General features: G+C 70.7%; 54 protein-coding genes and 1 pseudogene (1 of these 55 running past the window's edge). 23 read left to right on the forward strand and 32 right to left on the reverse strand.

The window, feature by feature from the left end:
• The 6 genes in view from nuoF to NMN56_RS17625 are tightly spaced (at most 26 nt apart) and all read right to left on the reverse strand, a layout consistent with a single transcriptional unit that may run on beyond the window.
• Positions 1-1,265, reverse strand: the 5' portion of a protein-coding gene (gene nuoF / locus NMN56_RS17600) for an NADH-quinone oxidoreductase subunit NuoF (RefSeq protein ID WP_274040557.1). 85 nt of this gene lie to the left of the window's left edge; the window shows 1,265 of its 1,350 coding nt (coding positions 1-1,265); the start codon lies at positions 1,263-1,265; the stop codon falls past the left edge of the window.
• Positions 1,265-1,972, reverse strand: coding sequence for an NADH-quinone oxidoreductase subunit NuoE (gene nuoE, locus NMN56_RS17605; protein WP_274040558.1), 708 nt, complete (start codon positions 1,970-1,972; stop codon positions 1,265-1,267). Before nuoE ends, nuoF begins: the two co-directional genes overlap by 1 nt.
• Before the next feature lie 26 nt (positions 1,973-1,998).
• Positions 1,999-3,378 (reverse strand): NADH-quinone oxidoreductase subunit D, encoded by a 1,380-nt coding sequence (locus NMN56_RS17610; RefSeq protein ID WP_274040420.1) that lies wholly within the window; start codon positions 3,376-3,378, stop codon positions 1,999-2,001.
• Entirely contained in the window at positions 3,378-4,142 is a 765-nt protein-coding gene (locus NMN56_RS17615) for an NADH-quinone oxidoreductase subunit C (RefSeq protein WP_274040421.1), read from the reverse strand. The genes NMN56_RS17610 and NMN56_RS17615 overlap by 1 nt, the downstream gene beginning before the upstream one ends.
• A complete protein-coding gene (locus NMN56_RS17620) occupies positions 4,139-4,693 on the reverse strand; it encodes a NuoB/complex I 20 kDa subunit family protein (protein ID WP_274040422.1) in 555 nt (184 codons plus the stop codon). Before NMN56_RS17620 ends, NMN56_RS17615 begins: the two co-directional genes overlap by 4 nt.
• Positions 4,694-4,707: 14 nt before the next feature.
• Complete coding sequence (locus tag NMN56_RS17625) at positions 4,708-5,067, reverse strand: NADH-quinone oxidoreductase subunit A (protein WP_274040423.1); 360 nt, start codon at positions 5,065-5,067, stop codon at positions 4,708-4,710.
• A 724-nt stretch (positions 5,068-5,791) separates the two neighbouring features.
• Here NMN56_RS17625 and NMN56_RS17630 point away from each other — a divergent pair.
• Complete coding sequence (locus NMN56_RS17630; RefSeq protein WP_274040424.1) at positions 5,792-6,616, forward strand: C40 family peptidase; 825 nt, start codon at positions 5,792-5,794, stop codon at positions 6,614-6,616.
• Positions 6,617-7,159: 543 nt separating this feature from the next.
• On the opposite strand, the gene NMN56_RS17635 is transcribed toward NMN56_RS17630, so the two are convergent.
• The gene (locus tag NMN56_RS17635) at positions 7,160-8,056 is read right to left on the reverse strand and encodes an IclR family transcriptional regulator (RefSeq protein ID WP_274040425.1); all 897 of its coding nucleotides are present in this window, start codon (positions 8,054-8,056) and stop codon (positions 7,160-7,162) included.
• 134 nt (positions 8,057-8,190) lie between these two features.
• Here NMN56_RS17635 and NMN56_RS17640 point away from each other — a divergent pair, with 134 nt between their 5' ends.
• The 8 genes from NMN56_RS17640 to NMN56_RS17680 all read left to right on the forward strand — a co-directional run bounded on the left by NMN56_RS17640 (position 8,191) and on the right by NMN56_RS17680 (position 14,578).
• Positions 8,191-9,378 carry an amidohydrolase/deacetylase family metallohydrolase gene (locus NMN56_RS17640; RefSeq protein WP_274040426.1) on the forward strand — a complete coding sequence of 396 codons (1,188 nt, stop codon included), beginning with the start codon at positions 8,191-8,193 and terminating at the stop codon, positions 9,376-9,378.
• Positions 9,375-9,767 carry a hypothetical protein gene (locus NMN56_RS17645; protein ID WP_274040427.1) on the forward strand — a complete coding sequence of 131 codons (393 nt, stop codon included), beginning with the start codon at positions 9,375-9,377 and terminating at the stop codon, positions 9,765-9,767. Before NMN56_RS17640 ends, NMN56_RS17645 begins: the two co-directional genes overlap by 4 nt.
• Before the next feature lie 83 nt (positions 9,768-9,850).
• Entirely contained in the window at positions 9,851-10,252 is a 402-nt protein-coding gene (locus tag NMN56_RS17650) for an SFCGS family glycine-rich protein (RefSeq protein WP_274040428.1), read from the forward strand.
• Positions 10,249-10,584, forward strand: coding sequence for a DUF4312 family protein (locus NMN56_RS17655; protein WP_274040429.1), 336 nt, complete (start codon positions 10,249-10,251; stop codon positions 10,582-10,584). Before NMN56_RS17650 ends, NMN56_RS17655 begins: the two co-directional genes overlap by 4 nt.
• Before the next feature lie 143 nt (positions 10,585-10,727).
• Entirely contained in the window at positions 10,728-11,519 is a 792-nt protein-coding gene (locus NMN56_RS17660) for a DUF4311 domain-containing protein (protein WP_274040430.1), read from the forward strand.
• A gap of 16 nt (positions 11,520-11,535) precedes the next feature.
• Entirely contained in the window at positions 11,536-12,303 is a 768-nt protein-coding gene (locus NMN56_RS17665) for a DUF4310 family protein (protein WP_274040431.1), read from the forward strand.
• 98 nt (positions 12,304-12,401) lie between these two features.
• Complete coding sequence (locus NMN56_RS17670; RefSeq protein WP_347178608.1) at positions 12,402-13,874, forward strand: DgaE family pyridoxal phosphate-dependent ammonia lyase; 1,473 nt, start codon at positions 12,402-12,404, stop codon at positions 13,872-13,874.
• Positions 13,871-14,578, forward strand: coding sequence for a bifunctional 4-hydroxy-2-oxoglutarate aldolase/2-dehydro-3-deoxy-phosphogluconate aldolase (locus NMN56_RS17680; protein ID WP_274040432.1), 708 nt, complete (start codon positions 13,871-13,873; stop codon positions 14,576-14,578). Before NMN56_RS17670 ends, NMN56_RS17680 begins: the two co-directional genes overlap by 4 nt.
• A gap of 134 nt (positions 14,579-14,712) precedes the next feature.
• Here NMN56_RS17680 and NMN56_RS17685 read toward each other — a convergent pair whose 3' ends face one another.
• From NMN56_RS17685 to NMN56_RS17700, 4 genes are all read right to left on the reverse strand, one after another.
• Positions 14,713-15,846, reverse strand: coding sequence for a hypothetical protein (locus tag NMN56_RS17685; protein WP_274040433.1), 1,134 nt, complete (start codon positions 15,844-15,846; stop codon positions 14,713-14,715).
• A gap of 216 nt (positions 15,847-16,062) precedes the next feature.
• Positions 16,063-17,316: a hypothetical protein gene (locus NMN56_RS17690; RefSeq protein ID WP_280842641.1), complete on the reverse strand. Its 1,254-nt coding sequence runs from the start codon at positions 17,314-17,316 to the stop codon at positions 16,063-16,065.
• A gap of 129 nt (positions 17,317-17,445) precedes the next feature.
• Positions 17,446-17,640: a DUF397 domain-containing protein gene (locus NMN56_RS17695; protein ID WP_274040435.1), complete on the reverse strand. Its 195-nt coding sequence runs from the start codon at positions 17,638-17,640 to the stop codon at positions 17,446-17,448.
• Positions 17,641-17,644: 4 nt separating this feature from the next.
• Positions 17,645-18,478, reverse strand: coding sequence for a helix-turn-helix domain-containing protein (locus tag NMN56_RS17700; protein ID WP_274040559.1), 834 nt, complete (start codon positions 18,476-18,478; stop codon positions 17,645-17,647).
• A 2-nt stretch (positions 18,479-18,480) separates the two neighbouring features.
• Between NMN56_RS17700 and NMN56_RS17705 the strand changes: the two genes are divergently transcribed.
• Positions 18,481-18,774, forward strand: coding sequence for a hypothetical protein (locus NMN56_RS17705; protein WP_274040565.1), 294 nt, complete (start codon positions 18,481-18,483; stop codon positions 18,772-18,774).
• Between the two features lie 32 nt (positions 18,775-18,806).
• On the forward strand, positions 18,807-19,922 hold the full coding sequence (locus NMN56_RS17710) for a DUF5954 family protein (protein WP_274040436.1): 1,116 nt from the start codon (positions 18,807-18,809) through the stop codon (positions 19,920-19,922).
• On the opposite strand, the gene NMN56_RS17715 is transcribed toward NMN56_RS17710, so the two are convergent.
• The 6 genes from NMN56_RS17715 to NMN56_RS17740 all read right to left on the reverse strand — a co-directional run bounded on the left by NMN56_RS17715 (position 19,919) and on the right by NMN56_RS17740 (position 28,680).
• Positions 19,919-21,214, reverse strand: a complete 1,296-nt coding sequence (locus NMN56_RS17715; protein ID WP_274040437.1) for a geranylgeranyl reductase family protein — start codon at positions 21,212-21,214, stop codon at positions 19,919-19,921. The genes NMN56_RS17710 and NMN56_RS17715 overlap by 4 nt on opposite strands.
• 138 nt (positions 21,215-21,352) lie before the next feature.
• Entirely contained in the window at positions 21,353-23,512 is a 2,160-nt protein-coding gene (locus NMN56_RS17720) for a hypothetical protein (protein ID WP_274040438.1), read from the reverse strand.
• A 415-nt stretch (positions 23,513-23,927) separates the two neighbouring features.
• Positions 23,928-24,653, reverse strand: coding sequence for a demethylmenaquinone methyltransferase (locus NMN56_RS17725; RefSeq protein ID WP_274040439.1), 726 nt, complete (start codon positions 24,651-24,653; stop codon positions 23,928-23,930).
• Between the two features lie 31 nt (positions 24,654-24,684).
• Positions 24,685-25,890 carry a cyclic dehypoxanthinyl futalosine synthase gene (gene mqnC / locus NMN56_RS17730; protein WP_274040440.1) on the reverse strand — a complete coding sequence of 402 codons (1,206 nt, stop codon included), beginning with the start codon at positions 25,888-25,890 and terminating at the stop codon, positions 24,685-24,687.
• Between the two features lie 86 nt (positions 25,891-25,976).
• Positions 25,977-27,770, reverse strand: coding sequence for a serine/threonine-protein kinase (locus tag NMN56_RS17735; RefSeq protein WP_274040441.1), 1,794 nt, complete (start codon positions 27,768-27,770; stop codon positions 25,977-25,979).
• 70 nt (positions 27,771-27,840) lie between these two features.
• Positions 27,841-28,680, reverse strand: coding sequence for a menaquinone biosynthetic enzyme MqnA/MqnD family protein (locus NMN56_RS17740; RefSeq protein WP_430542615.1), 840 nt, complete (start codon positions 28,678-28,680; stop codon positions 27,841-27,843).
• Between the two features lie 294 nt (positions 28,681-28,974).
• On the opposite strand from NMN56_RS17740, the gene NMN56_RS17745 reads away from it, so the two are divergent.
• Positions 28,975-29,178 (forward strand): cold-shock protein, encoded by a 204-nt coding sequence (locus tag NMN56_RS17745; protein WP_274040443.1) that lies wholly within the window; start codon positions 28,975-28,977, stop codon positions 29,176-29,178.
• Between the two features lie 178 nt (positions 29,179-29,356).
• Here the strand turns inward: NMN56_RS17745 and NMN56_RS17750 are convergent, their stop codons facing one another.
• The 7 genes and pseudogenes from NMN56_RS17750 to NMN56_RS17780 form a co-directional block, all read right to left on the reverse strand.
• On the reverse strand, positions 29,357-29,728 hold the full coding sequence (locus NMN56_RS17750) for a Uma2 family endonuclease (protein ID WP_347178609.1): 372 nt from the start codon (positions 29,726-29,728) through the stop codon (positions 29,357-29,359).
• Complete coding sequence (locus NMN56_RS17755) at positions 29,658-29,960, reverse strand: hypothetical protein (protein WP_274040445.1); 303 nt, start codon at positions 29,958-29,960, stop codon at positions 29,658-29,660. The genes NMN56_RS17750 and NMN56_RS17755 overlap by 71 nt, the downstream gene beginning before the upstream one ends.
• A gap of 116 nt (positions 29,961-30,076) precedes the next feature.
• The gene (locus NMN56_RS17760) at positions 30,077-30,562 is read right to left on the reverse strand and encodes a ribose-5-phosphate isomerase (protein ID WP_274040446.1); all 486 of its coding nucleotides are present in this window, start codon (positions 30,560-30,562) and stop codon (positions 30,077-30,079) included.
• Positions 30,559-32,263, reverse strand: a pseudogene (locus tag NMN56_RS17765) (dihydroxyacetone kinase family protein). The gene NMN56_RS17760 and the pseudogene NMN56_RS17765 overlap by 4 nt, the downstream one beginning before the upstream one ends.
• Before the next feature lie 100 nt (positions 32,264-32,363).
• Positions 32,364-33,824 carry an FGGY family carbohydrate kinase gene (locus tag NMN56_RS17770; RefSeq protein WP_274040448.1) on the reverse strand — a complete coding sequence of 487 codons (1,461 nt, stop codon included), beginning with the start codon at positions 33,822-33,824 and terminating at the stop codon, positions 32,364-32,366.
• Entirely contained in the window at positions 33,821-34,888 is a 1,068-nt protein-coding gene (locus tag NMN56_RS17775) for a 2-hydroxyacid dehydrogenase (RefSeq protein WP_274040449.1), read from the reverse strand. Before NMN56_RS17775 ends, NMN56_RS17770 begins: the two co-directional genes overlap by 4 nt.
• The gene (locus tag NMN56_RS17780) at positions 34,885-35,565 is read right to left on the reverse strand and encodes an HAD family hydrolase (RefSeq protein WP_274040450.1); all 681 of its coding nucleotides are present in this window, start codon (positions 35,563-35,565) and stop codon (positions 34,885-34,887) included. Before NMN56_RS17780 ends, NMN56_RS17775 begins: the two co-directional genes overlap by 4 nt.
• 242 nt (positions 35,566-35,807) lie before the next feature.
• Here NMN56_RS17780 and NMN56_RS17785 point away from each other — a divergent pair, with 242 nt between their 5' ends.
• Positions 35,808-36,602 (forward strand): DeoR/GlpR family DNA-binding transcription regulator, encoded by a 795-nt coding sequence (locus NMN56_RS17785; RefSeq protein ID WP_274040451.1) that lies wholly within the window; start codon positions 35,808-35,810, stop codon positions 36,600-36,602.
• A 126-nt stretch (positions 36,603-36,728) separates the two neighbouring features.
• Positions 36,729-38,066: an MFS transporter gene (locus tag NMN56_RS17790; RefSeq protein ID WP_274040452.1), complete on the forward strand. Its 1,338-nt coding sequence runs from the start codon at positions 36,729-36,731 to the stop codon at positions 38,064-38,066.
• 186 nt (positions 38,067-38,252) lie between these two features.
• Here NMN56_RS17790 and NMN56_RS17795 read toward each other — a convergent pair whose 3' ends face one another.
• Positions 38,253-38,981 (reverse strand): TetR/AcrR family transcriptional regulator, encoded by a 729-nt coding sequence (locus NMN56_RS17795; RefSeq protein WP_274040453.1) that lies wholly within the window; start codon positions 38,979-38,981, stop codon positions 38,253-38,255.
• Between the two features lie 176 nt (positions 38,982-39,157).
• Between NMN56_RS17795 and NMN56_RS17800 the strand changes: the two genes are divergently transcribed.
• Positions 39,158-39,787, forward strand: coding sequence for a DUF5701 family protein (locus NMN56_RS17800; protein WP_430542616.1), 630 nt, complete (start codon positions 39,158-39,160; stop codon positions 39,785-39,787).
• A 68-nt stretch (positions 39,788-39,855) separates the two neighbouring features.
• Complete coding sequence (locus NMN56_RS17805; RefSeq protein ID WP_274040454.1) at positions 39,856-40,230, forward strand: hypothetical protein; 375 nt, start codon at positions 39,856-39,858, stop codon at positions 40,228-40,230.
• Between the two features lie 94 nt (positions 40,231-40,324).
• On the opposite strand, the gene NMN56_RS17810 is transcribed toward NMN56_RS17805, so the two are convergent.
• Entirely contained in the window at positions 40,325-40,591 is a 267-nt protein-coding gene (locus tag NMN56_RS17810; RefSeq protein WP_274040455.1) for a hypothetical protein, read from the reverse strand.
• A gap of 312 nt (positions 40,592-40,903) precedes the next feature.
• Here NMN56_RS17810 and NMN56_RS17815 point away from each other — a divergent pair, with 312 nt between their 5' ends.
• A complete protein-coding gene (locus NMN56_RS17815; protein WP_274040456.1) occupies positions 40,904-42,526 on the forward strand; it encodes an MFS transporter in 1,623 nt (540 codons plus the stop codon).
• A 237-nt stretch (positions 42,527-42,763) separates the two neighbouring features.
• Here the strand turns inward: NMN56_RS17815 and NMN56_RS17820 are convergent, their stop codons facing one another.
• Genes NMN56_RS17820 through NMN56_RS17845 form a run of 6 tightly spaced genes read right to left on the reverse strand, consistent with a single transcriptional unit; the run spans position 42,764 to position 49,668 of the window.
• Positions 42,764-43,597 carry an ABC transporter ATP-binding protein gene (locus NMN56_RS17820; protein ID WP_274040457.1) on the reverse strand — a complete coding sequence of 278 codons (834 nt, stop codon included), beginning with the start codon at positions 43,595-43,597 and terminating at the stop codon, positions 42,764-42,766.
• On the reverse strand, positions 43,594-44,814 hold the full coding sequence (locus NMN56_RS17825) for an ABC transporter ATP-binding protein (RefSeq protein WP_347178611.1): 1,221 nt from the start codon (positions 44,812-44,814) through the stop codon (positions 43,594-43,596). The genes NMN56_RS17820 and NMN56_RS17825 overlap by 4 nt, the downstream gene beginning before the upstream one ends.
• Before the next feature lie 5 nt (positions 44,815-44,819).
• Positions 44,820-45,686, reverse strand: coding sequence for an ABC transporter permease (locus NMN56_RS17830; protein ID WP_274040458.1), 867 nt, complete (start codon positions 45,684-45,686; stop codon positions 44,820-44,822).
• On the reverse strand, positions 45,683-46,633 hold the full coding sequence (locus NMN56_RS17835; RefSeq protein ID WP_274040459.1) for an ABC transporter permease: 951 nt from the start codon (positions 46,631-46,633) through the stop codon (positions 45,683-45,685). The genes NMN56_RS17830 and NMN56_RS17835 overlap by 4 nt, the downstream gene beginning before the upstream one ends.
• A gap of 5 nt (positions 46,634-46,638) precedes the next feature.
• Complete coding sequence (locus tag NMN56_RS17840) at positions 46,639-48,354, reverse strand: ABC transporter substrate-binding protein (RefSeq protein ID WP_274040460.1); 1,716 nt, start codon at positions 48,352-48,354, stop codon at positions 46,639-46,641.
• A gap of 51 nt (positions 48,355-48,405) precedes the next feature.
• Positions 48,406-49,668: a C45 family autoproteolytic acyltransferase/hydrolase gene (locus NMN56_RS17845; protein WP_274040461.1), complete on the reverse strand. Its 1,263-nt coding sequence runs from the start codon at positions 49,666-49,668 to the stop codon at positions 48,406-48,408.
• A gap of 101 nt (positions 49,669-49,769) precedes the next feature.
• Here NMN56_RS17845 and NMN56_RS17850 point away from each other — a divergent pair, with 101 nt between their 5' ends.
• The 6 genes from NMN56_RS17850 to NMN56_RS17875 all read left to right on the forward strand — a co-directional run bounded on the left by NMN56_RS17850 (position 49,770) and on the right by NMN56_RS17875 (position 56,025).
• Positions 49,770-50,690, forward strand: coding sequence for a MurR/RpiR family transcriptional regulator (locus NMN56_RS17850; protein WP_274040462.1), 921 nt, complete (start codon positions 49,770-49,772; stop codon positions 50,688-50,690).
• Positions 50,691-50,877: 187 nt separating this feature from the next.
• Positions 50,878-51,894 (forward strand): TetR/AcrR family transcriptional regulator, encoded by a 1,017-nt coding sequence (locus NMN56_RS17855; protein ID WP_274040463.1) that lies wholly within the window; start codon positions 50,878-50,880, stop codon positions 51,892-51,894.
• 204 nt (positions 51,895-52,098) lie between these two features.
• Positions 52,099-52,992, forward strand: coding sequence for a beta-keto acid cleavage family enzyme (locus tag NMN56_RS17860; RefSeq protein ID WP_274040464.1), 894 nt, complete (start codon positions 52,099-52,101; stop codon positions 52,990-52,992).
• Between the two features lie 359 nt (positions 52,993-53,351).
• The gene (locus NMN56_RS17865; protein WP_430542617.1) at positions 53,352-54,314 is read left to right on the forward strand and encodes a 3-hydroxyacyl-CoA dehydrogenase NAD-binding domain-containing protein; all 963 of its coding nucleotides are present in this window, start codon (positions 53,352-53,354) and stop codon (positions 54,312-54,314) included.
• Positions 54,311-54,781: a thioesterase family protein gene (locus NMN56_RS17870; RefSeq protein WP_274040466.1), complete on the forward strand. Its 471-nt coding sequence runs from the start codon at positions 54,311-54,313 to the stop codon at positions 54,779-54,781. Before NMN56_RS17865 ends, NMN56_RS17870 begins: the two co-directional genes overlap by 4 nt.
• A gap of 293 nt (positions 54,782-55,074) precedes the next feature.
• On the forward strand, positions 55,075-56,025 hold the full coding sequence (locus NMN56_RS17875; protein WP_274040467.1) for a TauD/TfdA dioxygenase family protein: 951 nt from the start codon (positions 55,075-55,077) through the stop codon (positions 56,023-56,025).
• The last annotated feature ends 217 nt before the right edge of the window (positions 56,026-56,242 follow it).

A 56,242-nucleotide genomic window follows, 5' to 3' on the forward strand; every position in this document is an offset into this window, starting at 1 on the left:
TCAAGGTGCTGTTCGTACTCCTCGCGGAAGTACTTCATCGACGAGAAGATCGGCGCCGCGGCGCCGTCGCCGAGCGCGCAGAAGGACTTGCCGTTGATGTTGTCGGCGATGTCCTCGATCTTCTCCAGATCGGACGCCGTCGCCTTGCCTGCTTCGATATCCCTGAGCAACTGCACGAGCCAGTACGTCCCTTCGCGGCACGGCGTGCACTTGCCGCAGGACTCGTGGGCGTAGAACTCCGTCCAGCGGGTGACGGCCCGCACCACACAGGTGGTCTCGTCGAAGCACTGGAGCGCCTTGGTGCCGAGCATGGAGCCGGCCTCGCCGACGCCCTCGTAGTCGAGCGGCACATCGAGGTGGTCCCCGGTGAGCATCGGGGTCGAGGAGCCGCCGGGCGTCCAGAACTTCAGCTGGTGTCCCGGGCGCATGCCGCCGCTCATGTCGAGGAGTTGGCGCAGCGTGATGCCGAGCGGGGCCTCGTACTGGCCGGGGCGCGCGACGTGTCCGCTGAGCGAATACAGCGTGAAGCCGGGGGACTTCTCGCTTCCCATCGAACGGAACCACTCCTTGCCCTTGTTCATGAGGGCGGGAACCGAGGCGATGGACTCGACGTTGTTCACCACTGTGGGGCATGCGTACAGACCCGCGACGGCGGGGAAGGGGGGTCGCAGCCGGGGCTGCCCGCGGCGGCCTTCCAGCGAGTCGAGCAGCGCGGTCTCCTCACCGCAGATGTACGCGCCGGCGCCCGCGTGCACCGTCAGCTCCAGGTCCTTGCCGGGGCCGAGCGCGTCCTTGCCGAGGAGTCCGGCGCCGTACGCCTCGCGTACGGCCTCGTGCAGCCGGCGCAGCACGGGCACGACCTCGCCGCGCAGATAGATGAACGCGTGGCTCGACCTGATCGCGTGACAGGCGATGACGATGCCCTCGATGAGGGAGTGCGGATTGGCGAAGAGGAGGGGGATGTCCTTGCAGGTGCCCGGCTCGGACTCGTCGGCGTTGACGACGAGATAGTGCGGCTTGCCGTCGCCCTGCGGAATGAACTGCCACTTCATGCCGGTGGGGAAGCCGGCGCCGCCCCGCCCACGCAGGCCGGCCTCCTTGACGTACGCGATGACGTCGTCGGGGTCCATGGCGAGCGCCTTGCGCAGTCCGGCATAGCCGTCGTTCTGCCTGTACGTGGCGAGCGTCCAGGGCTCGGGCTCGTCCCAGAAGGAGGAGAGCACCGGTGTGAGGAGCTTTTCGGGGGAGAGCGAATCGGCTGTCATCATGCTTCCTCCTCGGCTGACCCGGCGTCACGCGGCGCCACGACGCGGGGGCTGTCCGTCTCGCCCTTCGCCAGGCGCAGCCCCTCCAGCGAGGCGGGCCCGGCACCGCCGGATGCGGCGACGGCTCCCGGGCGCTCGTCGGGGAAGCCGGCGAGGATGCGGGCGGTCTCCTTGAAGGTGCACAGCGGGGCCCCGCGGGTGGGTGCCACCTCGCGTCCCGCGATCAGGTCGTCCACGAGCCGCTTGGCCGACTCGGGGTCCTGGTTGTCGAAGAACTCCCAGTTGACCATCACGACGGGGGCGAAGTCGCAGGCCGCGTTGCACTCGATGTGTTCGAGGGTGACCTTGCCGTCGGGCGTGGTCTCGCCGTCGCCGATGCCCAGGTGGTCGCGGAGGGAGGCGTGGATCGCGTCGCCTCCCATGACCGCGCAGAGCGTGTTGGTGCAGACGCCGACCTGGTAGTCGCCCGAGGGCTTGCGGCGGTACATGGTGTAGAAGGTCGCGACCGCGTTGACCTCGGCCGTCGTCAGGTCGAGCAGTTCGGCGCAGAACCGCTGTCCTGTGCGGGTGACATGGCCCTCCTCCGACTGGACGAGGTGCAGCATCGGCAGCAGCGCCGAACGGCTGTCCGGGTAGCGGGAGATGATCGCGCGCGCGTCCGCCTCCAGCCGCTCCCGTACGTCGTCGGGGTAGGCGGGCGCCGGCATCTGCGGGATGCCGATCTCGACGTTGGTCACCGGTCGACGCCTCCCATCACGGGGTCGAGGGATGCGACGGCGACGATGACGTCGGCCACCTGGCCGCCCTCGCACATCGCCGCCATGGCCTGAAGGTTGGTGAAGGAGGGGTCGCGGAAGTGCACGCGGTACGGGCGGGTACCGCCGTCACTCACGGCGTGCACACCCAGCTCGCCCTTGGGCGACTCGACGGCCGCGTACGTCTGGCCAGGTGGCACCCTGAAGCCTTCGGTCACCAGCTTGAAGTGGTGGATCAGGGCCTCCATCGAGGTGCCCATGATGTTCTTGATGTGGTCGAGGGAGTTGCCGAGCCCGTCGGGGCCGAGCGCGAGCTGCGCGGGCCAGGCGATCTTCTTGTCGCCGACCATGACGGGTCCCGGCTCCAGCCTGTCCACACACTGTTCGACGATCCGCAGCGACTGGCGCATCTCCTCCAGGCGCAGCAGGAAGCGCCCGTAGGAGTCACAGGTGTCGACCGTCGGCACCTCGAAGTCGTACGTCTCGTATCCGCAGTACGGCTGGGCCTTGCGCAGGTCGTGCGGGAGTCCGGCCGAGCGCAGGACGGGGCCCGTGGCGCCGAGGGCCATGCAGCCCGCGAGGTCGAGGTGGCCGATGTCCTGGAGGCGGGCCTTGAAGACCGGGCTGCCGGTGCACAGCGCGTCGTACTCCGGCAGGTTCTTGCGCATCTTCTTGATGAACTCGCGCAGCGCGTCGACGGCGCCGGGCGGCAGGTCCTGGGAGAGCCCTCCGGGGCGGATGTACGCGTGGTTCATCCGCAGTCCGGTGATCAACTCATAGAGGTCAAGGACCAGTTCGCGGTCGCGGAAACCGAAGATCATGACCGTGGTCGCACCCAGCTCCATGCCGCCCGTCGCGATGGCGACGAGGTGCGAGGAGAGCCGGTTCAGCTCCATCAGCAGCACACGGATGACGTTGGCGCGGTCGGGGATCTCGTCCTCGATGCCGAGCAGCTTCTCGACGGCCATGCAGTACGCCGTCTCGTTGAAGAACGGCGTGAGGTAGTCCATGCGCGTGACGAAGGTGGTGCCCTGCGTCCAGGTCCGGTATTCGAGGTTCTTCTCGATGCCGGTGTGCAGATAACCGATGCCGCAGCGGGCCTCGGTGACCGTCTCGCCGTCGATCTCCAGGATCAGCCGGAGCACACCGTGTGTGGACGGGTGCTGCGGGCCCATGTTGACGATGATCCGCTCGTCGTCGCTCTTGGCGGCGTGTGCGGCGATCTCGTCCCAGTCCCCGCCGGTCACGTCGTAGACGGTGCCTTCGGTGGTCTCCCGAATGCCTGCCGTGGCGTGCTGGGTCGGTTGCTGCGCCCCGGAGGGGCTCGATGAGGGGCGGTCGGGCGACGGGTGGGACATTATGAGTACGACCTCCGCTGGTCCGGAGCGGGAATCTGGGCGCCCTTGTATTCGACGGGGATGCCGCCGAGGGAGTAGTCCTTGCGCTGCGGAAAGCCCTGCCAGTCGTCCGGCATCATGATCCGCGTGAGCGCGGGGTGCCCGTCGAAGATCAGCCCGAAGAAGTCGTAGACCTCGCGCTCGTGCCAGTCGTTGGTCGGATAGACCTCGACGACCGAGGGGATGTGCGGGTCGGCGTCGGGCGCCGTGACCTCCAGCCGGATCAGCCGGTTGTGGGTGATCGAACGCAGGTGGTAGACGGCGTGCAGCTCGCGCCCTTTGTCCTCCAGGAAGTGCACACCGCTGACCCCGGTGCACAGCTCGAAGCGGAGTGCCGGGTCGTCGCGGCAGGTGCGGGCCACCTGGAGCAGGTGTTCGCGGTGGATGTGGAAGGTCAGCTCGTCGCGGTCGACGACGGTCTTCTCGATGGCGTTCCCGGGAAGCAGCCCCTGCTCCTCCAGCGCCCCTTCCAGCTCGTCGGCCACCTCGTCGAACCAGCCACCGTACGGGCGGGAACTGGCGCCCGGCAGTCGCACGGTGCGCACCAGGCCGCCGTAGCCGGAGGTGTCGCCGCCGTTGTTGGCGCCGAACATGCCGCGCCGTACGCCGATGACCTCCCCCGCCTCGTTCTGCTGCTTCGGTACGGAGCCATTTGCCCCGTTGGCTGCGTTGGCTGCGTGTCCGGGGGTGCCGTTGGCGGGGCCGTTCCCCTTCTTGTCCGTCATCGCAGGAGCCCCTTCATCTCGATCGTCGGGAGCGCCTTCTTCGCCGCTTCCTCCGCTTCAAGGGCCGCATCGCGCTGATTGACGCCGAGAGGCGAGTGCTGGATCTGCTCGTGCAGCTTGAGAATGGCGTCCAGAAGCATTTCGGGGCGCGGCGGGCAGCCGGGCAGATAGATGTCGACGGGCACGATGTGATCGACACCCTGAACGATCGCGTAGTTGTTGAACATGCCGCCGGACGAGGCACACACGCCCATGGAGATGACCCACTTGGGATTGGGCATCTGGTCGTAGACCTGCCGCAGAACGGGCGCCATCTTCTGACTGACGCGCCCGGCCACGATCATCAGGTCCGCCTGGCGCGGCGAGCCGCGGAAGACCTCCATGCCGAAGCGCGCGAGGTCGTACCTTCCAGCACCCGTCGTCATCATCTCGATGGCGCAGCAGGCGAGTCCGAAGGTCGCCGGGAAAACGGACGATTTACGGGCCGCTCCCGCCAGCTTCTCGACGGTGGTCAGCAGAAATCCGCTCGGCAGTTTCTCTTCAAGTCCCATTGCTTACCCTGCCCCTAATCCCATTCCAGGCCGCCGCGCCGCCAGTCATAGGCATACGCGATACCGATGAGGGCGACGAAGACCAGCATTTCGACGAGCCCGAACATCCCGAGGGAGTCGAAATGGACGGCCCACGGGTAGAGAAAGACGATTTCGATGTCGAAAATAATGAAGAGCATCGCCGTCAGGTAGTACTTCACCGGGAAGCGTCCGCCTCCGGCTGGCTGCGGCGTGGGCTCGATGCCGCACTCGTATGCCTCCAGCTTGGCCCGGTTGTAGCGCTTGGGGCCCACTTGTGAGGCGGCGACCACGGAGAAGACCGTGAACGCTGCCGCGAGGGCTCCCAGTACGAGGATTGGTGTGTAGACGTTCACCGCTCCCGTCTCCTTCCAGGCGTCGACTCTGACTGCCGGCAGACCGCTGGGCCCCCGACCCACCGCACGAAGATCGCTCCTATGTGAGGCAGTTCACAAGCCCTGTTCGCAGGCATCTTAAGCCCGGGGCTCTGTGATCTGCGACACGGGGTACGACAACTGCTTTGTGATCTCCACCACCTGACGGTGAATCATCCCGTCGGATGGTCGTAAATCTTCATACGCAAAGCCCACGGATGATCACCACTGGTGATCAACTCCTGGTGCTCACAAGGGGTAGGAGCGGGTTGCTTTATCAAGCCTGAGCCTGCACCGGCAAATTCGCGCTGGACACATTCGCCTGCTAGACGCCTGGCCTCCGCTCGTGCGGTCGTGAACACCGGCACAAGCCACGCTCAAGAAGGTGTGAGAGCGCCGAGATGGGTAATGCGTACTCAATGTCCCCTTCATGCGAAGAGTTGAGCCTGTCGATGTGAGCTGCGCCACTCGGGAACTCGGCAGCCGCTGACATCTTTGCGTGCGCCGTAGGCCCGTGATATTGCCGTGATCAAAATTCCGGCATTGCGGACAACTGCATGGTCACAGCCCCGTAGTTGGGCAATGATCACGGGAAGGTGACGCTCGTCGGACGCCTTTGGGACGGCCAACTGGCCGTGTCCGCGACGACTGTGGCGCATCGCACGATTGTTGAGCTGAGGCTCGGGCGCCTGCTAGGCATTCCCCCATGTCCCCGAAAGCTCAGATACCCAGCCACCGGAAGCCCCGCTCCAGCAAGATGAATACGGCGCTGCGTGCGGGTGTGACGGGCGGCGTCATGGGCACCATCGCTCTCACCGCGGCGGCGACCCCGGCCCTCGCGGCTGACAAGAACGCACCGACCGAGACCGTCGAGATGCCGACCCTCTCCGGCGACCTGGCGAACTCCACCTCGCGCGCGGCCGAATCGCTCCAGATGACCGCGCAGCAGTACGAGCTTCAGGAGGCGCAGTCCTCCGCCGCCTCCGAGGCGCGGGAGCAGGCCCAGGAGCACAAGCAGAAGGAAGAGAAGGCGAAGGCCGAGGCCGCGCGCAAGGCGGAGGCGGCCCGTAAGGCCCGTGCCGTCGCGCAGAAGCAGGCCGCGACGCAGTCCACCGACGACCGCGCCTCGCGCTCCACCGAGCGCGCCTCGATCAGCACCGCCTCGGCGCCGCAGGGCGGCAACGTCTCCACTGTCATCAACTTCCTCAAGGCGCAGGTCGGCAAGTCCTACGTCATGGGTGCCACCGGCCCCTCGGCCTACGACTGCTCGGGGCTGACGGGTGCCGCCTTCAAGCAGGTCGGCGTCGACCTGCCGCGCACCTCGCAGCCGCAGTCCACCTCCGGCACCCCCGTCTCCCTCGACAACCTCCAGCCCGGCGACCTCCTCTACTGGGGCAGCGCGGGCAGCGCCTACCACGTGGGCGTGTACGTCGGCGGCGGCAAGTTCATCGGCGCACAGAACTCCTCCACCGGCGTCGTCGAGCGCCCCATGAGCTACGACCAGCCCACCGGCGCGGTCCGCGTCCTCTGACGCGCTCACCCCACACGGCGAAGGGCCCCACCGCACGACGGAGCGGTGGGGCCCTTCGCGTGCCCGCACACGGGGCGTTCGCGGCCTGGCGGACGGAGGGCGATTGTGGACCTGGCGTACGGGGGCCGTTCGCGGGTCTGGCGCACGGGGGGGGCGTTCGCGGGCCTGGCGTACACGGGGCGTTCGTGAGGGCGGGCGCACCCGGAACGTTCGTGGGGCCGGCGCCGCGCCGATGCTCGTGAGGCCGGGCGCGTACGGACGCCCATGAAGCGCGACGCGTACGGACGCCCGCGAAGGCCGACGCGTACGGACGCCCGTGAAGGCCGGCACGCGTCCGCCCGTGAACGGCCGGTGCACGCCGACGCCCGTGAAGCCCGGCACGCGTCGCTGAAGCGGGTACAGCGGGCGGCTCCAGGCCGGACGCCCCCGGGCCGCCCCCGTCGCCTCCCGTGGCGCTCACGGCGTCCCATGGCGCGCTGGGCGCCTCATGGCGTCCCATGGCGCGCTGGGCGCCTCATGGCGTCCCATGGCGCGCTGGGCGCCTCACAGTCGCCGGGAGACCTCTTCCGCCGCCTGGCGCACCGCGGGCGCGAATTCGCGGAGCTGGTCCTCGGTGACCAGGAAGACCAGCGAGGAGACGGACACGGCGCCCATCGGATAGCCGTCCGCGTCCAGTACGGGTGCGGCCAGGGAACAGACGCTGGCGTCGGCCTCCTCGTACTCCGCCGCGTAACCCGCCTCGCGGATCCCGGCCAGTTCCCGCTGGAGGCGTGGCCTGTCGGTGATGGTGCGGGGCGTGCGTGCGGGCAGGCCCGTGCGGTCGAGCAGTTCCTCCGCCTCGGCGCCTGGAAGGTGCGCGAGGAGCACCTTGCCCGCCGCGCTGGCGTGCAGCGGCAGCGCCATCCCCACCTCCGTCGCGATGCGGTACGCGTGGCCGGGGTCCACCTTGTGGGTGTAGGTGGCGTGGTCACGGCTGAGCACCGCGAGGTGCACGGCCTGGCCCAGCCGCTGCTGGAGCGCGCGCAGCACGGCGTCGATGCCGACCGCGTCGTCCGAGAGCACCTGTGCCGCCAGGGCGCGCAGCTGGAAGCCCGTTCCGTAGCGGCCCTCGCCGTCGGCGACCGCGTAGCCCTCCTCGATGAGGGTGGCCAGGATGCGGTGCGTGCTGGCCTTGGAGACGCCCGCGTACTCCGCGATCTCCTTGAGACGGTGCGGGAGTTCGGGCCGCGCGACCGCCTGGAGCACGCGCAGCGCCTTCGCGACGGAATTTACGGCGTGCCCGGCTTGCACCGCGTCACCGGCCCGCACCTGCACAGGGCTGCCGCCGCGCGCAGAGCTGGCGTCGCGCACGGGGTTCCCGTCACGCACAGGGTTCCCGTCGCGCGCCGAGCTCTCAGCCCGCGCCGGCTTCTCGGCGTGCACCGGCTTCTCGCGATCCATTGACCCTCCGCACCCCATCCGGTTAGCTTGCCTGCGATCCGTTCTCCGGAACGTCAATCTACTCTACGGAACGGCTGGTCGGTTCCGCAGACGCATCGTGCCCTCTCACCCACGCTTGCGAAAGGCAGCCGTCCATGTATGAACTCCTCGTCTCAGGCGGCCTGTTGGCCGACCCCGAGCGCGGTACGACGGAGCCCGGCGACCTGGCCGTGCACGAGGGCCGTATCGCGGCCACCGGCGCTCCCGGCAGCCTCCAGGGCCGCGAAACCCTCGATGCGGACGGCCTGTTGGTCACGCCAGGACTCATCGACCTGCACACCCACGTCTACGCCGACCGCACAGGACTCGGCGTCGACGCCGACGCGGTCGGCGTGCGACAGGGCGTCACCACCGTGGTGGACGCCGGGAGTTGCGGCAGCGACGACTGGCCGCACTTCAGGGACCACGTGGTGGCCGGCGCCGTCACCCGCGTCCTGAGCTGGCTCAACATCTCCCGGCACGGGCTCGTGCGGGGCCACCGTGAACTCGCGGGCGGCGCACGGGACATCGACACCGCCGGTACGTCGGCCGTGCTCGCCGCACACCGCGGCACCGTGCGCGGCATCAAGGTGCGGATGAGCCGTTCCGTGCTCGGCGGAAGCGGGCTCGCGCCGCTGCGCACCGCGAAGGAGACCGCAGGCGCCCACGGCCTCCCCGTGATGGTGCACGTCGGCAACGAACCGCCCGCGCTGGCCGACGTCCTGGACCTGCTCGGGCACGGTGACGTGGTCACCCACGCCTTCCACGGCAAGGACGGCGGCCTCTTCGGGCCGGCCGGGCTGCTCCCCGAGGCGGGCGCCGCGGTCGAGCGGGGCGTCCGTTTCGATGTCGGGCACGGGAGCGCCAGCTTCGCCTTCCGTACGGCGGAACGGGCGTTGGAGGCCGGTATCCGGCCGTACACCGCCAGTACGGACCTGCACTGCCGCAATGTCGACGGGCCCGTGCACTCCCTGACCAGCACCCTCAGCAAGCTGCTCGCGCTCGGCATGCCCCTCACGGAGGTGCTCGCGTGCGCCACCACGCGGGCGGCGCGGGTGCTCGGACTCGACGGCGAACTGGGCACGCTGCGCACCGGCGCCGCCGCCGACCTCAGCCTGCTGCGGCTGCGCGAGGCGCCCGTCACCTTCACCGACGCCACCGGGGAGCGGCGCGAGGGCCGCAGGTCGCTCGTCCCGTACGCCGTCGTACGCGCGGGAGTTCCGTACCCCGTACGGCAGGACGCACCGCCGGCCTCCCCCACGACCGCACGACCGACGACCCCCACAGGAGAGCCCGCCGGATGATCCACCTGACCGAGCGGCTGGCCGAGACCGTCGCGGACAGCTCCGCGCCCGTGGACGCCGCCGACCGCGCCGACCTCGGCGAGCTGCTGCCGCTCGTCCAGTACGAGGCCGATCAGCAGGGCCTCGCCCTCGACGACGAACGGCTGCTGGCCGTCGCCGTGCACTGCCTCGCCTTCGCGCGGCGCGTACGCGGGGGCGAGTACCTGGACCCACTCGGCGACGAGCTGTACACGGAGGTGCCCGCCGACCGGCTGGCCGCTGCCCGGCACCTGATCGACACCTACTGCGGACCACGCGGCTACACCGCACCCGACAGCGAAGTCCTGCTGCTCGCCCTCCACTTCGAAGTGGCCAGGCGCAGCGGCGACACCTGCGAGAACCCGACATGAGACGGGGCACGCGACCGGACAGAAGACCAGACATCGGACCGGACATCAGAGCCGAAGCGGCAGCCGATGCGACAGCCGATGCGATGGATGAGACGAGAGACGACAAGGGGAACGGGACCATGACAGTGAAGATCGTGATCGGGCACCGGCTGGGCAAGGGACAGGCAGTCGCCGACGGTATTCGCGCCGCGGGCGGCGAACCCGTGCTGATACCTGGCCCAGGCGCCGACATGAAGGTCGGCGATGTGATGGCGGCCGAGGAAGCGGCGCTCGGCATCTCCTTCTGCGGCAGCGGCGGCGCGGGCGCGGTGACCGCGAAGGCGAAGTACGGGCACGAGATCGAGTTCGGCATGCGCTCGGCCCAGGCCGGGGTGACGGCCGTCGAGCAGGGCCGTACGGTCCTCGGCTTCGGCTTCCTCGACAGCGAGGAGCTGGGCTACGCGGTGACCGAGGCGCTGCTCAAGAAGCTGGGAGAGACCGCATGAAGCACACGGCTCAGGTGCTGAGGCTCACCGGTTCGGGGCCCACGCGGCACAAGGCGTTCGCCGATGCCATGGGGCAGGTGCAGCGCGCGGCGGGCGCGAGGACGACGGGGGTGTGCTTCCGCGTCGAGCCCGTCGGCCTTGAGGTCGTCGAGGCCGTGGAGCGGCGGTGGACGGAACGGTTTCTCGGGCTGCTCTTCGCCAGGACCCGTCAGCGCTTCGAGCTGACGCTGAAGATCGAGGTGCGCGTGGCGTCCCTGGATCTGGACGCACTCGACTTCACCGTGCGCGAGGAGCGGCTCACCCCGGTCCAACACGCGCTGCACATGAGATGAGCGGCCGTCTCCTGCGGCGTCTACACCGCCGTCTCCGCCACCGTCTCGCGGGGAGCGACGGCGGCCCCCGAATCCCCTTGAACCGCACCGGTCACCGGCCCGTCAGCGGCCCGTCCGTGACCGACTCCGCGAGGTGAATCCCGTTGCCCCAGACCCTCATCGTCCTGATGGAGTCGGCCGTCATCGGCGCGCTCATCGGCTTCGGTGCCTCGGCGGGTGTGGCCCGTATGTTCCACGCGCCCAAGGTGCAGGGCATGGGCGCGTTCCGGACGCTCGGTGAGCTGAACGCCTGTGAGAACGACCCCATCGCCCACTTCTCGTTCGGCTTCGGCTTCTTCTTCAACGCCTGGGCCAGCGCGGTCGGCGCCGGCGCGCTCACCGGCGACGTGGACCACCGCATCGTGCCGCACTGGGCAGCCGCGCTGTCCATGGCCAAGAACCGCAACCTCGCGGAGACCCTGCACAATCCGCGGCGCATGGCCTTCTGCGGCGCGGGAGTCGGCATGGTGCTGATCTCGGTGCTGAACACCAGCGCGGCATCTGTGCCCGGCTCGCTCCAGAAGGTCGCCGCCGAGGTGCTGGGTCCGGCCTCGGAATGGCTGATCAACCCCGTGATGCCGATCATCTTCTGGATGGCCGCCATCGACGCGGGACGGCGCACAGGCGGCTGGGGCACCGTGCTCGGCGGCCTCGCGCACGTCGTGATGGGCAACGCCGTGCCCGGCATCGTGCTGGGCATCGTCGTCGGCAAGGCGCTGGACGACCTGGGCAGGACCCGGCTGACCCGCGTCCTCGTCGGAGCCGTGATCGCGCTCTTCGTCATCAGCGGCATCCTGCGCGGCGTCGACCTCCAGCTGCTGGAACAGATGAAGGTCCATGTCCCGGACTGGCTGGCCCAGTTCCACAAGACCACCGGCACCACCCCGACGGACTGAGAGGCAGGGCAGACGTATGTCCCATGCGGAAACGGGCGCCGCGGCGGCTCCCGGTCCCGAAGGAGGCGCCGGTTCCGGAGGAGGCACCGGCACAGCCAAGGCCAAGGCCGAGGCCAAGTCCGGGGGCGGCAAGGTGCCGGGCGAGGGCAGCTTCTGGCTCTCGGAGCGTGCCTTCCCCCTCTTCGTCGCCACCCTGGCCGCCGGCATCTTCGCCGGCACACACCTCTATTACGTCTACAACACGGGCGCGTTCAACGAGGTCGCCGTCACCGCGCTGCTCAAGGCCGGTATGGACGGCGGGAGTTACGGTGCGGCTGCCGCCTTCGGAGCCGGTTTCCTCTTCGCCCGGATCATCGAGGGGCCCATGGTCGGCATCCTCGACATCGGCGGCTCCCTCCAGACCGGCGTCGGCATCGGTATTCCCGCGATGCTGCTGGCCGGCGGTATCACCGCGCCCCTGGAGCACTTCTGGCTCGCGCTCCCCACGGGCGCCGTACTCGGACTGGCCATCGGCTGGCTGGTGCTGGCCATCCGCCGCGTCACGGTGAACTCCTCCGGCGGCACCTCGACGTTCGGCGCCGACGTGATGATGGGCGCGGGCAACTCGGCCGGGCGGTATCTCGGCCCACTCGTCATCATCGCCGCCGCCACAGCCTCCATCCCCGTCGGACTCGGCTCCACGCTGGGCGCGTTGCTCTTCTACTGGTGGAAGAAGCCGCTGACCGGCGGAGCGATCCTCGGCGCGATGCTCTTCGGGCTCTTCTTCCCGATCACCGGCAAGTGAACGCCCCCGCACCCGCACCCCCGCCCGCGAGACCCCACACCCCCGGTCAGCCCCACGCACCCGCGCCCACAGACACGCGCACAGACACGAAGGGCACCATGAGTACGCTCTATGACGAACTGGGCCTGCACCCGGCCCTCAACGCCAACGGGAAGATGACGGCGCTCGGCGGCAGCAGGCTGAGCGAGCCCGTCATCGCCGCGATGGGCGAGGCCGCGCGCGGCCACGTCGTGATGGACGAGTTGCTGGCCGCCGCCGGCCGCGAACTCGCACGCGCCACCGGAACCGAGGACGCCTGCCCCACCACGGGCGCGGCCTCCGGTATCGCCATCGCGGTCGCCGCGCTGATCGCGGGCACGGACCTCGCCCGTATCGAGCGGCTGCCCGACCCCGCGGACCGGCCGCACGAGGTGGTGCTCCAGAAGGGCCACGCCGTCCATTTCGGCGCACCCGTACGGCAGATGATCGCGTTGGGCGGCGGTACGGCCGTCGAGGCGGGCGCGGCCAACAAGGTGCGGCGCGAGCACCTGGAGAGCGCCATCACCGACCGTACGGTGGCGCTGCTCCATGTGCAGTCGCATCACGCGGTGCGCAAGGGCATGCTCCCGCTCGCCGAAACCGTCGCCGTAGCGCACGCGCACGGCCTGCCGGTGATCCTCGACGCGGCGGCCGAGGACGACCTGCGCGCCTGGCCCCGAACCGGCGCCGACCTGGTGATCTACAGCGGCGGCAAGGCCATCGGCGGCCCCACCTCGGGGCTGATCTGCGGGCCGGCACCGCTGATCGAAGCCTGCCGCGCCCAGTACGCGGGGATCGCCAGGCCCATGAAGGTCGGCAAGGAGACCGTGCTCGGTCTCGTACGGGCGGTACGGGAGCACACGGCGCACGGGGCCGGCGCGGGCTCACGCGAGGAACGGGACGCGCAGCGCGACCGGATGGCCCGCCTCGCCGCACGCCTGGGCACGCTGCCCGGCGTCACCGCCGACGTCGTACGGGACGAGGCGGGGCGCGACATCCACCGCGCCCGCCTCACCGTCGACCCCGACCGCGCCGGCCGGGACGCCGCGGCCCTGGGCGCCGAACTCCGCGCCGGCACCCCGCCCGTCTTCCTCCGCGACCACCTCGCGGACAACGGCGTACTGGCCATCGACCCCCGCTCCCTCACCCCGGACGAGGAAGAGGTCCTCGCCCAGCGCCTCACCCACCTGCTGGACGGCAAGGGGGAGATGAACGGGAACGGGGACGGGGACGGCGACAGGGACGGCGCACCGGGTACGGACGAAGAAGCGGGGCACGCCGCAACCGTCGAGCGCCGTCTCAAGGTCACCGAGGAGGCCGGCCTCCACGCCCGCCCGGCCGCCGCCTTCGCGCAGGCGGCAGCGCGTACGACGGCCGAAGTCACCGTCGCACGCGTCGACTCCGGAACAGAGGGGCGGCCCGTACCCGCCCGCAGCGTGCTCTCCGTGCTGACCCTCAGCATCCGCTACGGCGACGAAATCGTGCTCCGCGCCACAGGCGACGACGCCGAAGCCGTGCTCAACACCCTCACCGGAATCGCGGCCCCCGCATGACGGCCCGGCACACGGACCACGCGGGCACGGGCACGTCGAGCCCCGACCCGACAGACGCGGCTCTCGGCCCGGCCGTCCGCTCCGTCGTCGGTCACCTGGAACGGGCGCGGATCGTACCCACCGTCCGCGCCGCCGACGCCGAGGCGGCCGACGCGCTGGCCAGGACGCTGCTCGCGGCCGGAATCAGCACCTTCGAGTTCACGGCGACCACGCCCGGCTGGGAGGACCTGGTGGCGGCCTGGGCGCGCGATGAGCCGGGGGCAACCGTCGGGCTCGGCACGGTCACCTCGGCAACCGTCGCCGAGAGCGCGCTCGCCGCAGGCGCCGCCTTCCTGGTCAGCCCTTTCCAGGTGCCCGAGGTACGCCCGGTGGCCGACGCCGCCGACCGCCTCTTCGTCGAGGGCGGGCTGAGCCCCACAGAACTGCGTGCCTCCGCACAGCGCGGAGTCGCCAAGCTCTTTCCCGCACACGTGGGCGGTCTGCCGTATCTGAAGTCCCTGCTCTCCGTCATGCCGGGGGCCAGGATCATGGCGACCGGCGGGGTGACGCTGGCCAACGCGGGCGAGTGGCTCGCTGCGGGAGCGTTCACCGTGAGCATCGGCAGCGACCTCACCGCGAGCGGCGACATCCCCGCCGCCGTCGAACGCCTCCGCGCGCACCTCGACACCGCGGGCCCGACAGCCACCGCCGACACCTCTGGCTGACCAACCGCCCGCTGACCGCGCCCGGGTGGCCGGGGAGCCGGGAGGCCGGGGAGCCGGAAGGCCGGGGGGCCGGGAGGCCGGGGAGCTGGCATCAAAGGACAGGGGAGCCGGCGTCAGCGGGCCGGGAGCCGGCGTCAGCCCGCAGGCGCGACCCGCCCGCAACCGGCCCGCTGAGCGGCGGCGTCCACTCCGCGCGCGAAGACCCGCTCCGGATCGGGCTCCGCCGCCTCCCGCATTCCCTTGTCCAGCTGCTGGAAGAAGACGGCATCCGTCCCGTCGCAATCGGCCCGCACCGCCGCGTAGTCCTCGTGGAACACCCCCTTGCCGCGCCAGCCCGGTCCCGGCGCCTTGTCACCTGTCATGCCGTCGAACAGCGCCATCAGCCGGGGCTCGGTCACGATGAGGAACTGCCCGGCGAGTTCCGGCTCCTCGCCCTGGGCGCCCTCCGTGCTGACGGTGCAGATCCGCAGGCGCGCGTCGTCGGCGCGGGTCCAGCTCCAGGTCCCGGCGTCCTGGCCACCCCGCAGGCCCGGAATGTCGCAGACCTCCTTGGGTACGGGACCCGAACGGTCGCTCTCTTCCGTCGCGCCGGGGAACGACGAGGCGAGTTCCAGCGGGTTCTCCCTGGCGCAGTCGGCCTTGCTCATACCCGCGTTGGCGGCGTCGAGCAGCATCGTCGCCACCTCACGTCCGGTACCGAGCAGCGAGGGGTTGGCCATCTCACCCGACGCCGAGGTGCTGCGCCCGTGTACGCGCAGGCTCACGGCAGCGGGGCGCCCGCCCGCCTCGCACCGCTTCGGCAGGACGACCACCGCGCGGTCCTGACCGACCGTGCCGGAGAGCCCGTCGGGCAGCCGTACGGAGCGGGCGTCCAGGAACTCGCCCAGCCAGGCCCGCCGTTCGGTACCGCCGTCCGGTACGGCGCCGTACCGGACGGTGACGCGGTCGGAGTAGGAGACCTTCTCGCCGCCCGACCCACTCCCGGCCCGCACCGTCAGGGTGCAACTGCCGCTCGGACGGCCGGCGGTGGGCGGTGACTCCTTCACACCGCGCGACCCGCCGCCCTCGACCGCCTCCCCGCCGAGGACGCGCGGACCGCTGTCCTGCTCCCACGCGCCCCAGCAGTAGTGCTCCTTGTCCTGGAGGAAGGGAAGCGAACCGGTGAAGGCGGTCCAGCCGCCGACTCCGGCCGCCACCAGGACGAGCACCAGGCCCACCACGATCCCCGCCCTGTGCTTCCGGACACCGGTCTCCGGCCTGTCCGCCACGCTCGCCGCTCCCTCGCCGTCCGATCCGCTCATCCCCTGTCGGGCCGGAGGTGGATCAGTGCCTCGTCCGCCGGGCCACGCATGAGACATCGGGCTCACGCACGGTCCGAACGGATACGGACAGCTCTTCCGTTCCCGTCTCCCGACCCGGCCCGGGCCCCGGGTTCCGGGTCCGGGCCGGGGCCCCGGCCCGTGAGTGGCCCCGCCCGGCCCCCGTCAGCGCCTCGTCCAGAGGAACGCGTGCGTGTCACCGGTCTCGCTGATCGCGGTTCCGGCGGCGTCTCCCCTGTCCGTCACCAGGCCGGCCCGGCTGCTGACGTAGCCCGGCGGTGTACCGAGCACGTGCGTACGCCCTTCGCGCCACAGGACCGCGTGGGGCACGCCCCTGTCGGTCAGGTTCCAGCCGACGGCGTCGCCGCTTGCGTTGACGGTGATCGCCTCGCTGTCGCCGCCGAGTACGCTGCCCAGCTCCGTGGGGCGGCCGTCCGTCCACTGGACGGCGTGCCGCTTGCCCGTCGTGCTGTTGAGGCCGGTACCGACGGCCTGGCCCCGGTCGTTGAGCGTGCCGATACGGCTGGAGAGGCGCGAGTGGTCGGTGCCGGGGATGTTCGGCAGCACCCGCACACCGTTCCCGTCTCCGGCCGCCTCGTCCCACAGATACGGGGTCTGCCGGTGCGTGACCGGGTGCTCGGCCTGCGCTGCCACGAGCCCCTTCTCGTTGAACCCGGCCGCCGTGACGTTCTGCCCCTCCGCCCCTTCGGGCTCAGGGACGTACGTGCTGCCGCCCGCGCGCCACACGAACGCACGCGCGCGCTCCGGACTCCCGCGTGGCGGCAGGGTGTCGGCCAGCACGCGCCCCTCGTCGTTCAGTTGGAACCCCTGGGTCGGCGTCGTGCTGCCGGCCGGGCCCGGCGGGTCGAGCGCGAGGACGCGCTCACCGTCGTGCAGCAGGTCGCGCTGGTGCGGGCGCATGTCGATGAGGACCTGTCCGCGCTCGTTGAGGTCCCGTACCTGTACGGCGTCGTGGACGCCCAGCGCCTTCGGCCGGCCGGCTGCGTCCCACAGCACGGGCCTGCGGGTGCCGTCAGGCGCCTTGTCGTACCCGGCGATCTGGCCCTTCTCGTTGAGCGCCTGGAACTGTGGCTCCGTGCCGTCCGGGAGCGCGGGAGGCGCCTTCAGCTTTTCGCCGTCCCACACGAAAGAGCGCCACTCCGCATCCGGGGTGACGCCCCAACCGATCGCCTGGCCTGCGTTGTTGGTGTCCACCACGATGTGGATCGACCCCACGGTCCCGGTCAGCCTGATGGCCTCCCACCGGGGCCCGCCGCTCCCACCGGAGCCGCCGGGCCCGACGGCCGCCACGGGTAACGCGACCGCCACCACCAGCCCCACGGCAACCGCGGCCGAGCCCGCGTGTCTCCCCTTCGCCCTGCTCCCCCGCCACCACCGCAACCGTTCGCCGCCCACCATGCCCTCACCCTCCCGTACCGGAATGTGGGGGCAGAGTGGCACAGCGTGCCGGAATCAGACATACGGAAATTGTCGTGGCCGGCGTCAGCGTGCGTGCGCACCTACACATGCCGCCACCCGTGTACGGCCTCACTCGCCCACGTCGAGCGCCCCGTTCTTGACGGCGGCCAGCAGCCGCGTCAGCCGTGCGGGGGTCGTCGTGAGGACGACATCCGGCTGCTCGCTCTCCCGGAGCAGGACTGTCTCCTCGCCGGGAGCGGCGACGTAGAGGCAGTTGGCCGCGTTACCGCTGTAGGACGACTTCTGCCAGTTCCTCGTGATCACGTCACTACCTTCTTAGATCCCGCTGGATACGGTCGATCATGTCCTGGGACCCGGCTGGAGCGAGAGCCAGGGCCTCCATCCGGTCCAGAGTGTGCCTGTAACGAGCCAACTGCGGCTGCGTGTCCAGGAATTCAGAGCCATGGTCCGTATCGAGCTGGACGGTGTCGAGATGCTGTACCTCTCCGCCCAGATAGATAATTCCCTGCCCGGAACTCGGGAAGGTCCCGGACCCGAACGGGATGACGCGCAGCGTGACGTTGTCCCGTTCCGCCATTTCCAGCAGGTACGTGAGCTGAGCACGGGCCACGTCCGGGCCTCCGAAGTCCATTCGGAGCGCGGCCTCGTGGAGGATCGCGGTCACTTCGACGGGGTGTTCGCCGTGGAGGACCGCCTGCCGCTTGATCCGGTAGGAGCCCCTGTGCTCCACCTCGTAGGGCTCCAGGGGCGGCACGACGTCGCTGATGACCGCGCGGGCATGCTCTCTGGTCTGCAGAATCCCCGGGAGGTGGATGACCGAGGCGATCCGCATGGAGGACGCGTGATGCTCCAGTTCCGCCAGATCGAGCATGCCCGCGGGAAGGATGTCGCGGTACTCGTCCCACCAGCCACGGGTGCGGCCCCCGGTCATCCGCGCCAGGGCCTCGATCAGTTCACGGTCGGCGCATCTGTACTCGCGTCCCATGGCGCGAACCCGGTCCGCGCTCACCGCGTAGCCGCCGGACTCGATGCTGCTGACGCGGGACTGGGACGAGCCCATCTGCGCCCCGGCCGCCGTCGCGCTCAAGTCGGCCTGTTCCCGGAGCCGCCTCAGTTCCGTACCGAGCCGCCGCTGCCTGATGGTTGGCGGACGAAGTCCGGGCCCCCGTCCGGGAGTCCACGCCCCGCCTCTTCGCCGTCGTCGTGGAGTACGACATCGCGCCGGGTGCACGGGACGCCTACGTCGCCGGGTGGGGGATGACGGACGGCGACGAGGACGAAGGGCGCGCGTACGTGGTCAGGAGCGGCGGCGGCGCGCTCGGCGTGCTGCGCGCGCCTGAGAGTGCGCTGCGGCTGACGGCCCGCCCGGCCGGCGGCACGGCACGCCTCGCGTGGCCGGACCGGCTCCCGGTGGCGGACAGTTCAGGGAACGCCTGACTCCGGGAGACCGGACACAGCACACTGGGCGCATGCGGGATTACAACGAGCTAACACCCCCACCTCCCCCACCGGATCACCTCACCATCCGTGTGACCCACCGCGACAGCCCTGTCTCACAGGTCACCGAGATGGACGCGTTCCAGGCCGGGCAGCGGTATCCGCACATCGTGGTGCGCGGACCGCTGTACGGGGTCGCCGTCCAGACGCCGGCCGACCGGCCGCGATGGCGGCTGGTGGACGACATGGACAACGGCTTTCCGCAGGACGCGCGGGACTGGCTCAACTCCCATCTGTGGCTCACCGCGCGGGACCGTACGGAGGACCACCGCGAGCGCAGGCGGCTGCTGGCCGCGGTGGCGCGGCTGGAGAAGGAGCGGGTCGACGAGCTGAACGTCGGGCGGGACCGCTACCGGATCGTGCGGGCCGACGAGTTCGCCCGTATCGGCGGCAACGCGCTGGAGCCGCCCCGGCCCACCGACCGGCCCGAGGACGACACATGGGATGCGGAGACAGAGGTGCCGTCCGACACCACGGGGTTCGTGATCGACCACGCGGCCGAGGTGCAGCTCACCGAAGGGCTGGAGCGGCTCGGACTGCGCGAGAAGGTCTACAGCTCGCCGCGCTTCCCGGCCGAGGTCCTCGCTGACTCCCGCCGGGCACTGCGCTCCCACCCCGGGCTGGTGCTGCTGCCCGCCGCCTTCCGGGTGCTGGAGCGGCTGGAGGAGTCCTGGACCATGTTTCTCGCGCAGCAGTACCCCACGCCACAGGCGGCACGGCGGGCGCTGGTGGACTACCTGACGAGGACGGTGCCCGCCGTACGGGAGATCCCGGGGTGGAAGTCGGAGTTCTCCGAGCGGGACGTGGCGGTCTTCGCGAAGGCAACGGAGCGGTTCACGCGGCAGCGCGGTGCCGCGGCCAACGAACTACGGGCGCGCGGGCGCACGTTCCAGATCGTGCGCGTCGAGCGGATGATGCGGATCGGCCCTGACGGCCCGGAGCCGCCCCGCCCCTCCGACGAGGACCACCAGGAGCCGATGAAGATCCGCCCCACGATGGACGAGTGGGGGAACATCTCGTACGCCTCGGAGGAGGGGGAGGAGGCAGAGTCAGAGACGGAGGCAGAGACGGACGAAGGTACTTCCTAGGACCTGGGAGCGACCTTGGAGAGGCCGTTGATGATGCGGTCCATCGTGTCGCCGCCCGTGGGGTCGGTGAGGTTGGCGAGCATCTTCAGGGTGAAGCGCATCAGGAGCGGGTGCGAGAGGCCGCGTTCGGTGGCGAGCTTCATGATCTTGGGGTTGCCGATGAGCTTCACGAAGGCGCGGCCCATCGTGTAGTAGCCGCCGTAGGTGTCCTTGAGGACCTTCGGGTAGCGGCGCAGGGCCAGTTCACGCTGGGCCGGGGTCGCACGCGCGTGCGCCTGGAGGATGGAGTCGGCGGCGATGAAACCGGACTCCATCGCGTAGGCGATCCCCTCGCCGTTGAACGGGTTGACCAGTCCGCCCGCGTCGCCGACCAGCAACAGGCCCCGCGTGTAGTGCGGCTGGCGGTTGAACGCCATGGGGAGCGCGGCGCCGCGGATGGGGCCCTGCATGTTCTCCGGCGTGTATCCCCACTCGGCGGGCATCGAGGCGCACCACGCCTTGAGTACCTCGCGCCAGTCCAGTTCCTTGAACGTGGAGGTCGTGTTGAGCACGCCCAGGCCGACGTTGGAGGTCCCGTCGCCCATGCCGAAGACCCAGCCGTAGCCCGGCAGCAGCCGGTCCTGCTCGCCGCGCCTGTCCCACAGCTCCAGCCACGACTCCAGGTAGTCGTCGTCGTGCCGGGGCGAGGTGAAGTACGTACGCACGGCGACGCCCATCGGGCGGTCCTCGCGGCGGTGCAGGCCCATCTTGAGGGACAGGCGCGTGGAGTTGCCGTCGGCGGCGACCACGACGGGCGCGTGGAAGGTGACGGGCGTCTTCTCGTCACCGAGCTTGGCGTGCACCCCGGTGACGTGCCCCGTGCGCTCGTCCAGGATCGGCTCGCCCACGTTGCAGCGCTCGTACAGCCGGGCCCCCGCCTTCTCCGCCTGCCGCGCGAGCTGCTCGTCGAAGTCGTCGCGCTTGCGCACCAGTCCGTAGTCCGGGTAGCTCGCCAGATCGGGCCAGTCCATCTGGAGCCGGTGGCCGCCGCCGATGATGCGCAGGCCCTTGTTGCGCAGCCAGCCCGCCTCTTCGGAGATGTCGATGCCCATGGCGACGAGCTGCTTGGTGGCGCGGGGGGTGAGCCCGTCGCCACACACCTTCTCGCGCGGGAAGGCGGTCTTCTCCAGCAGCAGCACGTCCAGGCCGCTGCGTGCCAGGTGGTAGGCGGTCGTGGACCCCGCGGGCCCGGCGCCGACAACGATCACATCGGCGGTCCGCTCGGAGGCTGGCTTCGAGAGGGCTTCGGCCACGAGGTCTCCCGCTTATGCGTGGGCAAGTGCTGACTCCAGCAGTCTAGGCGCGCATTCCGGGCGACTCAGGCCCGCCCCCGGCGGGCACCCTCCCGGTGCGTTCCACGCGGGCGGGACCCCGCCCGTGCGGCCGGCTCCTCACAGCTCGGGCCGGGGCTCCCGCCAGGTCTTCACGGCGGTGGTGAAGACAGGGTTCTCGCCCTTGTCGCCGGGGAAGGCGCGGGACTCCGCGTAGATGCTGTATTCGGTGCCGTCCTCCGCCACATACGCCTGGTCGATCGCGTGGATCGCATTTCCCGAGTCGTCGGACGTGTAGGTGAACTCCCAGCGCGCTCCGGGCCGCCCCTGGAAGGTGTTCTCCTTCAGTTCGATCCGGTCGTAGTCGTCCCGCTTCCTGGCCTGCTTCTCCAGGGTGCGGAAGTTGTCGTACGACGACACCTTCGCGTCCTCGATGATCCCGATCCGGAGATAGTCGCCGCCCGTCGGCGCCTCGTAGTCGATCTGGGTGCCCTTCGTGACCCGCTGCCAGCCGTCCATCACGCCCACGCCGAACCCCTCGGGGTCCTCGACCATGACGAACCCCTCGGGCAGACCGGCCGCCGACGGTGTCACCGAGGGGCCGTCCTTCCCGGAATCCGTGGGCCCCGTGGGCGAGGCGGAGGAGCCGGGAGAAGAGGAGCGCCCGTCGGACGGCCTTCTCTCCTCGGGCTTCTTCCCGTCGCCCTCCGCTTCTGTCTCCGCCTCCTGCACCGATCCCTTGGCCGCGGATTCCTTCCCGCCGTCACCGTCCTGGACGAGGAGCAGCACGCCGCCGGTCGCCGCTCCGCCCACGAGGAACGCCGCCAGGATCAGCCCGGCCCACTTGAGCGCGGGCCCGCGCGAGGGCGGCGGCGCCACGCCACCGCCACCGCTGCCACCGGAGGTCACACCGTGCGGGCCGCCGGGCTGCGCCCCCTGCGCGGGAACGTCGAGTTGCGTACCCATGGCGGCGCCCGCATGTGAGCCCGCGCCCCCGCCGAGCCCCGAGCCGCCACCCACGGGGCCGCCCGGGCCGACGCCACCCATCGGCAGCCGCAGCAGCCGCAGCAGGTACGGCCCCGCGAACGCGCCGCCGAAGGACCACAGCAGCGTGAACAGCAGCATTTCCGCGCCGGCGACCCCGAGCCTGCCGTTCATCGTGAACGTTTCGGCGCCCTCGGTACCGCCGAAGCCGCCCGTCTCGACGACCTCGCGGAAGTCCGCCTCGACGCTCGCGCCCGCGAGCGCGACCAGCGTCAGGACGAGGAGCACGAACAGGGCGGCGGCCAGGAAGTGTTCCCGCCGGTCGGCGCTGCGACGCGCCGCGAGCACGCCGAGGATCAGCGCGCACACCAGTCCGCCAGCGAGCGCGCCGAACACGGCCCAGCCGCCGCCCGCTTCGGCCAGTTGCCCGTACCCGAAGGTCTCGCTCTCCGAGGTCAGGCCCGTCCCGTGGAAGTGCCCGTCGAGTGGCGCACCCCAGGCGATGCCGAGCCCGAGCGCGCCGATGTTGGGCAACAGGACGAGCAGGCCCAGCAGTTCCTGCCCGCCCGGCCGGTCCTCGGGCGCCGTCAGCAGCACGACCAGCATCACGGCGGAGGCGAGCGCCAGTACATACGTCAGCGCGACCAGCGCGGTACGCAGGGCGCCCAGTGCGATACGGGGTCCGGGCGTGGGCCGGGCCGCCAGCCACGCCTCGGTGGTTCCGCGGGTGAGGACGACGCCCGCGACCACGGTGGACAGCAAGAACGCCCACAGCAGGGTGAGTCCGGGTGAGGAGGACACCTCCATGCCCTCGTACGAGGGACGTGCGTACAGCCCCAGTGCGCACGCGCCCCCCGCGCACAACGCGGCAACCCGCAGCGCCGCCTCGAACCCGGCCGAGGGGCCCGTCTCCCGGAGCCTGCCCCGCGCCCCGCGTGCCGCGAGCGCGAGCGCCGCGACCCAGGCGAGGGTGGCCAGCAACGGCACCCAGGAGAGTGAGGCCACTCCGGCGACGCGGTCACCCGCGATGTCGACGGAACCGTCCGAGACGACGCCGAATCCGCCGCCGACTCCCTGGAGCAGCCCGGCCAGCGCGACCCGCATGCGGGTGCCCCAGCCGATCTCCAGATCGTCCATGTCCTCGTTGGAGTAGATCCCCAGCGCACACGCCGCCACGAACAGCAGCCCCAGCGGCCACACGGCCACCCGCGCCGCACCGGCCCAGTCCCCCTTGACCGTCCGCGCCAGGAACAGCCCCGCGGGCGAGCGCGGCGCGGCAACAACCGGCTGTCCCACGGGCGGTGGCGGCGGAAGCGGCGGCGGAGGCCCTACGGGCGGCGCCGGGGAGGGGGCCTCCGGAGAGGGCGGCACTGGGGAGTGCGGCACGGGAGAGGCGGGCGCCGGAGAGGGTGGCGCGGCCGGCGGCGGGGGCGCCTCGGGAGGTGGCGGAGGCGGCTCTGCCTGTCGCACGGCCGTACCGCAGGACATGCAGAACCGCGCCTCACGGGGCGGCGTGGTACCGCAATTCGGGCAGGGCGAAGGCGACGGCGGGAACGGCGGGGGCGGCGAAGACACAGCGCTCCGGAATGTTCAGGGGAACGGCCGCAGTACGCACCGGCATCGCGCGTGCACCTACAGCCACGGTCTCCGTACATGGTTCCCACGAAGCCGCCCTCACGGAAGCGCAGTTACGCAAGCGCAACCGGTCGTGCTACCGCTCGGCCCGAACGGGTTCACCGGGGTTCCGGGCCTTGAAGGCGCGGTGCAGGGCCACGATGCCGCCCGTGAGATCGCGCCAGGCGACACGGGACCAGCCGGCCTGCTGGAGGCGTGCGGCGAGCGCCGGCTGGTCGGGCCAGTCGCGGATGGACTCGGCGAGGTACACGTACGCGTCGGGGCTGCTGCTCACCCGCCGTGCGACGGGAGGGAGGGCGCGCATCAGGTACTCGGTGTAGACGGTGCGGAAGGGCGCCCACGCCGGGTGGCTGAACTCGCAGATCAGCACGCGCCCGCCGGGCCTGGTGACCCGCAGCATCTCAGCGAGCGCCGCGTCCACGTCGCTCACGTTGCGCAACCCGAAAGAGATCGTCACCGCGTCGAACGTGTCGTCGGCGAACGGCAGCCGCGTCGCGTCACCCCCTGTGAACGGCATCCACGGGTGGCGCCGCTTGCCTTCCCTGAGCATCCCGAGGGAGAAGTCGCACGGCACCGTGAAGGCCCCGGCCTCCACGAACGGCAGCGACGAGGTGGCCGTACCCGCCGCGAGGTCGAGCACCCGCTCGCCGGGCCGCGCGTCGACCGACTGCGCGACGGCCCGCCGCCACAACCGCGCCTGGCCGAGCGAGAGCACGTCGTTGGTGAGGTCGTACTTGGCCGCGACGTCGTCGAACATCGCGGCGACCTCGTGCGGCTGCTTGTCCAGGGAGGCGCGGGTCACAGGGCCGGTATTCCGTTCGGTCGGCGTCGACTCAGTTGGCGTCGACGAGCTTCAGCTCGGGGTGTGCGGTACCGCCCTCGATGGCGGTGGAGGAGAAGTGCGAGACGACCTTGTCGTCGACCGGGTCGTTCGCCGGGTCGTCGTGCACGAGCAGATGCTCGTACGTCGTCGCGCGCTGCGCGGGAACGCGCCCTGCCTTGCGGATGAGGTCGAGCAGCTCCATCCGGTTGGAGCGGTGCTTGGCACCGGCCGAGGAGACGACGTTCTCCTCCAGCATCACGGAGCCGAGGTCGTCGGCTCCGTAGTGCAGCGAGAGCTGGCCGACCTCCTTGCCCGTGGTCAGCCAGGAGCCCTGGATGTGCGCGACGTTGTCCAGGAAGATCCGCGCGATCGCGATCATGCGCAGGTACTCGAAGAGCGTCGCCTGCGTCTGGCCGCGCAGCTTGTTGTTCTGCGGCTGGTACGTGTACGGGATGAAGGCGCGGAAGCCGCCCGTGCGGTCCTGCACGTCCCGGATCATCCGGAGGTGCTCGATCCGCTCGGCGTTGGTCTCGCCGGTGCCCATCAGCATCGTTGACGTGGACTCGACCCCGAGGTTGTGGGCGATCTCCATGATCTCCAGCCAGCGCTCACCCGACTCCTTGAGCGGGGCGATGGCCTTGCGGGGCCGCTCGGGGAGCAGTTCGGCCCCCGCGCCCGCGAACGAGTCGAGCCCGGCCGCGTGGATACGGCGGATCGCCTCGTCGGGGGTGACCCCGGAGATACGCGCCATGTGCTCGACCTCGGAGGCACCGAGCGAGTGGATCACGAGCTGCGGGAACGCCTTCTTGATGGCGGCGAAGTGCTCCTCGTAGTACTCGACGCCGAAGTCGGGGTGGTGGCCGCCCTGGAACATGATCTGCGTGCCGCCCAGCTCCACCGTCTCGGCGCAGCGGCGCAGGATGTCGTCCAGGTCACGCGTCCACACCTTGTCGCTCTTGGGCGCCGCGTAGAACGCGCAGAACTTGCACGCCGTCACACAGGAGTTGGTGTAGTTGATGTTCCGCTCGATGATGTACGTCGCGATGTGCTCGGTACCGGCGTAGCGGCGCCGCCTGGCCTTGTCGGCAGCGGCGCCCAGCGCGTGCAGGGGCGCGGAGCGGTAGAGGTCGACGGCCTCTTCCGGAGTGATGCGCCCACCTCCGGCTGCGCGGTCGAGGGCGGACTGCAGAGCGGCATCCGACGCGTGCGCTGTCACCGGCGCTTCCCTCCAAAGGTCGCACATTCAGGCATCTCGCTGCTTTCGCCTCTACAGCGACGACCACGTCAGCGTACGCCAGGGCCTCAGCCGGTCTTCCGGAGCGTCCCGGTCGGACCCTCGCCGCCGGAAGCGAAGCGCAGCGTGTCCTTCCCGACCAGTGTGAAGGTGTCGCCCTTGACGTCGCCCGTGCAGATGCCCGGAGCGTTGCTGCTGTCGTAGGAGTCCAGGGTGAGCTTCTTCCCGTCGAAGTCCCGCAGCTTCCAGGTCCCTGTGCACTCCAGCCCGGTGATCCGGGTGGCGCCCTTGGCGACGGTCTCGTCCTTGCCGCCTTCTTCGAACTTCACGGTCATCTCCCCGCCGGGAGTGCCGCTCTTGAACGTGAGATCGCCCCGCCACGTACCGACGACCTCCCTCGGTACGGCCACCTTGCCGCCGGGCTTCCCGGTCGGTTCGGAACCACCCGAGCCACCCGGGTCCCCCGAGCCGCCCGAGCCGTTCGCGTCGCCGCTGTCCGACACCGTAGGGGTGGGCCTGGGGCGCGCGCTGTCGTCTCCCGCGCTGTCGCCCTGGCCGGGGAGGAAGCCGAGGAACCCCAGGAAGTACGAGCCCAGCAGCGCCGCGGCGACCACGCACGCGAACGAGACGACCACGGTGCAGCTCACCCGCCGCCGCCCGGCACGCTCACCGCTCCCGTCCCCCTTCCCGCTCCCCTTCCCCTCGCCCGGAGCCGTCCCCATGGCGGCGACGCCCGCGCCGGGACCGGTGCCCGGAGCACCCGTGCCGCCTGCGCCGCTCCCGCCCTCGCCGCTCCCGGCGTTGCCCGTGGCACCGCCGTACGAGGGGTCGGGCGGGCCGAACCCGGCCGGGGCGCCGGGGACGGCGGGAGCGGCCGGCGGTACGGGCGGAGGCGGAGAACTCGGTACGGGCACGGACGAGGCGCGGCTGAAGGGAACGGGGCCCGAGGCGTCATGGGCCTCGGGCTCCAGGCTGAGGAGTTCGACCGCGCGCCTGCCCACCTGTTCCACGATCGGCGCGGGCAGCCATCCCGTACGGACGAGCCCCGCAGCGCCGCCCGCCGAGCCCGCCAGCTCGTCAGCGACGTCCTGCGGCAGCGGCCGGTCGGCAGCCGCCTTCGACAGACAGGCCGCGATCAGCTCGCGCAGCCCGCCCTCAAGACCGTCGAGTTCGGGCTCCTCGTGCACGACCTTGTAGAGCAGCGCGGCCGAACTGTCGCCCGGAAAGGGCGCCTTGCCGGTGGCCGCGTAGGCCAGTACGGCGCCGAGCGAGAAGAGGTCCGTCGCACCGTCCACGCCCTCGCCGAGCACCTGCTCGGGCGACATGTAGCCGGGCGAACCGATCGAGACGCCCGTAGAGGTGAGCGAGGCCGTGCCCTCGGTCGCGCGGGCGATACCGAAGTCGATCAGCCGCGGCCCTTCCACGGCCAGCAGCACATTGGACGGCTTCACGTCCCGGTGCACGAGCCCGAGCCCGTGCACATGCCGCAGCGCCTCGGCGAGCCCCGCCCCCATGGCCCGTACGGAGGTCTCGGGCAGCGGCCCGTGCTCCTCGACGGCGTGCGAGAGCGAGGGGCCCGCGACATAGCCGGTGGCGACCCAGGGCGTCGGCCCCTCGGGGTCGGCGTCGAGCACGGGCGCCGTCCAGTCACCCCCCACCCGGCGCGCGGACTCGACCTCGCGCCGGAAGCGGCGCCGGAACTGCTCGTCCACGGCGAAGTGCGGATGCACCACCTTCACAGCGACGGTGCGCCCGCTGTGGGAGCGGGCCAGATACACGCGTCCCATGCCGCCGGCGCCGAGCCTGCGCAGCAGCGTGTACTCCCCGAGCGCCCGCGGGTCGTCCGGCTCCAGCGGCTGCATGCTGATGTCCCCCCACCTCCCCAGGAACCCCCAGCTTAGGTGGCGGAGCCAGGACGGGGACCCCTCGCCCTCAGGGCCGCAGCAGCTCCACGGAAACGTCGGCGGGGAAGCCGGTGGTGTCACCCGTGCGGCGCGCGAACTCCGCGACGCCTTCGAGCTGGCGCTCACCGAAGCGGAAGTCCAGCGTCGTGAAGTACCGCTCCAGGACCGGGGGTTCGAAGACCTCGTAGCGCGACGCGTGCAGCGCCACCTTGTCGATCTCCTTCAGGGACAGGTCCCGCGAGGCGAGGAACGCCTTGTGCACTTCCCGCGCGGTCTCCGGCTCACGCTCCAGGAAGTCGCGGCGCACGGCCCATACGGCGAAGACGAACGGAAGCCCCGTCCACTCCTTCCAGAGCCGGCCGAGGTCGTGCACCTCCAGGCCCTGCTCCGGCAGATGGCGCAGAAAAGCGCGCAGCCCGACGTCCCCGATGACGACGGCGGCGTCCGCCTCCTTCATCATCTGTTCCAGGTCGGGAGGGCACGTGTAGTACTCCGGCTGGACGCCGAAGCGCTCGGAGAGCAGCAGTTCCGCCAGGCGTACGGAGGTGCGCGAGGTGGAGCCGAGCGCGACCCGCGCCCCGTCGAGCTGGTCGAGGGGAACGCGGGAGACGATCTCGCACGACATGACGTCCCCGTCGCAGCCGACCGCGATGTCGGGGAAGGCCACGAGGTCGTCGGCGTTGCGCAGGTACTCCACGAGCGTGACGGGCCCGATGTCCAGCCTGCCGTCGATGACCATCTCGCTGAGCGTCTCGGGGGTGTCCCGGGTCAGTTCGAGGTCGAGCAGGGAACCCGTGTGGACGAGACCCCAGTAAAGGGGCAGGCAGTTGAGGAACTGGATGTGCCCGACACGGGGCCGCGAGCGCACATGCCTCGGATTAGCAGTCACTCTCCGGAGAGTACGCCCCGGTCTGTACGGACCTGAGCGGGGTACTGCCTCAGGCCCCTGAACCCGTGCGGCGCCCGGCTCCGACGCCTCCGAGAACAAGATCTTCGGGCCTTCCCCACTCCACACCCCCCGTGCTAGGCTCGCCGCAAGTTGCAGTTTGGTTTCCCTTGCAGTACAGAGCCTGCGGAGCATGTAACCGCGGGCTCTCGTCGTTTTCAGACTTCTTCGCGGGTTCTGGGAGCAGGGACACCCTTATAGGCCCAAGGAGGGCTTATGGCTACCGGAACCGTCAAGTGGTTCAACGCCGAGAAGGGCTTCGGCTTCATCGCCCAGGACGGCGGCGGCCCCGATGTCTTCGTTCACTACTCGGCGATCAACGCCACTGGCTTCCGATCGCTGGAGGAGAACCAGCTCGTGAGCTTTGACGTCACGCAGGGCCCGAAGGGGCCGCAGGCGGAGAACGTCAACCCGCAGTAATTCCGTAGAACCTGTAGAACTCTGAAAGCACCACCCAAGGAGCCCCCGCCATCGGCGGGGGCTCCTGCCTTTGTGCCCCAAGGGACGCGGAGAACCGCGCGACCAGCCACAGCGCGCCTGCGCTCGGCGATGCACGGGGTGGGGCACACGATTCACCGCACCCCCTTGGGGCGGGCGCCTACGCGCCCTGAAGCAGGTCGTCCGCCGCGATCGTGCAGGGCACCCGGCCGGGGATCTCCACCATTTCGCCCGGCTGGTAGTCCGCCTCGCTCTGGTACTTGCCGTCCTGCGGACGGCTCAGCACCTGGACCCTGCGGTGCTCCCGGTCCGCGATCACATAGACGGGCACCCCGGCCTGCGCGTAGGCGCGCACCTTGCTGTCGGTGTCATCACGCCAGTTGGAGGAAGTCACCTCGGCAACCAGGTGGAACAGGTCGGGGGAAAAGCAGTTGTGCGGGAGAGGGTGATCCCGGAAATCCTCATCGACCACGGACAGGTCGGGGATGACGAACCCCTTCTTCCCCGGCCGCAGGTAGAGCCCGAAGCACACGCAATCCCGCGGCCCGTACTCCTGCGGCTGTGAGGGTGTCGCTCAGGTCCTGGAGGGCCACGGAGCGGTCACCGTCCGGCGGTGGGGTCACGATGATCCTTCCCTCGATCACCTGGACGCGGTATCCCTCGGGCACCGGCAAGCTCGCTGCGACGTCGAGGATGTCAGGGATCTCAGGAATCTCGTTCTCATCGAAGCCGCTGGTCTCCAGGGGGCCGATCGGCATTGCCATGACGCCTCCTTCTGTGCGGACGCACTCATCATAGAGCGGTCGTGGTGGCCTCCATGTCCCTCAGCACAGCAGGGCGGGCGGCCCTCGCCGCCCGCCCCTCCCGCTTTCGGGGCGGGTCAGCAGCCGCTCTCGTACTCGCTGATCGCGGCGACCTTCTGGGCCGATGCCGAGGTCTCGTCGAAGTGCTGGTCGAGCCAGACGTCGAGGAGGGTGCGGGCCAGTTCGACGCCTATGACGCGCTGGCCGAAGCAGAGGACCTGGGCGTTGTTGCTGAGGACCGAGCGCTGTACGGAGTAGCTGTCGTGTGCGGTGACGGCGCGGATGCCGGGGACCTTGTTGGCGCTGATGGCGACGCCCAGGCCCGTGCCGCAGACCAGCAGGGCGCGGTCGGCCTCGCCCGCTGCGACGCGGCGGGCCGCCTCGACGGCGACGTGCGGGTAGGAGGTGTGCTCGTCGCCGCCGACACCCACATCGGTGACCTCGGCGACGCGCGGGTCGCCCTTCAGGTCGCGCTTGAGTGCTTCCTTGAGGTCCAGGCCCGCGTCGTCGCTGCCCACGACGACGCGGAAGGGCTTGGGCGCTGCGGCGGGTGCGGTGCTCATGTGCGGGTTCCTCCTGTGGCGAGGGTTTCGGCGGCCTTGTTGAGGACCATGGCCAGCGAGGTGGCGCCCGGGTCGGGGGTGCCGACGCTGCGCTCGGCCAGCGGGCGGGCGCGGCCCAGCTTCGGGCGCAGTCCCGCCGTGGCCTCGGCGGCCTTACGGGCCTCGCCGGCCGCGGCGGCGAACGCGCCCGCCGGGTGCTCGCCGCCCTTGACCGCGCGGGTGAACGCCGTCACGAACGGGGCGAGCGCGTCGACCATCGTCTTGTCGCCCGGCTCGGCCTTGCCCAGCGTGGTGACGGCCGTCAGCGCCGCCTGCGCCCCGGCGGCCAGTTCGGCAGGCTCGGGCGCGCGGTCGGCGGGCAGCCCGGAGCCGAGGGCGCGCAGTGCGGCGCCCCACAGCGCTCCGGAGGTGCCGCCCGCCTCGGCGGCCCAGGCGTCACCGGCGGCTGCGAGCAGCGCGGCGGGCGCCGCGTTCGCCGCGTGCGCCTTTCCGGCCGCCGCGAGCGCGGCGTCCACGCCCTTGCACATGCCGCGTCCGTGGTCGCCGTCACCGGCCACGGCGTCGAGGCGGCCGAGCGCTTCCTCCTGCTCGTGCAGCAGGGTGTGCGCGGCGCGCAGCGCGCGTACGGCGGCTTCCGAGGTGGCCGGCGCCGCTCCGGAAGCGGTGGGCACCTCGACGGGGGCCGCTGCGGCACGAGGCTCGGGGGTGTCCCGTGCCGCAGCGGCCGGTCCTGCGGGGGCGACCTGGCCCCTGCGGAAGGCAGGGGTGTCGACGGGCGTGAGCCAGAAGCGCTCCAGCTCCTCGTCCAGCCAGGTCACCGTCAGGGAGCAGCCTGCCATGTCGAGGGAGGTCACGAGCTCGCCGACCTCGGGACGTACGGGTTCGAGGCCGGCCTCGGCCAGCAGCGTGGACACGGATGCCCACAGCACGTACAGCTCCTCGTACTTGGTGGCGCCGAGGCCGTTGAGTATGACCGCGACGCGGTTGCCCCCGGCCTCCGCCGGGCGCTCCGCGAGCAGCCCGTCCACCAGCGTGCGGGCCAGGTCGTCGGCCGTGGTCAACTCGCTCTCGCTGACGCCGGGTTCGCCGTGGATGCCGAGGCCGAGGCCGCCCGGGGAGCGTGCACCCGGCGAAGGCGACACCGAGGGTGCGGGTGCGCGCGTTGGCGTGCGCGGCGACCCGGACGACCTCGTCCAGCGGGGCGCCCTCCTCGGCGGCGGCAGAGGCCGCCTTGTAGACGGTGAAGCCGCCGGCGATGCCGCGCCGCTTGGAGATGTCCTCGGGGGGCGCGCTGGCGATGTCGTCGGTGACGGCGAACGTGCGCGCCGGTATGCCCTCGCCGGTCAGACGCTGTGCCGCCTGGCCGAAGTTCATGACGTCACCCGCGTAGTTGCCGAACATGAACAGCACGCCCGCGCCGCTGTCGGCCTCCACGGCGACGGAGTGCGCCTGCGCTGCCGAGGGCGAGGTGAACACGTTCCCGATCACCGAGCCGTCGGCGAAGCCGGGGCCGACCACACCGCAGAACGCCGGGTAGTGGCCCGAGCCGCCGCCGGTCAGCACGGCGACCTTGGCCGCGCCTGGACGCCTGGCGCGGACGACGCCGCCCGGCACGGCGCGCACGTGCTCGGCGTGCGCGGCGGCGAACCCGGTGACCATGTCGTCGGCGAAGCGGGAGGGGTCGTTGAAGAGGCGGGTCATGGGTGACTCCTGTCGTACGTCTGCGGGCCGGTGGCAGCGCGGCGGCGCTCCAGCGCCGTACTGCGGCCCTGCGGAGGCGCGGTGTACGTGCGCACGGCCCTCACCAGCTTTCGCGGGCGGCGGCGAGGGTACGCAGGTACGCCTCGTATCCCGCCTCGTAGAAGGTGACGGCCTCCGGGTCGGCGCGGACCGTACGGGCAGCGGTCTGCCATTCGGCGGCCGAGGTGTCGATACCGACGCCGAGCGCCGACCAGGCGACCCGGGCGGCGCCGCGGATACCGACGGCGTCCTCGCGTACGTGCAGGTCGCGGCCGAGCACACCGGCGAAGATGCGTCCCCACTCACCGGAACGCGCGCCTCCGCCGGAGGCGGTGACGGCTCCCGAGACGCCGAGGGTCTCCAGGCAGTGCCGCGCGGAGTAGGCGACGGACTCGCACAGCGCACGCACGAGGTCGGCGCGCCCGGTCAGCGGGGAGAGGCCGTCGAGCCTGCCGCGTGCGCGCGCGTCCACGAAGGGCGCGCGCTCACCGCTGGTGGACAGGAACGGCAGCGCGGTCACGCCGCCGGCGCCGTACGGGGACTGGGCCAGCAGCGCGTCCAGTTCCTCGATCCTGACGGCGAGCAGCTTCAGCAGCCAGTCGAGGCCGGCCGTGCCGATCATGGCGGGCATGACCTTGAGATAGCGGCCCTCGTACGGGGTGGCGAGGACCATCCCTGCCGACTCCTTGCCGCCGGCGGGCGTGGCGTCTTCGGAGAGCACCTGGCAGGCGAGGGTGGTGCCGATGATGAGGTTGCCCTGGCCCGGCTCGCTGAGCCCGGAGCCGAAACCGCAGGCGGGGATGTCGAACGGGCCCGCGCTGACCGGCAGTCCCTCGGGCAGCCCCAGCTCGGCGGCGGCCTTCGGCAGCAGCCGGGACAGCGCTCCGGGTGCGGCGGGTTCGGCGAGCAGATGACGCCAGCGGGTCAGCCCGCACAGCTCCAACGCCGTCTCGTCGTACGTCCGTGCGGCGACGTCGAGGAACGGTACCGAGGCGTCGGAGGCGTCGACGGTGCGCTCGCCCGTGAAGCGCTGTGCGATGGCGTCCACGCAGTACCCGGCCACGTCGGCCGCCTCCAGGCGCTCGGGTTCGTGCGCGGCGAGGTGGGCGAGGAGCGGGCCCGCCGAGCCGGGGAACATGCCGGCCCCGGTGCGCTCGTACACCTTGCGCGCCGTGCCGTCGGCGGCCCAGCCGTCCAGGATGCCGGCGGCGCGGCCGTCCATCCACGACAGGGCGCGGCCCACGGAGCGGCCCTCGGCGTCACGCAGCCACAGCCCGTCGCCCTGGCCCGTGAGCGCCAGGGCCTCGATCGGTTCGTTCGGGTCGAGCTGTGCGGCGTCGGCTGCGGCGGCCCGTACGACCGTGATGACCGTGCCGACGACCTCGTCCAGGTCCTGCTCCACGCGGTTGCCCGGCAGCGTGTAGACGGTGCTGCGGGCCTCGTGCGGGGGCGTGGTGCGCCCGTCGCGCGCGATGAGCTGGGCCTTGGTCACCGAGGTGCCGACATCGACCCCGACGATCATGACTCCCTACCTCCCAGTGCCTCCGGATTGGCGACGTGCCGCAGCGGCACGTCGCGCAGGAAGCGGGCCGCCTCGCCCGCTGTGATCGCGGCGGCGCGGTCGGCCGTCTGCCGGGTGGCGCCCGCGAGGTGGGGGGTGGTGATGACGTTGGGCGCGCTGTGCAGCGGCCAGTCGGCGGGCGGCGGCTCGATGTCGTAGACGTCGACGGCCAGCGCGCCCAGCTGCCCCGACCTGAGCAGGCCGGGAAGCGGCGCGTAGTCCATCAGTTCGCCGCGCGCCGAGTTGACGAGAACGGCGCCCTTGGGGAGCAGCTTGAGGTTGTCGGCGTTGAGCATGTGCCGCGTCTCGGGGGTGACGCGGGCATGCAGGCTCACGACGGAGCTGCGGCGCAACAGGCCGTCCAGCGAGGTCAGTTCGACACCGTCGGCCGCGGCCTTGGCCGGGTCGGTGTACGGGTCGGCGACCAGGACGTGGGAGCCGAAGGCACGCAGCACGCGGGCGACGATGGAGCCGATCGCGCCGTAGCCGACGAGTCCGACGGTGGTGCCGTCCAGCTCGACGCCCGTGTTCTCGTACGCGTAGTAGTCGCCGCGCCAGACGCCGTTCTTCAGCTCGGCGTCGGAGTTCGGGATACGGCGCAGCGCCGCCAGCATGAGGCCCACCGCGAACTCGGCCGCGGCTGCGGCGTTGCGGCCCGGGGTGAAGGTGACGGGGATACCGGCCCTGGTGGCGGCCTCGACATCGACGTTGACCGGGCCGCCACGCGCGACAGCGATCAGCTTGAGGTGCGGGGCCGCCTTGATGACCTTCTCGGTGAAGGGCGCCATCTGGACGAGGGCGATCTCGGCGTCCCCGAGCGCTTCGAGCAGTTCGTCCTCGGCGCCGCTGGCTTCCTTGACGTTGCCGACGGGCCCGAAGGGGGTCAGCGGCCAGGGCGTCGTCTGGGTGCGGAAGTCCAGGTCAAGTCCGGGTGCCGCGCTCTTGAGCGCGTCGACGAAGAGCTGGGGGGCGATGAAGTGGTCACCGGAGGCGAGAACCTTCGTGGGACCTGTCGTGCCAGTCATGCCTGGCCACCTTCCTTGAGCTGGGAGAGCAGGTACCGGCGCACGTCGGCGTGGTCGACGGCGCGGTACGAGGCACCCGCGAGGGCGTCCTCGGCCGGAGGATAGGTCGGGTTGGGGATGGCGACGACCGTCATCCCGGCAGCCGTCGCGGCGCGCAGCCCGTTGCTGGAGTCCTCGACGGCCAGGCAGTCGGCGGCGGGGACGCCCAGCTTCCCGGCCGCCGCGAGGTAGACATCCGGACTCGGCTTGCCGCGCGGCACCTCGGCGCTGGAGACGGTGGCCTTGAAGTGGTGGTCGACCCCGTGGTGCGCGAGGACGGCGTCGATCACACGGCGCGGCGCCGAGGAGGCGAGCGCGATGGGCCCGAGGGCGGCCGAGTCGGTGATCATCTCCAGGGCTCCGGGCAGCAGGTCGATCTCCCCGTCGTCCAGGGCCTTGACCATGCCGTCGACCACGGTGCGCTCGGTGTGCTCCACGGCTTCGGCGCTGTCACCCGCACCGGCGAACTCCGCGAGGAACGCGGCCCATTCAGGAGCGCTCATGCCCTGGCAGCTCTTGGTCTGCTCGGGGCCCCACTGCTTGCCGCGTTCGGCGGCGAAGGCGGACCACAGCCCCTCCCAGAGGTGCTCGCTCTCAACGAGCACTCCGTCCATGTCAAACACCACTGCATCGGCCACGGCCGGTACCCCTTCACTCGGTCACACCTCGCGGCGACGCCCCACTGCCCTCGGTCGGCCTGTCGCTCCGGCCGGGGGTCCGGGGGTTGTCCCCCGGCGGTCGCTTTAACGCCGCGGCCTCTGCAAATTAACACTCGTACTGTTATCTGTCACTCATCGACTGGTAGGGAAACCGCACGCCGTGTGAGACTCTGCCCGCTCCGGGGCCCGTCACGCGCAGGGGACGGTGCAGGATGGTGCGTATGACCCCGCAGCCGGCAGCACGCGCCACCCGCCAGAAACGTCAGCAGCTCATCGTCGACCACGTGCTGGCACAAGGGGATGCCTCGGTGGCGGAGCTCACCGAACTGACCGGCGTGAGCCTGATGACGGTGCACCGCGACATCGCGGAGCTGGCCGACCGGGGCATCCTGCGCAAGTACCACGGCGGCGTCTCGGCGCAGCCCTCCACCGTCTTCGAGTCCAGCTCCGACTTCCGGCTGCACGCGCACTCGGGCGAGAAGAACGCGCTCGCCAGGGCCGCGCTCGATCTCGTCTCGCCGGGAATGTCCCTGATGCTGGACGACTCGACCACGGCGCTCGCGCTGGCGAAGCTGCTGCCGCAGGTCGGGCCGTTGACCGTGGTCACCAACTACCGCCTGATCACGGAGGAGTTGCGGGCCGTCGACGACATCAGGCTGATCGGCGTCGGCGGCGAGTACTCGCAGACGCACGACTCATGGATCGGGCTGTCGGCGCTGGAGATGATCAAGAGCTTCTCGGTCGACCTGACCCTCGTCTCGACCTCGGCACTGACCGGCACGATGACGTACCACCAGGAGCAGGAGATGGTCGCCATCAAGCGGGCCATGCGCGAGGCGGGCTCGGTCAGCGTGCTGCTGATGGACCACAGCAAGGTGGGGCGCAGCGCCCTGCACAGGCTCGACCCCGTGCGCTCCTTCGACCACGTCGTCCTGACGGCACCCGTCGACGAAGAGGTGCTGGCCGAGATGCGCAAGCTCACCGATGTACGGGTGGTCACGGAGACGGGCGCCTGAGCGTCGAGATCACCGTGATCGATTAACAAATCTCACGGTTACTTTTAACAGGGCTCTTGATATTTATCGCACGGCGTCTGAGGATCCGTAGGTGCAACAACTGGTTACCTCAGAGTGGAGGCCGTGATGCCGGACCAAGCGACGCGAGACGCGGGGAGCGGGAAAGGGCTGCTCGACCGCATAGGGCTGCCCAAGCCCCTGGTCCTCGGGTACATCGGCGTGCTGCTGTTCATGATCGGCGACGGTGTGGAGAGCGGGTTCATCGCGCCGTACATGGCCGATCACGGTGCGGGCACCGATGTGAAGGCCGGTTATGTCATCACCGTCTACGGCATCGCCGTGATGCTCGCCTCGTGGTTCTCCGGCGCGCTCGCGCAGGTCTGGGGCCCGCGCAAGGTGATGTGGACGGGCCTGGTCATCTGGGCCGTCTTCGACGTGCTCTACCTGCTGTTCGCGCTGGGCACCGAGAACTACGTGATGATGCTGATCCTCTACGGCATACGCGGCTTCGGTTACCCGCTCTTCGCCTTCGGCTTCCTCGTCTGGATCACCGGCACAGCGCCCACCGCGCGGCTGGGCACAGCAGTCGGCTGGTTCTACTTCGCCTTCACCGGCGGCCTGCCCACCCTGGGCTCCCTGTGGTCCTCGCTGACCAACCCCCTCATCGGCCAGTTGGGCACCCTGTGGTCCGCGCTCGCCCTGATCCTCGCCGGCGGCGCCTTCGCACTCATAGGCGCCAAGAACCGGCCGGGCGGTGAGCGCCTCGCGCCCCCGGAGACGACCACCAAGGAGAGCCTGCTCAACAGCGTCTCCATCATCTGGACGCACCCGCGCGTCCTGGTCGGCTGCCTGGTCCGCGTCATCAACACCGCGCCGCAGTTCGGGATGCTGGTCTACCTGCCGCGCATCTTCTCCGACGACGTCGGCTTCGGGGAGTCCAAGTGGCTCCAGCTCCTCGCGATCATCTACGGCACCAACATCTTCTTCAACCTGATCTTCGGCGCCCTCTCCGACAAGATCGGCTGGCGCACGACGATCGCCACGTTCGGCGCGCTCGGCTGCGCCGTCAGCGTCACCGTCCTGTACTTCGTGCCGACGGCGCTCGGTCCTGACTACTACTGGGTCGCCGTTCTGGCCGGCATGCTCTTCGGCGCCACCCTGGCGGGCTTCGTGCCGATCTCGGCCCTGATCCCGTCCATGGCGCCCGAGAACAAGGGCGGCTCCATGGCGCTCCTCAACCTCGGCGCCGGTGGCGCGACCTTCCTCGGCCCCGCCGTCGCCAGCCTCTTCCTCCCGGTCGTGGGCGCAGGCGGCGTCACCCTCATCTTCCTGGGCCTCTACCTGGTCGCGATGGTGCTGACGCTCTTCCTGAAGCTGCCGAACGAGCACGGCGGTTCGGGCGCCAAGGGAAGCACGCGGCCCCAGCGGTCGCCCGAGACGGAGTCCGCACCGGCACCGGCGTAACCACCACAGGCGCGCACCTTCCCCGCACCTCCCCGTAGCGCACCCGGCGTGCCACGGGCGCACATACCGCCGCGGCACACAGCGCACGGGGCACGGGCACGGGCACGGGCACGGGCACGGGGCACAGCACGCTACAAAGGGCACACAACGCACGGCACACAGCCGCACCCGAGGGGCGGCCCGGCCTCACCGGCCGGGCGGCCCCTCGCGCGTGTGCGCGTGGGCGGTGCGCGCGTAGTCGCCGAGCGAAGGCTCCAGTAGTCCGAAGGCACGGACGGCCGACTCCTTGAGCACGTCCGCCATACGGGAGTTGGGCGTGCCCTCCAGCGTCATGTCCATCAACTGCCGGAAGAGCGCACGGTGCGTGCCGGCGAGCTGTGCGGCAGCCGCACGCGGAGTGATGTCGTCCGGCGCGGCTCCGGTCTCGGTCACGAGGGTGGCGGCGAGCGCGTCCTCGCGCTGCTCGTGCAGGTCACGCAGGCGTGCGACCAGCGTCGGGCTGTCCGCGATCATGCGCGCGAACGGTTCGCCCGAGAAGCCGATGACCGGGTCGTGCCGCTCGACGGCGGTGAGGAACGCGCGGCACAGCGCCTCCAGCGCCGACTCACCGGGCTCGCGCTCCGCGACCGTACGGGCGAACCCGCCGGTGAACTCCTCGTGGTGGTCGAGGGCCAGGTCTTCCTTGCGCGGGAAGTAGTTGGTGACCGTCTTCTTCGCCACGCGCGCGGCGTCGGCGATCTCGGCGACGGTGGTCGCCTCGAAGCCCCGCTCGATGAACAGGTCCGTGGCCCTGTCCGAGATCAGTTCACGGGTCTCCCGCTTCTTGCGCTCCCGCAGCCCCCCGCCCTGCTTCGCCGTGCCCGTGCCCGTGCCCGTGCCCGCTCCCGTGTCCGTGTCCGTGTTCGTGCCGCCCATGCGGCGACCTCCCTCGTGTCCGCGTGAGTTTTTTACGTCGAGGGTAATTTTCCCTTGACGCGATTCGTCGTACGGAGGTAACTTTACTCGTGCCGTAAGTTCTGGGCACCTACGAGAGGGAGCCGGCTCTGAACGCCTTTGACGCGGGAACCGAGTTCGACCGACAGCTGCACACCCTGCTCGACAAGGGCTACCCCGCCCTGGCCGGGCTCGGCGAGGGAGAGTTCGCGAAGCTGCTGGCGCCGCTGCGGGACGTGGCGGTGGAGCGTGCGGGAGAGACGGGGAAAGCGGCCGGAGCGAGAGGCGCGGCGGGGCCCGAGCCGGGCCGGGCACCGTTTCTGCTGGTCGTCACGCGGGCGTTGGTGCCCGTCGAGGGCATGGTGGGGCTCACCAGGCTGGAGCGCGGGACCAAGCCTGGCATCATCGACCGGCACTACGAACCAGGCGCGATCGAGCGCTTCGTTCCCATCGAGGGCGCCGAACCTCCGGACGAGCGCGTGTACTTGGTCTTCGACGCCGACAGGGGCGAGGAGTTCTGCGGGGCGGTACCCGACGACGCCATGGCCACCCTCGCCGCACGCGGACGGACACTGCTCACCATGGAGGAGGGGCTGGCCTTCGTCACCCAGCAGCCCGCGGCCCTCGCCAAGAACAGATGCTTCTCGCTCGGCGCCTCGCGCAGCGGCGACCGCCGGGTCCCCGCCGTGTGGATCAGCCAGCGCGCACCCAAACTCGGCTGGTGCTGGGCGGGCAACCCGCACACCTGGCTCGGCGTGGCATCGGCGTCAGAGCGCGTGGCGGCGTAGGGGCACCTCGGGGCGACCCGTGAGCGCGCAACTCGCTCGTGGACACCCGGCCCACGTGAGGGCGGCCCGTGACGGGGGACCCGGGCAGCGGGACCCGGGCAGCGGGACCCAGATGGCGGGACCCGGGCAGGGGCTCGTGCCTCGGCTCGTTCCTGTCCTTCCTGACCGGAACGGTGGTCGCGCTCGCCAGCCCGCTGCCGGACGCCATGGCCGGGTTCGACCAGGCAGCGGGCAGCTTCGGGCCCGTACTGCTGGTGCTGTTCCTCTTCAGCGTCGTCAACCACAACGCGCTCAACCTGTACGGGGCCTCGCTCTCCCTCATCACCATCTGGCAGACCTTCCGCGTCCACTGGGTCCCGAGGCTGGTGGCGCGCAGCGCCGCTTCGGGATCGTGGTCGTCGGCGCCATGGCCATCGCGCTGGGCATGTCGGCCGATTTCATGAACAACTTCGTGAACCTCGTCATGATGCTGCTGATCGTCCTGATCCCCTGGACCGCTATCAACCTCATCGACTTCTACCTGCTGCACCGAGGCCACTACGAGCTGGCCGACCTCTTCGCCTCCGACGGGGCCGCTACGGCCGCTTCAACCCCGTCGCTCTCTTCTGCTACGGCGTCGGCGTCCTCGTCCAGATACCGTTCGTCTCCACCAGCATCTACACCGGGACGCTCGTCTCCCACCTCGGCGGCGCCGACCTCTCCTGGCTGGTCGGTCTCGCCGTCACCTCCCCGCTGTACTGGGCGCTGGCCCGCCGCGCGCAGATGCGGGGTGCGCAGATGCGCACCCGAGAGCACGAGAACCACGGCGACGGGGCGCTCGCGGCCGGGACGGCCGAGGGGGCGGCGGCTAGGACGGCCGAGGGGGCAGCTGCCAGGACGGCCGAGGGGGCGGCCGGGAACACGGTTGCCCCGCGGCCCGCCGGGATCGTAGGTTCACAGGACACGAACCAGGGAGATCAGTATGTGCGGCGCTTGCGCAGCGGTCACTAAGTAACTCCAGCGCGGCGGCGGCCCTCTCAGGCCCCCGACGCGACAGGTGCTCATCACGTTCCCGGCGGCTCGCCATGTCTGGGCGAGCGCCTGACCTGGAGTTTCCCTTTCGTGAATACACATGGCGTGAACGCGTCCCGTTGGCGCGCGCTCAGCGTGCTGTCCCTGTTGCAGTTCCTCATCGCGATCGACGTCACCGTCGTCAATGTCGCGCTCCCCTCCATCGGCGCCGAACTCGGCGCGGCGCCCGCCTCGTTGACGTGGGTCGTCACCGGCTACACGCTCGCGGGCGGCGGACTGCTGCTGCTCGGCGGGCGGATCTGCGACCTGTTCGGCAGGCGCAGGATGTTTCTGCTGGGCACCCTGCTGTTCGGGCTGTCCTCGCTGCTCGCAGGCGTCGCCGAGGGGCTGCCTGCGCTGCTCGCCGCACGCCTCGGCCAGGGCGCGGGCGAGGCGCTGGCCTCCCCGGCCGCGATGTCCCTGATCGCGCTCCTCTTCCCCCGTGCCGAGGAGCGGGCCAAGGCACTCGGCGTGTGGGGCGGCATCTCCAGCATGGGCCTCGTCGGTGGCGTCCTGATGTCAGGACTGCTCACCGAACTGCTGCACTGGCGCTGGATCTTCTACGTCAACGTTCCCCTCGTGGCCCTCGTCCTGATGCTCACACCTGTGTTCGTCCGAGCCGACACGGCTCCGGAGGACGGGGCCCCGAAGGACGCCGCTCGGAAGGCGGCCCCGGCTCGGAAAAACGCAGCTCGGAAGGCCCCGGCTCGGAAGGACCCGGCTGCGGAGAAGGCGGCGGGAACGGGCGTGCGCAAGGGGCCGCGGGTCGATCTGCCGGGTGCCGCACTGCTCACCGCCGGGCCACTCGCGCTGGTGTACGGGGTGGTACGCGCAACCGATCACGCGTGGACCTCGCCCGGTGTTCTGCTGCCGCTGTGCGGCGGGCTGCTCGCGCTGGCCGGGTTCGTACGGGTGGAGGCGCGCACGCGGCGTCCCCTGGTGCCGCTCGCCTTCTTCGCGAACCGCACCCGCACGGCCGCCAACGCCGCGACCGTACTGCTGAGCGCCGCACTGTCCAGCACCTTCTTCCTGGCCACGCTCTACATGCAGCACGTGCTGGGCATGGGGCCGTTGCACACCGGGCTGGCCTATCTCCCGTTCTGCGCCGCGCTGTTGCTCACCGTGACGGTCGTCGGACGGATCATCGGCGTGCTGGGCGTACGGGGCACGGCCGTCGCCGGGCTCCTGTGCGCCGCGGCAGGCGGGAGCTGGCTGGCGACGCTCCCGGCCGAAGGCAACCTGTGGAAGGACGTCGTACCCGGCATGGTCGCCATGGCCGTCGGCATGGCCCTCGGCCTGATCGCCCTCCAGAACGCCGCGCTCTCCGGCGTGACCGAGGACGACGCGGGACTCGCCTCCGGAGTCCAGCGCTCCGTCGACCAGCTCGGTGGCGCACTGGGCCTCGCCATACTGGTCGGCCTGGCCCTCGGCTCGGCGGGCGAAGCAGCCGGCTACCGCACCGCCTTCGGCTGGGCAACCCTCGGCGTACTGGTCGCCGTCCCACTGGTGTGGACGGCGGTACGCGTACCGGCCAGGGCCGGGACGACCGGGGGCGGGACGACCGGGGGCGGGAACGGGGACGGGACGACCGGGGACGGGACGACCGGGGGCGGGAACGGGGACGGGAACGACGCCGAGGACGGGAACGGGAACGACGCCGAGGCCGAGGCCGAGGCCGGGACCGGCTGAGCTGAACGCCGTGCCGCGCCGCTGGCAGGAGGCGGCGCGGCACCGGCCGACGCCGTGAAGGGGCGTCGGCCCGCGCGGTGAAGCGGCGTCGGCCGCACGAGAAGTGGCGTCGGCCCGCACGGTGAAGCGGCGTGAGCCCGCCCCGTGAAGTGGCGTCGGCCGGGGCCGTGAACAGGTCGGCCGTGGCCCGACATGAGGCAAGCGTTCACGTGCGGGTCAACGACCCCGCCTCGCATGTCAGCGAGCGCCCGCGCGCGCCGCGCGTACCGCCTCCCCCGGGTCCCAGCCCTCTCGCGGCACAGCGGCGAGCAGCGCACGTGTGTACGGGGCCCGGGGGTCGGCCAGCACCCGGGCCGTCGGGCCCTGTTCGACCGCCTCGCCCCGGCACATGACCAGCGTCTCGTCCGTGACATGCCGGACGACGGCGAGGTCATGGCTGACGAAGACGAGCGCGACCCCCGTTTCGCGCCTGATCTCTCCCAGGAGCTGAAGGATCTGCGCCTGGATCGACACGTCGAGCGCGGCCACCGCCTCGTCCAGCACCAGCACCCGTGGATCGACGGCCAGCGCGCGGGCAATGGCCAGCCGTTGGCGCTGCCCGCCCGAGAGGCCATGCGGCCTGGCTCCCGCCTCACGGGAGCCCAGACCGACCTGGTCCAGCAGCGTTCTCGCCTTCGCGTCCGCCTCGGAGGCCGGTGCGCCGTGCAGGCGCAGCGCCGTGAGCAGACACTCGTGGCTGGTCAGCCGGGGGTCGAGCGAGACATACGGGTCCTGGAAGACCATCTGTATCTCCCGCGCCCGGGCGAGCCTCGCGGTACGGCCCCGTGGCGTACGGGGCTCACGGGTCCGGCCTGCGACGGTCACCGTGCCCGCATCGGGTCGCACCAGACCGACGAGCATCCGCGCCACGGTCGTCTTGCCCGACCCCGACTCACCCACGATCCCGAGGGAGCCACCACGCGGCACGGCGAAGCCCACCCCGTCGACGGCGGTGAGCCGCCCACCACCGGGAAGCGCGTACGTCTTGCGCAGCCCCTCGACGGTAAGAACGTCCGAGGTCGTTCCGGTCATCGGGTGCTCCCTTCAGCGGGGACGGTCACGGAAGCGGAACCGGATGCGGAACCGGACACGGCTCCGGACACGGCTCCGGACGCGGACCCGGGTACGGGTACCGATGCGGGTGCCGACCCGGATGCGGAGGCGGGCCCGGGCGCGGATTCGGGCAGTCGGCGGCAGGATGCCTCGCCGCCCTCTTCCCCGGGGCCGCCCTCATCCCCCGAAACGGCGTCCGGTTCCAGCGGGGTGGCGACCGGGGTCCAGGTCTCGCACTCCGGTTCCGCTTCCGGACAGCGGGCGGCGAAGGGGCAGCCGGGGAAGCTGTCGGCGAGCGACGGCGGACGGCCGGGTATCGGGCGGATCACCGCGTCCTCCTCACCCAGCGCGGGCGAACAGTCCAGCAGCCCCCGCGTGTACGGGTGCCGGGGCGCGGCGAACAGGGCGCGCGCCGACTGGTGTTCGGCAACGCGGCCCGCGTACATCACCACGACGCGGTCGCAGTACGCCGCCGCGAGGTGCAGGTCGTGGGTGATGAACAGCATCCCCGTCTCCCGCTCGGCGCGCAGCGTGCGCAACAGGTCCAGGATCTCGGCCTGGGTGGTCACGTCCAGCGCGCTGGTCGCCTCGTCGGCGAGCAGCAGCCGGGGTTCGGCCGCCAGCGCGCCCGCGATGACAACGCGCTGGAGCATGCCGCCCGACAGTTCGTGCGGGTGCTGCCGCACGCGGCGTGCGGGGTCGGGAAGGCCGACGGTGTCGAGGAGTTCGACCGCGCGGGCCCGCGCCGCACGCCGGTCGGTGACCCCGGCGAGCGCGAGCCGCTCGGTGAGGAAGTCCCCGACCCGGCGTACCGGATTGAGCGCGGCGCGCGGGTCCTGGTGGACCATCGCGACCGTACGGGCACGGTGCGCGCGCAGCTTCTCGCCGCGCAGGGCGAGCGCATCGGTGCCCTCGACGCGTACGGCCCCAGTGGTCACACCGCCCTCGGGCAGCATCCCGAGCGCCGCCTTCGCGGTGGTGGACTTGCCGGAACCCGACTCGCCCACCAGCCCGACCACCTCCCCCATCCGCACCCGGAGCGAGACGTCACTGAGCAACGGGCGTGCGGTGGCGGGCAGTTCGAGCGTCAGGCCGTCGATGTCGAGCAGCGGCGGCTGTTCCTCGCGAGCGTGGCCGTGGACATGGGCATGGGCATGGGCGTTGTGAGCGTGATCGGGTTCGTGGTCGTGTGGCATGGCGGCTACCTCCTGGCGCCGAGGCGGTCGGCGACCCAGACCCCGACGATGTTGAACGCCACCACGACGGCGGCGATGGCCGTGCCCGGTACCAGCGCGGGCAGCAGCGCGCCCTGCACCACGGCGGCCTGCCCCTCCTGCACCATCAGTCCCCAGTCGGAACTGGGCGGCTGGGCGCCGAAGCCCAGATAGCTGAGGGTGGCCAGGCTCATCAGGGCCTCGCCGAAGAGCACGACGAGATAGCCGACGACGGACCTGCCGAGGTTGGGCACCAGATAGCGGGCACATATGCGTGCCCCGCCCATGCCCAGTACGCGGTAGGCGTCGACGTACGGCTTCGCGCGCTCCGAAAGGGCCACGCTGCGGGTGTATTTGGCGATGGTCGGGGTGTACGCGAGGGCGAGCGCCAGCACCGAGGTGGTCATCCCCGCGCCGAACACGGCGATGATCAGCACGACGAACAGCAGCCCGGGGAACGCGTACATCACGTCCGTCACCCGCGAGACCAGTGTGTCCACCCAGCCGCCGCGCCAGGCGGCGAGCGTGCCCAGCGTGACGCCGAGCACGGCCGCCAGCGCGAGCAGCAGCAGCGGCGCGACCAGGCTGGAGCGTGCCCCGTGCAGCACGCGCGAGAGCAGGTCCTGGCCTGAGGCGTCGGTGCCGAGCAGATGGTCGCCGCCCGTGCCGGCGAGGGAGGCCGAGAGGTCGATGGTGTCGGGTGCGTAGGGCGCGATCAGCGGCGCGACGGCCGCTGCCAGTACGACCAGGACGAGGAACCCCGCCGCGATCAGCACCCCGGCAGGACGCTTGGTCCGCAGGGTCAACGGACGTACTGCCGGGGACGGTTGGGCGGTGGCGGCCGGAGTCGTCATGCCGTGCTCCTTTCCGCACGCACCCGAGGGTCGAGCAGCGGGTGCACGAGGTCCACCAGGTTGGTGACGACGATGTATCCCGTGACCATCAGCAGCAGTACGGCCTGCGCCACCGGGAAGTCATGGGTGTTGATGGCGTTGACGAGCAGCGATCCGACGCCGCTGAGTCCGAAGGCCGTCTCGATGACGACTGTGCCGGCGAGCATTCCGGCCGTGACCAGGCCGCACATGGTGATGATCGGCCCCAGCGCGTTGCGCAGCACATGGCGGCGTATCACCTCCCGTTCGGGCACGCCCGAGGCGCGGGCCGCCTCGACGTGGTCGGAGGCAGCGGCGTCGAGCATGGACTGCCGGGTGACGCGGCTGATGATCGCCAGCGCGCCGAGCGCCATGGACAGCGCGGGCAGCGTCAGATGGTGCACCGTCCCCGCGAACCCGTTGCCCGCACCCGTCACGGGGAACCAGCCGAGCCGCACCCCGAAGAGCGAGACGAGCCCGATGGCGGCGACGAAGTTGGGCACGGAGGCCGCCAGTGTGGTGCCGCCGACGACGGCCTGGTCGGCCCAGCCGCGCCGGACGGCCGCGACGATCCCCGCGCCCACGCCGAGCACCACGAACAGCAGCGTGGCGTAGCCGACGAGGGCCAGCGTCGTGGGCAGCCGGGAGGTGACCAGATCGGCCACCTGGTCCGTGTACTTGAAGGAGCGGCCGAGGTCGCCGTGCGCGCAGTCCCACAGCCAGCGGCCGTACTGCACGACCAGCGGCTCGTCCAGGTGGTACTGCTCGCGCACCGCTGCCAGCTTCTCCGGGGTGAGCTTGTCGCGCCCGCCCGCGAGGAACACGGCGGGATCGCCGGGGGCTGCGTAGACGGCGGCAAAGATCACGAAGGAGGCGGCGACCAGGGTGGCCACGAGCCCGGCGACTCGCCGGAAGAGTCTTCTGAACACGCGCGTCAGTCCTTCTTCGCCCGCTTGTGAAGGGCGCCCAGGTCGGCCGCCCAGGGGTAGTACAGGTACGCCATGGAGGCGGGCGGGCCCGTCAGCTCGTCCTGGAGCACCAGCACCGAGGGCACCTGTGCGACGGGAATCCACACGGCCGACTCCGCGAACTCGCCCTGCGCGGCCACCGCCAGGCGGGCACGCTTCTTGTCGTCCAGGGTGCGCTTGGCCTTGTTGACCGAGGCGTCATACGACTTGTCCTTGAAGCCGACCCAGTTGTTCGAGCTGGTCGAGAGGCCGTTGTCGTAGAAGCCGAGCGGATCGCTCTTGGAGATGTACCAGTCGCCCACCAGCACATCGATGTCCGCGCGGGACTCGGGCGAGCTGTAGAACTCCTCGAACTGCGCCGTGGGCACCGTCTTGATCTGCCCCTTGAGCCCTATCCGCTGGAGCGCGGCGCGCACGGCATTGGCCACGACGGTACGGCCCTGACTGGCGTCGGTGCCGATGACCACGGGCTCCGTCGGGGCCTTGGCCGCGCCCTTGACCAGCTTCTTGGCGCGGGCGATGTCCTGCGCGTCGGGCGAGGCCGGCGCCAGCTCCCCCAGCTTCTTCTGGGCCTTCGCGAAGACGCTCTTCTCATAACCCCACGCGCCGGAACCGACGTTGCTCGCCCAGGGCTCGACCATGCCGCCGTACCCGGACTCGGCCACGCCCTCGCGGTCGAGGGCCAGCGAGAGCGCCCGGCGGACCTGGGGATCGGCGAGCCCACCGCGCTCCGTGGGGATGAGGGTGAGGGTGGAGGTGCTGGGGCCGTAGTGCTGTCCCAGGCCCTTCTTGCCGTCGAGCGCCGCCGCCGTGTTGGGGGACTCGGCGTAGACACCGTCGGCCGCGCCCGTCGTCAGCGCGTTGACGAGCGCGCTGTCGGCGGCCCAGCGGAAGGAGACCTCACGGGTGAGCGGCTTCTTGCCCCAGTAGCCTTCGTGGCGCTCGATGGTGATCGAGTCGCCCGACTTCCAGTCGGCCAGTCTGTAGGGCCCCGAACAGGCGTCCTCCTGGCCCGCCGTGCCGAAGTCCTTGCCCGCCTTCTCGACCTGCTCCCGGTTGTAGACGAGGCCGGCGTCACCCGCCAGCGCCTTGGTGAACAGCGCGTCGGGCTCCTTGAAGGTGACCGTGATCTCGTGCGCGCCGCTCTTGGTCATCTTCTTGACGTTCTCGAACTCGTCGCCCTGTTCCATGTCCGGGTCGGCATGCCGCTTGAGGCTCCACAGCACGTCGTCCGCCGTCATCTTCGAGCCGTCGTGGAAGGTGACGCCCTTGCGGAGGCCGAGGACGAGGGTGGTGTCGTCGGGCCTGCTCTCCTTGGTCACGAGCCACGGCTTCACCGACATGTCGGGCCTCAGTTGGTAGAGCCGCTCGCAGACGTTGGTGAGGACGATGCGGCCCGCGCTGCTGCCCTGGGTGTCCAGGTCGAGCGAGGCCGGCTCGTCCTCCAGCAGCCAACGGGCCTTGTTCACGGGCCCCTTGGCAGCGGCGGTCCTCGGCTTGAGGTCGAGGTCTGCGGCCTTGTGGCCCTTGCCGGCCGTCTCGTTCGCGGGCGCACCGGCGCATCCGGCCGCGGCCAGCGCGAGCACGGCGACGAGTCCGGTGAGCACCGCACGCCGGTGGCGGGCAGCGGCGCGTGCCCGTGGGCCCTCTCTGGAGGGCTGATGCTGAAGCTTGAGCTGCATGGCGGTGCTCCTTGGAGTCGAACCGGGGGTCAGGCTTCGCCGTGAGGGCGATCAGGCTTCGCCGTAAGGGCCGTCGTAGAGGTTCCAGGGCAGGCGCTGGTACTCGTGGTCGCAGGGGGTGCCCGCCGTGGCGTAGTAGTCGCCCGAGGTCAGGTCGGCGAGCGAGGAGATGAGCGTCGTCCAGTGGCTCAACTCGGGCCTGCGCGGGTCGGGATGGGTACACAGCCCCTCGGGGTGGCCCAGGTGGTCGGACATGGCCTGGCGTATGAGCTTGCGCGACTCCGCCGGGTCGGCCGAGTCGCGCAGCGCGCGCAGCCCCTGCTCGGCGCGTGGCACCCGCACCAGCGAGTCAGCCGCCATGGGGATGTACCCCTTCGCCGCCAACGGGGCGGGTATGCCCGCCTGGTAGTGGTTACCGTGCACCAGCAGCCCGTCGGTCGGATACATCCAGCCGTGCCCGGCCGGGGTGGTCTCCAGGTCGATGGCGAAGCCCTCGCGGCAGGTCAGCAGCGCGTTGCTGGCGATGTGGGCGCGGGCGCCGCACAGCACCTCCAGCGCGTCCGTCACCGACGGCTGGTCGAGCACCGTGCGCCGTACGACGGTCTGCGGAAGGCCCACGGCGTCGTCGAAACGGCCCCCGAGCCCGTTCGCGTTGAACGCGATCCCCGCCGAGCTGGCACCCTGCCTGCCGACCTGTCCGGCCTCCACCTGCATGATCAGCGTCGGCTTGGGCGGCTGCACCACGCGCAGCAGCACAAGGGTGCCGGCCACGCCGGCGCGCCAGTCCCAGTTCTGTCCCGCGTACACGTGCCCGTCGCCGCTGGCCGGGCCGTACGCCGCGAAGGAGGTGCAGCCGTCCACGGCGTCCGCCGCATCCACCGCGTCCGCCGCCGGGGCCGTGTCCCTCGCCGAGCCCGTGTCCCTCGCCGAGGCCGTACCCACCGCCGGGGCTGTATCCGCCGCCGGAGCCGTGTCCATCGCCGAGAACGACTTGTCGTAGATCACCTCTCCCCGCGCGTTCAGCGCCAGCACGTCCAGCAGTCCGACGCCCGCTCCCTCCGCCGTCCCCCGCATCTCCTCCACGAGGTCGGGCGCGAACGCGCCAACGGGCTTCAGCCACCGCCCCGCACGCGCCGTGACCTGCTCCCACGTCAGCCCGGACGAGGCGCCGAACGCGGCCTCGTAATATCCCTTCGACAGGCGCAGCCGCTCCCTGACCGCTTCTCCGTACTGCCGCCCGCGCTCCCGCGGCGCACCGGAGATCTCGATCACGGGAAGTTCCGAACTGCCGTGCTGGGTGGTGCTGTTCGCCATTTCACTCCTCGCGGCGACCCACGTGCTGTAACGTCGATTACGGCAAGTGGGCCTGGTGGAACACATTGCACAGGATCGTAATCCTCGTCACACGAAAGTCAATGGTCGTAATGGAAGATTCAGACGATGGAGTGACCCAACTGCGGGCGGCCGTACGGGACACGTGGGACGAGCTGTCCACGTCCGAGCGGGCGGTCGCGCAGTATCTGGCGAGCACGCGGGCGGAGCGGCTGCTGTTCGCGAGCGCCCAGCAGTTGGGCACAGCCAGCGGGACCAGCAACGCGACCGTCGTCCGCGCCCTGCAACGCCTCGGTTACGCCGGACTGCCCGCACTGAAACGGGAGTTGGCGGCCGGATTCACCAACGCGGTGGCGCCGGAAGTGCGGTTGAAGCAGCGGATAGCGCACGTGGGGCGGGACCTGGACGGGATCTGGGAGGACGTGTTCGACGAGGCGCAGGAGCGCATCGAGCACTGCAGGAGACTGACCGACGCGGAGGCCCTGAAGCGGGCCGTCACGGCGCTGGCCGAGGCCGGCGAGGTCTTCTGTTACGGCGTCGCCGCCTCCGAGATCGCGGCGCGGCATCTCGCCCTGGCGCTCGGGCGCATAGGGAGGCGTGCGCGCTTTCTCGGCGCGACGGGGTTCGCGCTGGCCGACGCGCTGCTGCCGCTGGGGCACGGCGACGCGGTCGTCGTCTTCCAACCCGGGCGTGCGCTCGACGAGTTCACCGTGCTGGTCGAGCGGGCGCGCGCGGTCGGCGCGAAGGTCGTCTTCGTGACCGACGAACTGGGTGAGACCTTCGCGGACCGTGTGGAGGCGGTGATCACCGCGCCGCACACGCCTACGGGGATCACAGCGGAGTCCCTCACGGGGTTGGTCGTCGCCGACGCGTTGCTGCTGGCGCTCACCACGCTGGATGAGACGCGGGCCGTGGAGACCTCGCATCAGCTCACCGCCCTGCGCGAGCAGCTGCTTTCGCCGCCTCGCCATGGGAGAGGGGCCGCAGGTCAACGGAGGGGGTGACCTGAGGGGCGCTCCCGGCCCGGGAGTCTCGCTCCCCGGCTTCGGGGCGGGCTCGCGGAATGCTACTGACTGATGCATCAGTCAGTAGCGCAATGCCCTTGGATTTTGCCCGTAAAAGCGCGCGTACTTGGGCATAACGTGCGGGCATCCATTGCGATCACCTCAACACGTCCGTACGGTGACGGACATGGAACAGGAAGCCGACGGGCCCCCGGGCCGGATCGCGGACAGCGCCGGCGAGGTCGCCGCGCGCGTCCGTACGGTCGTGGAGTCCGCTGGGTGCACGCAGCGGGAGTTCGCGCGGCGCATCGTGATGGATCCTTCCAAGCTGTCGCGTTCGCTCAGCGGTACCCGGCGCTTCACCGTTGCCGAGCTGGCCCGGATCGCCGATGCCGGTGAGGTGGATGCCGGCTGGCTTCTGGGGTCCCGCGTTGTGGGGGACGGTGGTGTCGCCGTGGCCGGGCCTGGCGCCGATGTGGGGGCCGGACCCGATGTGGGGGGCGGACCCGGTGCCGGGGCCGGGATCCGGGCTGGGGTTCAGCCTGGTGTTCGGTCTGCCGGCGCGTCGTCTCCCGTGCCGCCGCGGGCGCCCCGGGCGCCCTCCGCCGGGCGGCCGTTGCAGATCGTTCGGGAGACGGTGCGGCTGATCGCCGAGCACGGTTTCCACGCCGTGCGGGTTGCGGACATCGCCGCCGCCTGTGCGACCAGCACCGCCGCGATCCACTATCACTTTCCCGGCCGCGCCGAGCTGCTGGAGGCCGCCGTGCGCTGGTGCATGGATGAGGACACCGCCAGTCGTGCGGCGCGGATCGCCGAGTTCGGGGGTGGTGCGGGGGAGGATGCCGCGGCCGAGTTGCGCGAACTGCTCGCGCTTCAGACCCCCCGTACCGCTCAGCAGCGGCGGCAGTGGCTGGTGTGGCTCGACCTGTGGGCCGAGGCGGCCCGTTCGACCGCCATCGGACGGCTGCACGTCGAGTACTACCGGCAGTGGCGCGCTACCGTCTCCGACGTCATCCGGCGCGGTATCGAGCAGGGTGTGTTCCGCGACGTCGATCCGGAGTTCAGCGCGTTGCGCCTTACGGCGCTTATTGACGGGCTGGCGTCTCAGGTTCTGGCCGGGGCCGCGGACGATATTGAGGGCACTGGGCCCGATGAGATGTATACGGCTCTGCTTGCTTATATCCGTACGGAGTTGGCCGTTTAACGCTTCGTTGTTCGTTTGCGCCTTGTGCCTTGTGCCTTGCGCCTTGTGCCTTGCGCCTCGTGCCTTGCGCCTCGTGCCTTGCGCCTCGTGCCTTGAGTCTTGTGCCTTGAGTCTTGTGCCTTGAGTCTTGCGCTCTGCGCTTGTGTTCGTGTTTGCGCTTTTTTCTTTCTTTCCTCACCACACCGATGTACGGAGGTAACCCCTATGCCCATGAATGACAGCGTCATCATCACGTGCGCCCTCACCGGCGCCGGAGACACCGTCGGGCGCAGCCCGCATGTTCCCGTTACGCCCGAGCAGATAGCCGCCTCGGCCGTCGAGGCGGCGGAGGCCGGGGCCGCCGTGGTGCACATTCATGTGCGTGACCCCGAGAGCGGTGCGCCCTCTCGTGATCCGCGTCTCTACCGCGAGGTCGTCGAGCGGATCAAGGAGACCGGGACCGACGTCGTCATCAACCTCACGGCGGGGATGGGTGGCGACCTCGTACTCGATGCCGACCAGCCGCTGGAGAAGGGTGCGCTGCCGGGTACCGATCTCGTGGGCGGGCTCGACCGGCTGCCGCATGTCGAGGACCTGCTGCCTGACATCTGCACGCTGGACTGCGGGTCGCTCAACTTCGGCGACAACCTGTACATCTCCACGCCGGAGATGCTGCGCAAGGGTGCGCGGCGTATCCAGGAGTTGGGTGTGCGGCCCGAGTTGGAGATCTTCGACACCGGGCAGCTGTCGTTTGCGAAGCAGTTGCACGCTGAGGGGTTGCTGGACGATCCGTCCGTCTTCCAGCTGTGCATGGGTATTCCGTGGGGTGCGCCCGCCGAGCCGGCCATTCTTCAGTCGATGGTCAACATTCTGCCCGCGGGCGCGCAGTGGGCCTCTTTTGCGCTGGGGCGCATGCAGATGCCGTGGGTTGCGCAGGCGATTCTGCTGGGCGGGAATGTGCGGGTGGGGCTTGAGGACAACCTTTACCTGAGTAAGGGGGTCAAGGGGACGAACGGCCAGCTGACGGAGCGGGCCGTTCGGATTACCGAGTCCCTCGGGGCGGTTGTGGCTTCGCCTGATGAGGCTCGGGTTCGGTTGGGGTTGAAGCCGCGGGTTTAGTTCGGCTGCCGCGCCTTTTCTCTTCGGTTTTTTCTGGGGCTTCGCCCCCCTGCCCCTGTTGTGGTTCCTGTCATTTGAAGCCAGGTTCCTGTTCAACATGGGGGCTTCGCCCCCTGGCCCCCGTTGGCCTCGCCGGCCGGGCGTTGGGGGGCGCTGCCCCCCGGCAATCCCCCCGCCAAAAGGGGCTCCTCCCCCAGACTCCGTCCGGGGGGACCCCCACCCTCTGGACTCCCCCGGCCGTATCGGCCCAAGCCCTGGAGTAAAAGTCCGAGGGGGGCGTGTTCGGGGCCGCCTGGGGTCAGGGGGCGAGTGGGGTTGAGGGGGCAGATGTTTGGGTTCTAATACAGCTAAGGAGCATGATGATCACCGCCCCTACGGACGTTCGCCGTATCACCTGCGTAGGCGCAGGAGTTATCGGTGGTGGATGGGTAGCGCACTTTCTCGCTCGCGGTTATGACGTGACCGCTTGGGATCCCGCGGAGGACGCGGAGGAGAAGCTGCGGCGTCTTGTGGACGCCGCGTGGCCTGCGCTGACGCAGCTCGGGCTTGCCGAGGGGGCCTCGCGGGAGCGGCTTACGGTCGTGGGCACGCTGGAAGAGGCGTGTGCGGAGGCGCAGTTCGTGCAGGAGAGCGCTCCGGAGAAGTTGGAGTTGAAGCGGAGCCTGCTGGCGCAGCTGGATGCGGCGACGCCGGCCGGTGTGGTGATCGCGTCGTCCACGTCGGGTTACCCGATGACGGACATGCAGACCGAGGCGGTGACCCCGGGGCGCCTGCTGGTGGGGCACCCGTTCAATCCGCCGTATCTGATTCCGCTGGTCGAGGTCGTCGGAGGCGAGGCGACCGACGAGGCCGCGGTGGCGTGGGCCTCGGAGTTCTACGAGGTGGCGGGCAAGTCCGTCATCACGATGGAGCGCGAGCTGCCCGGGTTCATCGCGAACCGTCTCCAGGAGGCGCTGTGGCGCGAGGCGCTGCACATGGTCGCGAACGGTGAGGCGACGGTGAAGGAGATCGACGACTCGATCACCGAGGGTCCCGGTCTGCGGTGGGCGTTCATGGGGCCGTGCCTGACGTTCGCGCTGGCGGGCGGCGAGGGCGGCATGGGACACATGCTCGATCACTTCGGCCCGTCGCTGAAATCGCCGTGGACCCGTCTGGAGGCGCCCGAGCTGGACAAGGCGCTGCGTGACGCGATGGTCGACGGCTGTGACGAGGCGGCGGGCGACCGTACGATCGCGGATCTCGTGGCGGAGCGGGACCAGGGCGTCATCGATGTGCTGCGCGCGACGGGGCGGCTCCCCGGGCAGCGGGAGGGTGGCCAGTGAGTGCCCTGCCCCTGTTCCGGCAGGCGGTGCGCCCGGAGTGGATCGACTACAACGGGCACATGAGCGAGGCGTTCTACGTCCTCGTGTTCGGTCACGCCACCGACGAGATGATGGACGGCGTGGGCCTGGGCCCCGGTTACCGGGAGAGCACGGGCTGTTCGCTGTACACGGTCGAGGCGCATGTGCGTTATCTCCGCGAGGTCGGGGAGGGTGCGCCTCTCACGTTGCGTACCCGTGTGCTGGGCGTGGACGCGAAGAAGCTGCGGTTCGCGCATGAGATGTACGCCGGTGAACCGGAGGCGGAAGACGCCGAACTCGTGGCCACCAGCGAGCTGTTCGCCCTGCATGTGGGGGCGGACGGGAGTGTTCCGTTCCCCGCCGAGGTGCGGGAGCGGCTGGCCTCGCTCGTCGAGGAGCCGCCCGGGTGGGCGGGGCGCGCGATCGGTCCCGTACCGCGCGTCGCGTAGGTGAAGCAGCAGTTCATCGCCCCGTACGGCCCGCAGGGTGACCGTACGGGGCGATGTTGACGCCGGGGCCGGGCGCTCCCAGAATGGGCGTCATGGTCCCGCATTCCACTTCCCCGCTCGGACGCCACGGCGTCCCCTGGCGGCGTGGGTGCGAGCGATCCGGTCTCTAGCTGCCGCGCCGTAGCCCCATGGAGGGCCGCCGTGCCGAGGCGCACGTACAGCGGCCTCCGGGACAGCGCGAAGAAGAAGCAGGCCCGGATCACCGACACCCAGATCGCTGGAGGACCACACCCATGAGCATCACAGCTCCCGATCCCGTTACGTCCCGAACCGTCACCCTCCGTGAGGCACGCGTGCCCGAGGGTGGCCTCTACGAGGGCACGCGTACGCTCCAGCCCTTCCCCGAGGGCTGGGAGGAGCGGCCCTACGAGCACATCGAGGTCGTTCCGCAGACCCGCGTCATCGGCGCGGAGATCCGCGGCGCCGACCTGACCCGTCCCCTCTCGCCCGCGCTGCGCGAGGAGATCAACCGTGCGCTCCTGGAGTGGAAGGTCATCTTCTTCCGGGGCGCCGACCTCACGCCCGACCAGCAGGCCGCCTTCGGCCGGCACTGGGGTGAGCTGGAGACCAACCCGATCCTGGCGCGCGGTGCGCGCGAGGACATCGTCCGCTTCGAGAAGGGCGGCAACGCAGCACCGACGTTCGAGAACGTATGGCACACGGACGTCACCTTCCGCGAACGTCCCGCCATGGGCTCGATCCTTCAGCTCCGTGAGGTCCCGCCCATCGGGGGGCACACGATGTGGGCGGACATGGCAGCCGCGTACGACAACCTCTCGGACGAGGTGAAGGAGCGCATCGACGGGGCCGTCGCCGTGCACGACTTCATCCCGGGCTTCGACCGGTTCACGACGCACGAGCGGCTGCTCGAACTCCAGGACCAGTTCCCGCCCACGGAGCACCCCGTGGTCCGGCGGCACCCCGAGACGGGGCGCAGGATGCTGTTCGTGAACACCTCGTTCACGACCCACATCGTCGGCATGGACCGTACGGAGAGCGACCGTCTCCTCGCTCACCTCGTGCGCCAGGCGCATGTCCCCGAGTACCAGGTGCGGTTCGCCTGGCAGCCCGGTGACATCGCCTTCTGGGACAACCGCGCCACCCAGCACTACGCCCTGTTCGACTACGCACCGCACCGGCGCGTGGCCGAGCGGGTGGCCATCGTGGGCGACCGTCCGTTCTGATCCCCCTCCGGTGACGGGGTGGTTCGGCCGTGGCCCGTCGTAGAGCATGTCGACCAGTGCGGCCTGACGTTCGGAGATCGCGGGCCGCCGCGCCTTGAGCGTCGGCGGCCAGGTGCCGTACCCCTCGGACACCTCAGACCCCTCGGGGCCCCACTGAGAAGTCTTCGTCGGGTACGGCGAACTCCCGTACCCGTGCGGGACAGGCGGCCATCGCATT

It is taken from the genome of Streptomyces iconiensis (genome assembly GCF_028657195.3).
Classification (GTDB): Bacteria; Actinomycetota; Actinomycetes; order Streptomycetales; family Streptomycetaceae; genus Streptomyces; species Streptomyces iconiensis.

Coding starts and splice junctions, on each gene's coding strand:
- nuoE (WP_274040558.1), bottom strand. CDS start 1,972: ATGCCGGCGCCCGCCTACCCCGACGACGTACGGGAGCGGCTGGAGGCG.
- NMN56_RS17610 (WP_274040420.1), bottom strand. CDS start 3,378: ATGTCCCACCCGTCGCCCGACCGCCCCTCATCGAGCCCCTCCGGGGCG.
- NMN56_RS17615 (WP_274040421.1), bottom strand. CDS start 4,142: ATGACGGACAAGAAGGGGAACGGCCCCGCCAACGGCACCCCCGGACAC.
- NMN56_RS17620 (WP_274040422.1), bottom strand. CDS start 4,693: ATGGGACTTGAAGAGAAACTGCCGAGCGGATTTCTGCTGACCACCGTC.
- NMN56_RS17630 (WP_274040424.1), top strand. CDS start 5,792: ATGTCCCCGAAAGCTCAGATACCCAGCCACCGGAAGCCCCGCTCCAGC.
- NMN56_RS17635 (WP_274040425.1), bottom strand. CDS start 8,056: ATGGATCGCGAGAAGCCGGTGCACGCCGAGAAGCCGGCGCGGGCTGAG.
- NMN56_RS17640 (WP_274040426.1), top strand. CDS start 8,191: ATGTATGAACTCCTCGTCTCAGGCGGCCTGTTGGCCGACCCCGAGCGC.
- NMN56_RS17645 (WP_274040427.1), top strand. CDS start 9,375: ATGATCCACCTGACCGAGCGGCTGGCCGAGACCGTCGCGGACAGCTCC.
- NMN56_RS17650 (WP_274040428.1), top strand. CDS start 9,851: ATGGATGAGACGAGAGACGACAAGGGGAACGGGACCATGACAGTGAAG.
- NMN56_RS17655 (WP_274040429.1), top strand. CDS start 10,249: ATGAAGCACACGGCTCAGGTGCTGAGGCTCACCGGTTCGGGGCCCACG.
- NMN56_RS17665 (WP_274040431.1), top strand. CDS start 11,536: ATGTCCCATGCGGAAACGGGCGCCGCGGCGGCTCCCGGTCCCGAAGGA.
- NMN56_RS17670 (WP_347178608.1), top strand. CDS start 12,402: ATGAGTACGCTCTATGACGAACTGGGCCTGCACCCGGCCCTCAACGCC.
- NMN56_RS17680 (WP_274040432.1), top strand. CDS start 13,871: ATGACGGCCCGGCACACGGACCACGCGGGCACGGGCACGTCGAGCCCC.
- NMN56_RS17690 (WP_280842641.1), bottom strand. CDS start 17,316: ATGGTGGGCGGCGAACGGTTGCGGTGGTGGCGGGGGAGCAGGGCGAAG.
- NMN56_RS17710 (WP_274040436.1), top strand. CDS start 18,807: ATGCGGGATTACAACGAGCTAACACCCCCACCTCCCCCACCGGATCAC.
- NMN56_RS17735 (WP_274040441.1), bottom strand. CDS start 27,770: ATGCAGCCGCTGGAGCCGGACGACCCGCGGGCGCTCGGGGAGTACACG.
- NMN56_RS17745 (WP_274040443.1), top strand. CDS start 28,975: ATGGCTACCGGAACCGTCAAGTGGTTCAACGCCGAGAAGGGCTTCGGC.
- NMN56_RS17755 (WP_274040445.1), bottom strand. CDS start 29,960: ATGGCAATGCCGATCGGCCCCCTGGAGACCAGCGGCTTCGATGAGAAC.
- NMN56_RS17760 (WP_274040446.1), bottom strand. CDS start 30,562: ATGAGCACCGCACCCGCCGCAGCGCCCAAGCCCTTCCGCGTCGTCGTG.
- NMN56_RS17770 (WP_274040448.1), bottom strand. CDS start 33,824: ATGATCGTCGGGGTCGATGTCGGCACCTCGGTGACCAAGGCCCAGCTC.
- NMN56_RS17775 (WP_274040449.1), bottom strand. CDS start 34,888: ATGACTGGCACGACAGGTCCCACGAAGGTTCTCGCCTCCGGTGACCAC.
- NMN56_RS17785 (WP_274040451.1), top strand. CDS start 35,808: ATGACCCCGCAGCCGGCAGCACGCGCCACCCGCCAGAAACGTCAGCAG.
- NMN56_RS17790 (WP_274040452.1), top strand. CDS start 36,729: ATGCCGGACCAAGCGACGCGAGACGCGGGGAGCGGGAAAGGGCTGCTC.
- NMN56_RS17795 (WP_274040453.1), bottom strand. CDS start 38,981: ATGGGCGGCACGAACACGGACACGGACACGGGAGCGGGCACGGGCACG.
- NMN56_RS17820 (WP_274040457.1), bottom strand. CDS start 43,597: ATGACCGGAACGACCTCGGACGTTCTTACCGTCGAGGGGCTGCGCAAG.
- NMN56_RS17825 (WP_347178611.1), bottom strand. CDS start 44,814: ATGCCACACGACCACGAACCCGATCACGCTCACAACGCCCATGCCCAT.
- NMN56_RS17830 (WP_274040458.1), bottom strand. CDS start 45,686: ATGACGACTCCGGCCGCCACCGCCCAACCGTCCCCGGCAGTACGTCCG.
- NMN56_RS17840 (WP_274040460.1), bottom strand. CDS start 48,354: ATGCAGCTCAAGCTTCAGCATCAGCCCTCCAGAGAGGGCCCACGGGCA.
- NMN56_RS17845 (WP_274040461.1), bottom strand. CDS start 49,668: ATGGCGAACAGCACCACCCAGCACGGCAGTTCGGAACTTCCCGTGATC.
- NMN56_RS17850 (WP_274040462.1), top strand. CDS start 49,770: ATGGTCGTAATGGAAGATTCAGACGATGGAGTGACCCAACTGCGGGCG.
- NMN56_RS17855 (WP_274040463.1), top strand. CDS start 50,878: ATGGAACAGGAAGCCGACGGGCCCCCGGGCCGGATCGCGGACAGCGCC.
- NMN56_RS17860 (WP_274040464.1), top strand. CDS start 52,099: ATGCCCATGAATGACAGCGTCATCATCACGTGCGCCCTCACCGGCGCC.
- NMN56_RS17865 (WP_430542617.1), top strand. CDS start 53,352: ATGATCACCGCCCCTACGGACGTTCGCCGTATCACCTGCGTAGGCGCA.
- NMN56_RS17875 (WP_274040467.1), top strand. CDS start 55,075: ATGAGCATCACAGCTCCCGATCCCGTTACGTCCCGAACCGTCACCCTC.